Annotated in this window: 52 protein-coding genes; 13 read left to right on the top strand and 39 right to left on the bottom strand. The window is 33.3% G+C overall.

From position 1 onward, the window contains the following. Positions 1 to 154: 154 nt before the first annotated feature. Positions 155 to 1,756: an L-lactate permease gene (locus M4L39_RS11250; RefSeq protein ID WP_277582111.1), complete on the bottom strand. Its 1,602-nt coding sequence runs from the start codon at positions 1,754 to 1,756 to the stop codon at positions 155 to 157. 240 nt (positions 1,757 to 1,996) lie between these two features. On the opposite strand from M4L39_RS11250, the gene M4L39_RS11255 reads away from it, so the two are divergent. Next, positions 1,997 to 3,688: a CDP-glycerol glycerophosphotransferase family protein gene (locus tag M4L39_RS11255; RefSeq protein WP_277582112.1), complete on the top strand. Its 1,692-nt coding sequence runs from the start codon at positions 1,997 to 1,999 to the stop codon at positions 3,686 to 3,688. 105 nt (positions 3,689 to 3,793) lie between these two features. On the opposite strand, the gene M4L39_RS11260 is transcribed toward M4L39_RS11255, so the two are convergent. Then, positions 3,794 to 4,636: a hypothetical protein gene (locus M4L39_RS11260; protein WP_277582113.1), complete on the bottom strand. Its 843-nt coding sequence runs from the start codon at positions 4,634 to 4,636 to the stop codon at positions 3,794 to 3,796. 281 nt (positions 4,637 to 4,917) lie between these two features. Further along, a complete protein-coding gene (locus M4L39_RS11265; RefSeq protein WP_277582114.1) occupies positions 4,918 to 5,436 on the bottom strand; it encodes a GNAT family N-acetyltransferase in 519 nt (172 codons plus the stop codon). Positions 5,437 to 5,704: 268 nt separating this feature from the next. On the opposite strand from M4L39_RS11265, the gene M4L39_RS11270 reads away from it, so the two are divergent. Further along, the gene (locus M4L39_RS11270; RefSeq protein ID WP_277582115.1) at positions 5,705 to 6,694 is read left to right on the top strand and encodes an acryloyl-CoA reductase; all 990 of its coding nucleotides are present in this window, start codon (positions 5,705 to 5,707) and stop codon (positions 6,692 to 6,694) included. Between the two features lie 215 nt (positions 6,695 to 6,909). Continuing rightward, complete coding sequence (locus M4L39_RS11275; RefSeq protein ID WP_277582116.1) at positions 6,910 to 8,268, top strand: sugar porter family MFS transporter; 1,359 nt, start codon at positions 6,910 to 6,912, stop codon at positions 8,266 to 8,268. 347 nt (positions 8,269 to 8,615) lie between these two features. Here the strand turns inward: M4L39_RS11275 and M4L39_RS11280 are convergent, their stop codons facing one another. The 9 genes from M4L39_RS11280 to M4L39_RS11320 form a co-directional block, all read right to left on the bottom strand. Further along, a complete protein-coding gene (locus tag M4L39_RS11280) occupies positions 8,616 to 9,017 on the bottom strand; it encodes a GNAT family N-acetyltransferase (protein ID WP_277582117.1) in 402 nt (133 codons plus the stop codon). Between the two features lie 67 nt (positions 9,018 to 9,084). Then, positions 9,085 to 10,116 (bottom strand): NAD(P)/FAD-dependent oxidoreductase, encoded by a 1,032-nt coding sequence (locus M4L39_RS11285; RefSeq protein ID WP_277582118.1) that lies wholly within the window; start codon positions 10,114 to 10,116, stop codon positions 9,085 to 9,087. Between the two features lie 258 nt (positions 10,117 to 10,374). Further along, positions 10,375 to 10,794 (bottom strand): DUF2871 domain-containing protein, encoded by a 420-nt coding sequence (locus M4L39_RS11290; RefSeq protein ID WP_277582119.1) that lies wholly within the window; start codon positions 10,792 to 10,794, stop codon positions 10,375 to 10,377. 145 nt (positions 10,795 to 10,939) lie between these two features. Further along, positions 10,940 to 11,518, bottom strand: coding sequence for a YcnI family copper-binding membrane protein (locus M4L39_RS11295; protein ID WP_277582120.1), 579 nt, complete (start codon positions 11,516 to 11,518; stop codon positions 10,940 to 10,942). A 15-nt stretch (positions 11,519 to 11,533) separates the two neighbouring features. Further along, positions 11,534 to 12,784 (bottom strand): copper resistance CopC/CopD family protein, encoded by a 1,251-nt coding sequence (locus tag M4L39_RS11300; RefSeq protein ID WP_277582121.1) that lies wholly within the window; start codon positions 12,782 to 12,784, stop codon positions 11,534 to 11,536. A 309-nt stretch (positions 12,785 to 13,093) separates the two neighbouring features. Continuing rightward, the gene (rpiB, locus tag M4L39_RS11305; RefSeq protein ID WP_277582122.1) at positions 13,094 to 13,540 is read right to left on the bottom strand and encodes a ribose 5-phosphate isomerase B; all 447 of its coding nucleotides are present in this window, start codon (positions 13,538 to 13,540) and stop codon (positions 13,094 to 13,096) included. Between the two features lie 33 nt (positions 13,541 to 13,573). Next, the gene (gene dhaL, locus M4L39_RS11310) at positions 13,574 to 14,206 is read right to left on the bottom strand and encodes a dihydroxyacetone kinase subunit DhaL (RefSeq protein ID WP_277582123.1); all 633 of its coding nucleotides are present in this window, start codon (positions 14,204 to 14,206) and stop codon (positions 13,574 to 13,576) included. Positions 14,207 to 14,218: 12 nt separating this feature from the next. Then, complete coding sequence (locus M4L39_RS11315; RefSeq protein ID WP_277582124.1) at positions 14,219 to 15,217, bottom strand: dihydroxyacetone kinase subunit DhaK; 999 nt, start codon at positions 15,215 to 15,217, stop codon at positions 14,219 to 14,221. 46 nt (positions 15,218 to 15,263) lie between these two features. Next, positions 15,264 to 16,346 (bottom strand): MDR/zinc-dependent alcohol dehydrogenase-like family protein, encoded by a 1,083-nt coding sequence (locus M4L39_RS11320; protein ID WP_277582125.1) that lies wholly within the window; start codon positions 16,344 to 16,346, stop codon positions 15,264 to 15,266. 174 nt (positions 16,347 to 16,520) lie between these two features. Between M4L39_RS11320 and M4L39_RS11325 the strand changes: the two genes are divergently transcribed. After that, positions 16,521 to 17,285, top strand: coding sequence for a DeoR/GlpR family DNA-binding transcription regulator (locus tag M4L39_RS11325; protein ID WP_065338647.1), 765 nt, complete (start codon positions 16,521 to 16,523; stop codon positions 17,283 to 17,285). A gap of 98 nt (positions 17,286 to 17,383) precedes the next feature. Here the strand turns inward: M4L39_RS11325 and M4L39_RS11330 are convergent, their stop codons facing one another. The 5 genes from M4L39_RS11330 to M4L39_RS11350 form a co-directional block, all read right to left on the bottom strand. Next, a complete protein-coding gene (locus M4L39_RS11330; protein WP_277582126.1) occupies positions 17,384 to 18,868 on the bottom strand; it encodes a Na+/H+ antiporter NhaC family protein in 1,485 nt (494 codons plus the stop codon). 80 nt (positions 18,869 to 18,948) lie between these two features. Further along, positions 18,949 to 20,277: an LLM class flavin-dependent oxidoreductase gene (locus tag M4L39_RS11335; protein WP_277582127.1), complete on the bottom strand. Its 1,329-nt coding sequence runs from the start codon at positions 20,275 to 20,277 to the stop codon at positions 18,949 to 18,951. After that, the gene (locus tag M4L39_RS11340) at positions 20,274 to 21,290 is read right to left on the bottom strand and encodes an MsnO8 family LLM class oxidoreductase (protein WP_277582128.1); all 1,017 of its coding nucleotides are present in this window, start codon (positions 21,288 to 21,290) and stop codon (positions 20,274 to 20,276) included. The genes M4L39_RS11335 and M4L39_RS11340 overlap by 4 nt, the downstream gene beginning before the upstream one ends. Before the next feature lie 238 nt (positions 21,291 to 21,528). After that, positions 21,529 to 23,193 carry a Na/Pi cotransporter family protein gene (locus M4L39_RS11345; RefSeq protein WP_277582129.1) on the bottom strand — a complete coding sequence of 555 codons (1,665 nt, stop codon included), beginning with the start codon at positions 23,191 to 23,193 and terminating at the stop codon, positions 21,529 to 21,531. 389 nt (positions 23,194 to 23,582) lie between these two features. After that, complete coding sequence (locus M4L39_RS11350) at positions 23,583 to 24,872, bottom strand: ABC transporter permease (protein ID WP_277582130.1); 1,290 nt, start codon at positions 24,870 to 24,872, stop codon at positions 23,583 to 23,585. A gap of 155 nt (positions 24,873 to 25,027) precedes the next feature. Here M4L39_RS11350 and M4L39_RS11355 point away from each other — a divergent pair, with 155 nt between their 5' ends. Further along, entirely contained in the window at positions 25,028 to 25,648 is a 621-nt protein-coding gene (locus M4L39_RS11355) for a TetR/AcrR family transcriptional regulator (protein WP_277582131.1), read from the top strand. A gap of 66 nt (positions 25,649 to 25,714) precedes the next feature. Next, positions 25,715 to 26,653: a magnesium transporter CorA family protein gene (locus M4L39_RS11360; protein WP_277582132.1), complete on the top strand. Its 939-nt coding sequence runs from the start codon at positions 25,715 to 25,717 to the stop codon at positions 26,651 to 26,653. A 225-nt stretch (positions 26,654 to 26,878) separates the two neighbouring features. Here M4L39_RS11360 and M4L39_RS11365 read toward each other — a convergent pair whose 3' ends face one another. Together M4L39_RS11365 and M4L39_RS11370 are read right to left on the bottom strand one after the other, a co-directional pair. Continuing rightward, entirely contained in the window at positions 26,879 to 28,321 is a 1,443-nt protein-coding gene (locus tag M4L39_RS11365) for a sucrose-specific PTS transporter subunit IIBC (RefSeq protein ID WP_277582133.1), read from the bottom strand. 139 nt (positions 28,322 to 28,460) lie between these two features. Continuing rightward, positions 28,461 to 29,036 carry a peptidoglycan recognition protein family protein gene (locus tag M4L39_RS11370; RefSeq protein ID WP_277582134.1) on the bottom strand — a complete coding sequence of 192 codons (576 nt, stop codon included), beginning with the start codon at positions 29,034 to 29,036 and terminating at the stop codon, positions 28,461 to 28,463. A 228-nt stretch (positions 29,037 to 29,264) separates the two neighbouring features. Here M4L39_RS11370 and rsp point away from each other — a divergent pair, with 228 nt between their 5' ends. Then, on the top strand, positions 29,265 to 31,364 hold the full coding sequence (gene rsp, locus M4L39_RS11375; protein WP_277582135.1) for an AraC family transcriptional regulator Rsp: 2,100 nt from the start codon (positions 29,265 to 29,267) through the stop codon (positions 31,362 to 31,364). 156 nt (positions 31,365 to 31,520) lie between these two features. Next, positions 31,521 to 31,868, top strand: coding sequence for a DUF4889 domain-containing protein (locus tag M4L39_RS11380; protein WP_277582136.1), 348 nt, complete (start codon positions 31,521 to 31,523; stop codon positions 31,866 to 31,868). 127 nt (positions 31,869 to 31,995) lie between these two features. On the opposite strand, the gene M4L39_RS11385 is transcribed toward M4L39_RS11380, so the two are convergent. Next, a complete protein-coding gene (locus M4L39_RS11385; protein WP_277582137.1) occupies positions 31,996 to 32,352 on the bottom strand; it encodes a DUF3139 domain-containing protein in 357 nt (118 codons plus the stop codon). A 456-nt stretch (positions 32,353 to 32,808) separates the two neighbouring features. On the opposite strand from M4L39_RS11385, the gene M4L39_RS11390 reads away from it, so the two are divergent. Together M4L39_RS11390 and M4L39_RS11395 are read left to right on the top strand one after the other, a co-directional pair. Beyond that, a complete protein-coding gene (locus tag M4L39_RS11390; RefSeq protein WP_277582138.1) occupies positions 32,809 to 33,249 on the top strand; it encodes a MarR family winged helix-turn-helix transcriptional regulator in 441 nt (146 codons plus the stop codon). Between the two features lie 378 nt (positions 33,250 to 33,627). Further along, positions 33,628 to 34,062, top strand: coding sequence for an Hsp20/alpha crystallin family protein (locus M4L39_RS11395; protein ID WP_277582139.1), 435 nt, complete (start codon positions 33,628 to 33,630; stop codon positions 34,060 to 34,062). A gap of 78 nt (positions 34,063 to 34,140) precedes the next feature. Here M4L39_RS11395 and M4L39_RS11400 read toward each other — a convergent pair whose 3' ends face one another. The 15 genes from M4L39_RS11400 to M4L39_RS11470 all read right to left on the bottom strand — a co-directional run bounded on the left by M4L39_RS11400 (position 34,141) and on the right by M4L39_RS11470 (position 51,147). Beyond that, complete coding sequence (locus M4L39_RS11400) at positions 34,141 to 35,307, bottom strand: nitrate/nitrite transporter (protein WP_277582140.1); 1,167 nt, start codon at positions 35,305 to 35,307, stop codon at positions 34,141 to 34,143. 385 nt (positions 35,308 to 35,692) lie between these two features. Continuing rightward, positions 35,693 to 36,346: a nitrate respiration regulation response regulator NreC gene (gene nreC / locus M4L39_RS11405; protein WP_277582141.1), complete on the bottom strand. Its 654-nt coding sequence runs from the start codon at positions 36,344 to 36,346 to the stop codon at positions 35,693 to 35,695. 21 nt (positions 36,347 to 36,367) lie between these two features. After that, positions 36,368 to 37,402, bottom strand: a complete 1,035-nt coding sequence (locus tag M4L39_RS11410; protein WP_277582142.1) for a sensor histidine kinase — start codon at positions 37,400 to 37,402, stop codon at positions 36,368 to 36,370. A 9-nt stretch (positions 37,403 to 37,411) separates the two neighbouring features. Next, positions 37,412 to 37,864 carry a nitrate respiration regulation accessory nitrate sensor NreA gene (gene nreA, locus M4L39_RS11415; protein ID WP_277582143.1) on the bottom strand — a complete coding sequence of 151 codons (453 nt, stop codon included), beginning with the start codon at positions 37,862 to 37,864 and terminating at the stop codon, positions 37,412 to 37,414. Between the two features lie 14 nt (positions 37,865 to 37,878). Then, entirely contained in the window at positions 37,879 to 38,556 is a 678-nt protein-coding gene (gene narI, locus M4L39_RS11420) for a respiratory nitrate reductase subunit gamma (RefSeq protein ID WP_277582144.1), read from the bottom strand. Then, positions 38,549 to 39,124, bottom strand: coding sequence for a nitrate reductase molybdenum cofactor assembly chaperone (narJ, locus tag M4L39_RS11425; protein ID WP_277582145.1), 576 nt, complete (start codon positions 39,122 to 39,124; stop codon positions 38,549 to 38,551). The genes narI and narJ overlap by 8 nt, the downstream gene beginning before the upstream one ends. Next, a complete protein-coding gene (gene narH / locus M4L39_RS11430; RefSeq protein ID WP_277582146.1) occupies positions 39,117 to 40,685 on the bottom strand; it encodes a nitrate reductase subunit beta in 1,569 nt (522 codons plus the stop codon). The genes narJ and narH overlap by 8 nt, the downstream gene beginning before the upstream one ends. After that, on the bottom strand, positions 40,675 to 44,358 hold the full coding sequence (locus M4L39_RS11435) for a nitrate reductase subunit alpha (RefSeq protein ID WP_277582147.1): 3,684 nt from the start codon (positions 44,356 to 44,358) through the stop codon (positions 40,675 to 40,677). Before M4L39_RS11435 ends, narH begins: the two co-directional genes overlap by 11 nt. A gap of 266 nt (positions 44,359 to 44,624) precedes the next feature. Next, positions 44,625 to 45,572 carry a uroporphyrinogen-III C-methyltransferase gene (gene cobA, locus M4L39_RS11440; protein ID WP_277582148.1) on the bottom strand — a complete coding sequence of 316 codons (948 nt, stop codon included), beginning with the start codon at positions 45,570 to 45,572 and terminating at the stop codon, positions 44,625 to 44,627. Next, the gene (locus tag M4L39_RS11445; RefSeq protein ID WP_277582149.1) at positions 45,563 to 45,877 is read right to left on the bottom strand and encodes a nitrite reductase (NAD(P)H) small subunit; all 315 of its coding nucleotides are present in this window, start codon (positions 45,875 to 45,877) and stop codon (positions 45,563 to 45,565) included. Before M4L39_RS11445 ends, cobA begins: the two co-directional genes overlap by 10 nt. A gap of 2 nt (positions 45,878 to 45,879) precedes the next feature. Further along, a complete protein-coding gene (gene nirB / locus M4L39_RS11450; protein ID WP_277582150.1) occupies positions 45,880 to 48,285 on the bottom strand; it encodes a nitrite reductase large subunit NirB in 2,406 nt (801 codons plus the stop codon). Next, positions 48,278 to 48,742, bottom strand: a complete 465-nt coding sequence (locus M4L39_RS11455; protein ID WP_277582151.1) for a precorrin-2 dehydrogenase/sirohydrochlorin ferrochelatase family protein — start codon at positions 48,740 to 48,742, stop codon at positions 48,278 to 48,280. The genes nirB and M4L39_RS11455 overlap by 8 nt, the downstream gene beginning before the upstream one ends. Then, on the bottom strand, positions 48,711 to 49,463 hold the full coding sequence (locus M4L39_RS11460) for a sirohydrochlorin chelatase (protein WP_277582152.1): 753 nt from the start codon (positions 49,461 to 49,463) through the stop codon (positions 48,711 to 48,713). The genes M4L39_RS11455 and M4L39_RS11460 overlap by 32 nt, the downstream gene beginning before the upstream one ends. A gap of 137 nt (positions 49,464 to 49,600) precedes the next feature. Then, positions 49,601 to 50,137, bottom strand: a complete 537-nt coding sequence (locus M4L39_RS11465) for a GNAT family N-acetyltransferase (RefSeq protein WP_277582153.1) — start codon at positions 50,135 to 50,137, stop codon at positions 49,601 to 49,603. Positions 50,138 to 50,328: 191 nt separating this feature from the next. Beyond that, on the bottom strand, positions 50,329 to 51,147 hold the full coding sequence (locus tag M4L39_RS11470) for a formate/nitrite transporter family protein (protein ID WP_277582154.1): 819 nt from the start codon (positions 51,145 to 51,147) through the stop codon (positions 50,329 to 50,331). A gap of 202 nt (positions 51,148 to 51,349) precedes the next feature. On the opposite strand from M4L39_RS11470, the gene M4L39_RS11475 reads away from it, so the two are divergent. Continuing rightward, on the top strand, positions 51,350 to 51,751 hold the full coding sequence (locus M4L39_RS11475; RefSeq protein ID WP_277582155.1) for an Rrf2 family transcriptional regulator: 402 nt from the start codon (positions 51,350 to 51,352) through the stop codon (positions 51,749 to 51,751). A 69-nt stretch (positions 51,752 to 51,820) separates the two neighbouring features. On the opposite strand, the gene M4L39_RS11480 is transcribed toward M4L39_RS11475, so the two are convergent. Continuing rightward, a complete protein-coding gene (locus tag M4L39_RS11480; RefSeq protein WP_277582156.1) occupies positions 51,821 to 52,522 on the bottom strand; it encodes a GntR family transcriptional regulator in 702 nt (233 codons plus the stop codon). 168 nt (positions 52,523 to 52,690) lie between these two features. Here M4L39_RS11480 and M4L39_RS11485 point away from each other — a divergent pair, with 168 nt between their 5' ends. Beyond that, entirely contained in the window at positions 52,691 to 54,586 is a 1,896-nt protein-coding gene (locus M4L39_RS11485; protein WP_277582157.1) for a beta-glucoside-specific PTS transporter subunit IIABC, read from the top strand. A 23-nt stretch (positions 54,587 to 54,609) separates the two neighbouring features. Next, positions 54,610 to 56,052, top strand: coding sequence for a 6-phospho-beta-glucosidase (locus M4L39_RS11490; protein ID WP_277582158.1), 1,443 nt, complete (start codon positions 54,610 to 54,612; stop codon positions 56,050 to 56,052). Between the two features lie 227 nt (positions 56,053 to 56,279). Here M4L39_RS11490 and M4L39_RS11495 read toward each other — a convergent pair whose 3' ends face one another. The 3 genes from M4L39_RS11495 to M4L39_RS11505 form a co-directional block, all read right to left on the bottom strand. Continuing rightward, positions 56,280 to 56,456 (bottom strand): hypothetical protein, encoded by a 177-nt coding sequence (locus M4L39_RS11495; protein WP_277582159.1) that lies wholly within the window; start codon positions 56,454 to 56,456, stop codon positions 56,280 to 56,282. Positions 56,457 to 56,539: 83 nt separating this feature from the next. Then, the gene (locus M4L39_RS11500; RefSeq protein WP_277582160.1) at positions 56,540 to 57,013 is read right to left on the bottom strand and encodes an SRPBCC family protein; all 474 of its coding nucleotides are present in this window, start codon (positions 57,011 to 57,013) and stop codon (positions 56,540 to 56,542) included. Beyond that, positions 57,014 to 57,607, bottom strand: a complete 594-nt coding sequence (locus tag M4L39_RS11505; RefSeq protein WP_277582161.1) for a DNA-binding protein — start codon at positions 57,605 to 57,607, stop codon at positions 57,014 to 57,016. It lies immediately after the preceding gene. Positions 57,608 to 57,671 lie beyond the last annotated feature (64 nt).

Below are 57,671 nucleotides of genomic sequence, written 5' to 3' on the forward strand. Positions count from 1 at the left end.
ACATTTGGTTTATCTATATTTAAATAACGCCAGTGATTTGGGTCGATCCAGTACAAAATCATTAACCGAAAACATACACCAAAAAAGCTGTCAACAAAGTCATGAACTCTGCCGACAGCCAAATAATTTATAGTCGTTGTTTAATTATTTATTTCTAGATAAAGAAATTCAAGATAAATGTCCAAATACATATGAAGACGAGCATCGCAATACTATAGCGTAATGTCATTTTCAACAGTTCAGATTCTTTACCAACTTGTTGAACAGATGCAGTAGCAATTGCAATAGATTGTGGAGATATAAGTTTCGCTGCTACACCACCAACAGTATTGGCAGAAACGAGTAACGCACCACTTGCTCCTATATTATTTGCAACAGCTGCTTGAATCGGTGCAAATAACGTATTGTTATTTGTTACTGATCCAGTTAAGAAGACACCTATCCAACCTAATATTGGAGATAATAATGGGAATATAGCCCCTGTTTTTGCGATACCTTCACCAATCACATTACTTAATCCAGCATAAGTCATAAGTTTGGAAATCACTAAGATAAAGCAAATTGTGATAATTGGTAACCAAAGTTCTTTAAATGAATTTTTAAATAGTCGACCACCATCCGCAAAACCAACATGTTTAGACATTAGAATAGTAATAATTATTACTAAAAGAATGGCTGTGCCTGTTTGGCCAAAAATATTTAAAGGAAGACTAATTGCTTTATTTGCAATTTCGCTATAAGTGCCCGGCAATGTGATATTAAAGACAAACGCTTCTAATGCACCACCCGGCTCAAATAATGCTTTGAAATTCGGTGCACTCCATATCATTACAAATACCGTTAAAATAAAGAACGGGCTCCATGCATAAACAATTTCTTTTGCTTTATGTTGCTCAATTTCTTGTGGTTTTTCTTCTTTATTAATTCTAAAGATATGTTTTGGTTGGAATTTTTTAGAGAATAAAGCTAATGCTAACATTGCACCTAATGGTGGAATAATATCTGCTAATTCAGGCCCAATAAATAATGTGATTACAGCCTGTAATACTGTATAAGTAATACTCACAATTAAGATGGCTGGCAATGTTTCTTTAATGCCTTTGAAACCATCAACAATCCATATTAATAGGAACGGCACCGCCATATTCATAATGAATAAAGTTAGCGTAGACATTTGTGATACTGCCATACCTGTAATATCTTCTGGTAACCCTAAAGTATTAATTACAGTGATTGGTAAACCAATCGCACCAAACGCCCCTGCTGTAGCATTTGCGATTAAACATAACATCGCTGCTTGTAATGGAGCAAAACCAAGTTGTGTAAGTAAAAGTGCACATATTGCAATAGGCACGCCAAAACCTGCCGCACCTTCTAAGAATCCATTAAACGCAAACCCAATAAGTAACAATTGGATACGTTGATCTTGTGAGATACTAGAGATACTATCTTGGATAGTTTGGAACTGCCCTGTTGCAGTTGTGACTTTATATAATAATACTGCCATGATAACAATATAACCAATAGGTATGATACCTTGGAAAAATCCTTCGACAACTGCGCCAGAAGCAATACTTATTGGTAGCTTAAAACATAATATTACAATAATTAATGTAACGACTACAGTAGTAATTGCCGCATATATCCCTTTCATTCTGAATACAGTTAAGCATAACAAGAATAAAATAATAGGAATCGCTGCAATGATAGATGACACCAATACATTGTTAAAGGGGTTAAAAGTTTCTACAAACATTTGCTTCACTACTTCTTTCTATTTTAATTTAATTTGGGATAGATTATAATTGTGATTTTTTTCACAATGAAATTATAACATTTTCTGTATGAAATACAATATACTTTTTAAAACTTCTATTATTTTTTCTAGCTTAACACGAAGTTTTAAATTTTAAAACCTGCTCTACGAGGGATTCATTTATCTCAAGTGCACTCCGTGGTAAAATAGTAACAATAATGATTAAGTAGAGGGATATTAATGATAAAACAAATTGAATTAGATGAGTGGAAACATTTAGAAACTCAACTAAAAAAAGCAACACTAGAAGATTATACACATTTTGTTGTAATTAACAAGAGTATAAAAATACACAAAAATATGATTGGTGCAGTTGAATTAAAACCTTGTACGATCGTATCTGACTATACTGTTGACCAACAATATATAAATGATTGTCGCTATTTTGGTAAATTAGAGATTACATTTAATGACTGGATAGAAAACATTAATCACTATCCAAACATCATTTTCCATATAGAAACAACACAACGTATTATAGATGAATTTAATACACAAAATTTATTTGATTTAGCTTTAATATCACTATTGCAGGATGATGTTGCTACTGACAGCCATGTCACTTTTGATTTCAGTCAGTCATTCACTACAAGTAATAAGATATGGGAGGATATACACAAACTCACACCATTGAATACGACAAAGTTCAATTTAAATAAATTAGCATATGAACATAAACACGGACTCCCATTTAAGACGAATGAAACATTAGCACCTGAACAAATGCGATTTACTGATAAATGGTTAAATTCTACAGGTTTCAAAATGCCCCATTGGCTATTCAATATTGTACAACGTCAATCGGTTAAAAAGCATCGAGAGAAAAGCTACATATATGAAAAAGATTCGTCAAAAGTTAAAAATCATATTGTATTCTTAGGCTTTGATTATGGCTTTAGAGGTAATTCACGTTACTTGTTCAATCACTTTGCAAAACATTTTTCAAAATTACCAATATATTTTATAACCAATGATGTCAATGGGCCAAACTTCATCAAGCCAAATGATCCAAAAGCAAAAGAACTTATAGAAAGCGCATGTGTAGTAATATTAGAAAGTAGCATTCCAGACACTCTAAAACCCAATGGAACTATTATTCAACTTTGGCACGGTACACCTATAAAAAAACTGTTTTTAGATAGTAATGAACCGGCACAAAATCTAAATATTTACAATTACCGAGCACGTAAATATAACAAATGGTTGCAACAAGATTATTTTGTGTGTGATAGTGAATCCATTATTGAATATTTCAAATCTGCTTTCCCACAACAACAAACACATATTTTAAACTGTGGTTATCCTAGAATTAGATACTTATTAGATAAACAAACTGATCACCATTATATTTCTTTTATCAAACGAGAATTGAAGTTAGACCCTGAAAAAGAAACTTTACTCTATGCACCAACATGGAAATCTCAACAAGATGATTCAGATTTATTACCTATTAGTGATGGATTACTCAATAAATATAATGTTGTTTTCAAAGGACATATTGAAGATCAATCTTCTTATATTCCTGAAAATGCAATTCTTGCTCCGTCACATATTGAAGTTCAAGATTTATTATTAGTTTCAGACATTGTACTCACAGACTATTCTTCTATCATTTTTGATGCATTAACAATTAATAAAACTGTTTGTCAGTACACACCAAACCATGATAAATATATTGCTGAACGTGGTGTATACGATGAAGTTATGCATTCATTAGCTACTGTTAGGTATAGTGATGCTAAGGCATTGTTAAATGATTTAATTAGTCATCAAATGACAGAAATTCATTCCAACCCTTTTATCAATAAAGATAATCATGCTTTTGAAACCCTGTCTCATATTATTAAAAAATGTAATAAAACATATAATTAACTTAGAAATATCGTTAAACTTACACTAAAAAGGCTGGGAGATCTCATTACAGTAATGAGATCTCCCAGCCTTTTTTATTGTGTATATGATTACTACTGAAATTGATTATTGATAATAAGCTGGATCTACAACTCTTACAGTCCCTTGTTGATCTACTGTAGCAATTGAGTATGTTCCTGGTTCAGCTTGATTTTGGAAACTAAAGATATAACTATAATTACCTTCGCTACCTTCAATGGCAAAATCATTATAAGGGTTAGATTGACCATTGATTGAATTAACTTCTGCTGTTGCATTATCTAATGAGTTTTGGAAATTAGGTAAATTCTGTAATGCAGCCTGATTATCAACAGTTCCTGAAGAAATATTTTGAGAAACTGGAACTGCATTTTGTCCTTGATACGGCGGTACATATACTGATGTTCCTGAATTTGCTGTACCGTTATTTGTATTCGCATTATTTGATGCATTACTGTTAGAATTCGCATTACCATTTGCATTTGCGCTATCTGCAGAGCCATTAGCGTTGCTACCATTGTTAGCTGCATTGCTATTAGAATTTGCAGCACTAGAACTATTAGCACTATCGCCACTATTAGAACCGTTAGCACTATTACTATCACTTGAATTTGAACCATCGCTGTCTGAAGCATTTCCACTGTCACTTGATGAACTATTGCTATCTGAGTCGCTATTACTGTTGCTATCAGAACTATCATCATCGCTCGAATTACTGTCGTCAGATTTACTATCTGAATCTTTTTCTGAATCTTTGTCAGAGCTATCATTACTCTTCTTGTCATCATTCTTAGAATCTTTTGACTGATCTTCACTAGACTTTTTGTCGTCTGAACTATCGTCCTTTTTATTACTTTCATCATCGCCACCATTTGAACAAGCAGCTAAAGCTAAAGATAGTGTCAGAACTCCTGCTAATAATTTTTTCATATAGAAAAACCTCCTTATGTTTTAATGCTCATAACTTAATGGTTTAGCCATATGTATTAATTTGCCCAATAAGTTAGATGAGAATTAGTATGTTATTCACTATAAATTTAAAAATAAACATCTTTTGTCAAAATTCTTTCGAAAGAAAATATAAATGCAATGAAAACTAAACAATTTAAAAACTTTATTTCACATTATTATCAACTTAATAAGTTAACTTAATTTATGATATTTAAATTGCCACTTAATTATTAAGTTATTTTATTTAATGTTATTCATATCTATAAGTTTTTTTCCATAATTAAATCCGTATCTATAATCGAACCTGTATAAAATTGATGTTCTCCAGTCACTGTAAATCCGCGTTTTAGGTAAAATCGATAAGCTTGTGCATTATGCTCCCATACACCTAACCAAATCTTTGTTTTGTTGAGTTCTTTTGCTTTTGTTACTGCAAAATCAAAGACATCTTTACCTTTACCACTACCTTGCGCTTGAGGTAAAAAATAAATGCGTTGCAGTTCGAGATAATCATCACCCATAGCTTCTGTTTGAGCATCATGAACATTCAATTTAAAATAACCAATAATGTTATTATTTTCTTTATAAAAGTAAGTAAATGAATTTTTATTTAGTAACTCTTTTTCCAGTTGCGCCACAGCATATGCTTCATTAAAATAATGTTTAAAATCTTCATCAGAATATTCTCCTTCCTCAAACGTTGTTCTAAATGTTGTCATACACAAATCTCTCAACATATCCACTTCTGATTGTTTAACACGTTCAATACATTGGGTCATGATTCCACCTCTATTTCTATTAATATTTGTAATTTATTATACTAAAACGAGCATAATTTTACTATAAATTGATTAAAATCCCATCGCTTCCAAAGGGTATATTTACAACATTTCTATGCTTTCAACAAAAATAAAAGTTTTTAATTTAAAGCGCTTACTTTAAAAACCTTATGCCTAGGCTTATTGTGTAATTTGCAATTACGTGATAAAGTTGATTCTAGTTTTTTAATTGTGCATAAATATATACATAAGGGAGTGCCCTAAGGCAATGACTGAATCATTTAAAGCTTTTGTGGTCGATGAACAAGACGGCAAAGTAACAAATCAATTTAAAAATATAACTATAGATGACCTTCCAGCAGGTGAAGTGCTGATTAAGGTTAAGTACTCAGGTATCAATTATAAAGATGCATTAGCAACAGTTAAAAATTCAAAAGTTGTTAATTCTTATCCAATGGTTCCAGGCATTGATTTAGCTGGCGTAATAGAACATTCTGATACACATGCATTTGAACCTGGTGATGAAGTAATCGTTACTGGTTATGGTTTAGGCAGTGCTCATTTTGGTGGATTTAGTGAATATGCTCGTGTCAAAGAAGAATGGATCGTGCCATTACCTAAAGATTTAACACTTGAAGAAGCTATGATTTATGGAACAGCTGGTTATACAGCAGGATTAGCAATAGAGAAATTAGAGCGTAACGGCCTTTCAGTTGAAAAAGATGACGTACTTGTACGTGGTGCTACAGGTGGCGTTGGAACACTTGCTGTTATGATGTTAGATTCTATCGGCTTTGATGTTGTAGCGAGCACAGGTAAATCAGGTGTTGAGGAAAAGCTTAAATCACTCGGTGCAAAAGAAGTTATACCTCGTATTAACGAAACTGATAATAAACTCCTTGGCAAACGTACTTGGCAAGGAGCAATCGATCCTGTAGGTGGCGAAAGCTTATCTCAGATCATTAAACAAATAGATTACAATGGAAGTATCGCAGTAATCGGTATGACTGGTGGTCATACCTTTGACAGTTCAGTATTTCCTTTCATATTAAGAGGTACAAGTATTATAGGTATTGATTCAGTTTATACTGAAATGAGACAACGTAAACATATCTGGCGTCGATTAGCTAAAGACTTAAAACCAGATCAATTACACGAAATTAAACAAGTAATCAAGTTTAGTGATATAGAAGATAGTATTAAAAAAGTGCTTGACCATAACAATTCAGGCCGTATCGTAATCGATTTCGAAGCATAGTAAAATAATGATTTCTTATCCCCTACTTCAATTTATATTTTGAAGTAGGGTTTTTTTTACATTTTAAATATAAATCCATTTATATTTACATATAGAAAATGTTCCGTTTGATATAAACACATATGAATTAATAAAAATCTTATACTTTAATATTTACAACCAATATGTGAAAGCGTATACTTATATCTATCGAATTAAATCAGGAGGGTTTGGGAATGAAAATAAATAAGAAACTCATCTTTTTCCTTGGTGCCTTAGGTGGATTACTCTACGGTTATGACATGGGAGTCATTTCTGGTGCCTTATTATTCATAAAAGATGATATTCCTTTAAATAGTTTTACAGAAGGTTTAGTCGTTTCATCTATGCTCGTTGGGGCGATTGTTGGTTCGGGAGCAAGTGGCCCCATGTCCGACAGACTTGGACGTAGACGTGTTGTATTTATCATAGCAATCATTTATATTGTCGGAGCATTAATACTAGCATTAGCACCGTCAATGCAAATCTTAGTGCTCGGTCGTCTAGTTATTGGTTTAGCTGTTGGTGGTTCTACCGCAATTGTTCCAGTATACTTATCTGAAATGGCACCAACGGAACAACGTGGGTCATTAAGTTCATTAAACCAATTAATGATTACAATTGGTATCTTATCATCATATTTAATCAACTACGCTTTCACACCAATTGAAGGTTGGAGATGGATGTTAGGTCTTGCTATTGTACCTTCTATCATCTTGCTTATCGGTGTAGCATTTATGCCTGAAAGCCCAAGATGGCTACTTGAACATCGAAGCGAAAAAGCTGCTCGAGACGTTATGAAATTAACGTTTAAACATAGTGAAATAGATAAAGAAATTGCTGATATGAAAGAAATTAACAAGGTTTCTGACAGCACTTGGAATGTATTAAAATCAGCTTGGTTACGACCTACACTGTTAATCGGTTGTGTGTTTGCCTTGCTGCAGCAAATCATAGGTATTAACGCAATCATTTATTATGCACCTACTATTTTCAGTAAAGCTGGATTAGGAGATGCCACTTCTATTTTAGGTACAGTTGGTATCGGTGCAGTGAACGTGATAGTAACAATTGTTGCTATTAATATTATTGATAAAATTGACCGTAAACGCCTATTAATTATCGGTAATATCGGTATGGTTTCTTCATTATTAATTATGGCGATCTTAATATGGTCAATGGGAATTCAATCATCCGCTTGGATTATTGTTGCTTGTTTAACTCTATTCATTATATTCTTTGGTTTCACTTGGGGACCAGTGCTGTGGGTTATGTTACCAGAATTATTCCCAATGCGTGCACGTGGTGCAGCAACAGGTATGGCAGCATTAGTATTGTCAATTGGTAGTTTATTAGTTGCTCAATTCTTCCCACTCTTGACTGAGGTATTACCAGTGGAACAAGTGTTCTTAATATTCGCAGCTGTTGGTATTGTAGCTTTAATCTTTGTTATTAAATACTTACCAGAAACTCGTGGACGTAGCTTAGAAGAAATTGAAGCTGAATTACGTTCTAGAACCAATGCAGACGAAGCAAATATTAGTGAAACTAAATAATTTCATTATATAAAAATCAGTTTTACCTCAAAGAGGGTATGCAGTTATATGACTGCATACCCTCTTTTTTTGTGTACATTAAACATTTAGTTTGTCTTTTATAGGTATTTTACTTCAGGCAATTTTTGTTTATTAATTTAATCATCTGATTTTATTTGGAAATGAAAAATTTTTGTGTGCATTTGCCTCTATACAACTTCAAACAATGAATAATGATAAATCATTGATTATTTTAAAAATATCAGTGATTTGGGTCGCCTCCTGCGGGGGAAAGCACTAGCCGAAGATTACAGACTGATGCGTACCCGTGAAAAGCGTGCACAAAAAACTGCCAACTTTATTATATTTTAATATTTTCTATACATACCTGCCGAATGGGGTTCTGTCATTATAAAACCATATTGCGCGTATAACTTATCTGCTGGATAATCAGCAATTAAACTGACATAGGTACCTTGTTCAGCTTCAGCAGAAATGTACGCCATAATATTAGTCATAATCACCTTGCCATAACCTTGACCTTGATAATTTGGATCTACAGCTATATCAATAATTTGAAACGCTGTGCCACCATCACCAATCACTCTTCCCATACCAATAAGCAATTGGTTATCATAAATTGTTACATCAAAACAAGCATTAGCTAAACCTTTTTCTGCTGCTTTTTGAGACTTCTCACTCAACCCTGCTATTTTACGTAAATTTCGATACTCTGAAACTGCTGGTGCTTCATATTTTATTTCTATCATTTACGAACAACTCCTAAAAAAGACTATGCAACATTTATCATATCACACAGTCTCTTAGCTTACTTTTTTATAAATATTTTTTCATAACCACTTTATTGGACTCTTTAAATACATCATTATGACTAGACACATAACCTTCAGGCGTAGCCTTAGGTTCTACATATAATTTAGCTAAGTTTGCGGCATTAGCAGCATCACTAAATGCGCTTGCAATCAAATGTGCCTTTGCTTCATGATAAATAATATCACCACATGCGTATACCCCTTCAATACTTGTAGATGTATTGCCAAAACCTTTAATACTATATTCGTTAAACATATCCACTTGAGTTGAAGATTCTTCTAATAATGTGTTTTGGTGATCAAATCCATGACTTATAATGACTTCATCAAATGTTTTTGCGATTTGTTCTTTCGTTTCTATATTTTCTAAAATGACCTGCTCAATTTTAGTTTGCGTAGAATCACCAATAAGTTGATTTATATGTGTGTTAGGTAACTTTTCAACTTCTAATTTATCCAACATATCTTTCATTGCTTCATAGCCTTTAATATCTGCTTTACGATAAATAAGTGTGACACTTTTAGCATAACCACTTAAATCATTTGCCCAATCCAAAGCAGAATTCCCAGCGCCTGAAATCAACACATTTTTATTTTTAAATTTTTTCAATGATTGTACTACATAGTGCAAATTCGTTAGTTTATAGCGCTCTGCATCTTTGATATCTAATTGCTTAGGGTTAATAATACCACCACCGATTGCAATGATGACAGCTTTTGCTTCGTACACATTATGCTTATCCGTTTCAATTTCAAAATGCTGTTCCGCTATTTTTCTAATGTCTATGACACATTCTTCCAAATTCACTTCAGGATTAAAATGTAAACCTTGTTCAACAGTATCTTTAATCACTTCAGAACAAGGTTTAGGCGCTAAGCCGCCAATGTCCCATATAATTTTTTCAGGATAAATATGCATTTTCCCACCAAGTTTATCTTGTATATCAATAATTCTAACACTCATACCTCGTAAACCCGCATAGAAACTCGCATACAATCCTGCTGGTCCGCCACCAATAATTATAACGTCATTCATAATGAATCCTCCCAAAATCTATCTTTTCTCTTGATCCTATTATGCTTGAAATGATAACGATTATCAATGGAAACGCTGTTATTTTTAATCCATTTAACATTTATTTGGAAACTTAAAGTTGATATAACTATATGGTTTTTCGTCTTAACCAATATTTTATTAACAAGCATGTTATCAAGTAAATAAAAAACCTAACTATTCAACTGTTGATAGTTAGGTTTTTTAAACTTATGATTGTACTTAATGAAGCATTGAACTTTACATTTCATCTTTAGGATCTTTGATAATTGCATTTTTTAACAAGAAGAATAATAAAATAAACCCTGCTGTTAATATTGTATGTCCGATACCAGCAAATCCTGCAAATGATTCTGGTACTGTTTTACCTATGACTTGATATGTCCCTTTAGTAAACATCATCCCTATAGTTGTTAATACACCAAGGTTAAATATAATGTAGAACCAATTAAATAGATAATAACTACTTAAATTAAAGACTTTTGTTACAGGTAATAAAATAAGGTGCATAAACATACCTAATATCAGTGTATGTGTGTGTACAACTACAAGTTGTGTTTCACCGGTAAAATCATACGCTAATGTTAATTCACGATAATAAAACCCACTTAGTAAACCTAAGATTGTATAGACTAAAAAAGCATACAAAATTCTGCGCATCGAGACTCCTCCTTATAGCTATTATAGGATAATTTTTTGAAAATTACAGTGACAATTCTACAAACTTACTCATTAAAAAGACAAGTCAGTTTTTTAAGATGACTCGTCTTTTTACTTATTTTACTAATTAACTTTACACACCATTTTATTTAGCTGTCTTTTTAAAGATTGCTACTAACGATAAAATGATTGCGACAATAGATACAATCCATAATGCTATTGGTCCATTACTAGATTGACTACTTCCAGCAGTATCTGCGCTGCCTTTAGCTACTTTAGTAATAGGCGCAGGTTTTTCTGCATCTTTATCGCCTGTCCATCTAACAGTATCACCATCATCGTACGTTTGATAAGCATCCCATTTAAATTCTCCCTCTTTTTCAGGGTTAGCAACTTGGATTGCTAAATCGATGAATTCATTTGGACCAATCCCCTTATCTTTTGCTGTCCAAGTGATCTTAGTAATATTACCGTCATCATCTTTAGTTAATTTATGCTCAAATTGATCATTAGGCTCTACGCCAACTACAGTAAGCGCTTTGGGTACTTTTAATTCGATTTTAGTCGTATTTGCATCTTTTTCTACTGGGATTCTAACGTCATACTTTTCATAAGAGCCCGGTTCACTTGTATCTGGATTTAATGTCACGTGCGCCTCTGCACTTTTAGAAAAACTCACTGCAACGATACACACCACTATTGCTGTCAAAATTTGTTTTAACATATTTTTAATCTCCCTTTATCCTGGAATATTGATTTGACTCATAATGACACCAACTAATATCAATATAAGACCCACACTTAATTCACCATACAATGTTGCTTTATTTGCACGCTGTTGCTTTCCTAACGCACGAGTTGTTTGATAAAATCCTAACCCCATCATTATGAGTGTCAATAGCACTTTAACGATGAGTAATGCACTCCATGTTTGTATATTAGTCCAAATAGCTAATATATTTGTTTGGTCTATAGCCATCAATACACCAGAAATAATTATGAGCGTTACCGCTGTCGTATTTATTTTCAATAAAAAAGATCTGATGGGCTGACTATTTTGTCGTGTATTGGCATATACAACACATAGTAAATAAGCCAATGCCCCTAACCAAAGTGACATGCCGCCTATATGTACTGTTCTAATTAGAATCGACCAAATTTGCACGCTTTGAGACCATGCGTGTCCAGACATACTTAATGCAACCAACATTGCAATTGATATTAACACATACCAACTCTGTGCCATGTGCTTCAATGTAAATAGCCCTAATAATACTATAATTGCCACCATCGTTAAGACAAATGGCACTTGCGTTAGTGCTGCTGTTTGCAATGATAATACATCAGAAACGACATCTGAAGAAAGTGTCATCATATAAACTAAAGCAGTCATTACTGAAAGCATCACAAGTATCCATATGATGGGTTTAAAATATCGATCAGAATTAAACGTTAATAATCCTTTTCTACTTGCTAATTGATTTACTAGAAATAGGCCAGATAATATAATAATCAGCCCCTCAGTAATAAAGCGTAATGCACCAAACCAAAAATCTGCTTTTTCATAAAATGGTGGCGTGGTGTCAATTCCATTTGCAGTTTCTTTACCAATTGAAAATTCAAACGTGTCGCTTATCTCGTGTCCATCTGCCGACATTGTTTGCCATTTTATATTATGCGTCCCTTTTTCTAACTCATCCACAGGAAATGTTAATGTCTGAGAAGACCCCGTTGTACTCGGTTTCACTTCAGCAATTTCACTTCCAGTATCATCAAAAATTTGCACGCTCGAATATTGTGCGTGTACTGGTTCATTAAATTGTAATTCAATTTCACCTGGTTGTTCATCTACGACGCTATTTGCATTTGGCGTTGCTTTTTCAAGTGTGGCATGCGCTGACACTTGTTGTGTTAATGCCATAAACACTATAATTATAGTGATGAAAAATATAGACATCGCCGTTTTAGGAAATCTTATAGATAGTTGCACGGCAAATCCCCCTAATTAAGTCTTATACTTCTCATCATATTAAATTCAAAGTGTATTCACAATATTAATCATTAATTGTCATTTTTCAGACATATCATTTACAATAATTATTTTAATTCATGTTATATACTTGCAATCAATTTATTACATATTGTTTATTTGTACAATACTATATTTTAAAGTATAAGACTTTCATTTTCACAAAATAAATATCACTCATGTACTCTCTAAACAATAAAATACTCATCCCTAAATTTTTGTGATTAGGAATGAGCACTTTTAATATATGAATTGATTTTAAGTTATATTTTAGTTACTTTCATTATTCTCTACTTGGTCTATTTTATCCACTTTACGCTGTGAACCACCTTCCCATGCTACGTTGAGATAAGCTTCAACGTTCTTTTTAGCGACTTCTATGCCAATGATTTGTGCACCCATTGTTAAAATTTGTGCGTTATTACTTAATTGTGCACGCTCTGCAGAGTAATAATCATGTGCAACTGCTGCACGAATACCTTTGAGTTTATTAGCGGTGATTGCTACGCCAATACCTGTACCACAAATTAAGATGCCTCTTTCGTTTTGTCCTTGTTGAATGCTTTTACCTACTTCAGCAGCTACATCAGGGTAGTCAGTTTCTGCACATTGATGACAACCAAAATCCTCTACCTCATGACCTAATTGTTCAACGTGAGCTTTAACCGCTTCTTTTAATTCATAACCATTATGGTCTGCACCAATTGCTATTTTCATTCTAATTCCTCCTTATAGATTTAGCTACAGTAATTAAATAAATGATTTAAAAGTTTCTAACATGAGATATGAAGATGTCGCGCCTGGGTCAACATGTCCTTGAGCACGATAACCGAGTCTTTTAGAACGTCCTTTATTCGAAATAATATCTTTCGTACTATCCATTCCTGCCTTCGCTTTAACCAGCGCTTTATTAAAAGCATCACCAAAAGTTTCACCATTATTTAGTGAGATTTCTAAAGATTTGTAAAATGGCTCAAGCGTATCTATCATTGTCTTATCTCCTATTTCAGCTTTACCTCTATCTTTAATACCTTTGCTAAATGCAATCCAAAATTGATATAATGCTGCATCATCTAGTTCAGTTTTATTTTTTATCGCAACGGCCGATTTAAGGTAGCCAGAAGCATAAAGTGGACCGACTGAAGAACCAACTGCATCTAAAAAACTTTTACCTACTGCAACACTAATCTTTGCGATATCGTCTTGTGTTTGTAATTCATTATTTATCGTTTTTTGTACCGCTTGATAACCGATGTTCATCGTCACACCATGGTCACCGTCACCGATTTTTCTATCCAATTCACAGAGTATATCTTGTTGTTCTTCAAATAAGGTTGTTAATGCTAAGATATATGATTTAAATGATTGACTCGTCAACGCCATAACTACTTCCTCCTACACTTCTTTAAAGTTTGGGCAATCTACAGGATGATCTATACATGATTTCAAAGTGTCATCTAATTTCATTAAAGTCACCGAAAAGCCGCCCATTTCCATTGAAGTTATAAAATTACCTACATAAGATTTATATGTTATAATATTTTGTTCTTTTAAAATTTCATCTACTTCTTTATTTATGATGTACAGTTCCATCTGAGAGGTTGCACCCAAACCATTAACTAATACAACCACTTCATCGTCAGCGTTGTATAATCCTTCTTTTAAAATATTTTGCATAATCACATGGACTGTTTCTTTTGCTGTGCGGATTGTTGTTTTTTCAATACCAGGCTCACCATGATGGCCTAAACCAATTTCCATCTCATTCGCTTCTAAATCAAAACTTGGTTTTCCAGTTTGAGGTAAATAGCACGGACTTAAACCAATGCCCATTGAACGTGTATTATCATTAGCTAACTGGGCAATACGTCTTACCTCTTCTAAGTTATAACCAAAGTCAGCTACTGCGCCTGCTACCTTATACACTAGCAACTCTCCCGCTATCCCTCTACGATCATTAATGTCTTTTGAAGACGCAACATCATCAGTACCAATAACCACTGCTGTTTCAATGTCGTCTTCAATTTCAGTCATTTCACTAGCCATTTCAAAGTTCATCAAATCGCCCGCGTAATTACCATAGATGTATAGCACACCGTGGCCTTCACTGATTTCTTTAGTTACAGCTTGTATTGGAATAGGAGAAGGCGATGCAAATATATTACCGACAGCAACACCATCAGCCATACCTTTCCCTACATAACCCAGAAAAGCTGGTTCATGTCCTGAGCCACCACCTATTAATACGCTTACTTTTCGATTAGTATCACGTTTCTTTCCAATTAACGCCCTTTGATGAAGTTTTGAACGTCTAATATAGTCAGGATAGGCAATCACATAACCTGTCATTAACTCTTCAATGACATTATCGGGGTTATTAATCATCTTTTTCATTTCAATTCTCTCCTTTTACGATGTTCTGTATTTGATGCTTAGCTATTTAAGGTACCAGAACAATTTTTAATGATTGATCACCTTTTTTCATTAGTTCAAAACCTTCTTCAAAATCTTTAAGTGCTAATTGATGTGTCACAACACCATCTGTTGGGAAGTCTCCTTTTGCAATACCATCGATAACAAGTGGATAGCAATAAGGTCCTAAATGACTACCCATTAGGTCTAATTCTTTACGATCTGATATGATACTCCAATCCACTGTAACAGGATCAGCAAATACGGAGAATTCTACAAAACGACCTAATTTTCTAATGGCACTCAACCCTTGCTCTACGGATTTAGGATGACCTGTTGCTTCGATGTAAGTATCACAACCATACCCTTCAGTTAGCGCTTTTATTTCTTTGACGACATCTACTTTAGATGGATTCATAACAATATCAGCGCCGAATTTTTTAGCTAACTCTAATCGATCGTCTTTCATATCTAGCACTACTAACGTTTCAGCACCTGATTTTTTAGCAGCACCAACCATGCCTAAACCTAAAGTGCCTGCACCCGATAACACAACAAAATCGCCGAGTTTAACATTCGCACGTTGTACAGCGTGTAAGCTACATGCATAAGGTTCTATTAAAATCGCTTTTTCAATCGGCATATCTTCTGGTACTTTATAGTTAATCGCTTCTTTCGTAAATTTCATATATTCTGCCATACCACCGTTTACATTATTTTGGAAACCATATAAATCATGTTTTTCACACATCCAATACTGTCCGTGGTTACAGAATCTACAATCCCAACAAGGTACAATTTGTTCAGAAATTACACGATCACCAATTTCAAAATCTGTAACTTCATCACCTTTTTCTACAACGCGTGCAATAAATTCATGGCCAGGTATCATCGGTGCCTTAATATAAGATGGCTGTGTTTCATCACCCCAAAAACTAGGTGCCCCATCATATGCTTTGATATCGCCTGCGCAAATTCCACAAGCTTCTACTTTAACGACAATTTCCTTAGCATTATCAATTGTTGGTGTATCTACAGTTTCATATTTATATTCACCAGGTGCATAAGCTACAACAGCATTCATTTTTTCTGGATAATTTTTCTTTGTCATTATTAACAACTCCTCCACTTTTTAGAAAGCGTTTTCATTCACAACTACAATTCTAATATATATTTTCGTTTCTTTCAAATATTTTTTCATTTATTTTCGTTTTGACCTGTTTTTATTTGCTTGTGTACGATTTATGTTAAAATAGTTTATGATACGAAGGAGGATATGATTCATATGAAAATGTACGCGGATGAACGAAGAGAGCATATATATACTTATATAAAATCACATAAACGTGCGACTGTTAAACAGCTTTCAGATTATTTAAGTGTGACAGAAGCAACCGTTAGGAGTGATCTTAGACGTTTAGAAAGTGAAAACAAAGTAACTCGAACACATGGTGGTGCAAAAGTAACTGAAAATATGACGTCTAAATTAAACTTTTCTTATCGCCTGACACAAAAACATAGTGAAAAATATAAGATTAGTAAATATGCATTAAAAAAGATTGAACCTCAACAGTGCATTATGATTGATGCAAGCTCTACAACATATGAATTAGCAAAATTATTAGCAGAAACTACAATGGAACTTACAATTATTACCAATGGTTTAGAAAATGCGGTACTTTTAAAAGAGAACCCTCATTTAACTGTTCTAGTAGTTGGAGGATTTGTTTCGCAGGACTCAAATGCTATTACTGGTAATATAGATTCACAAATATTAGAAATGTATCATATTGATTATTTCTTTTTATCCGCAAATGGCTTTACACTTGATAATGGATTAACAGACTTCTCACTACCTGAAGTTCAATTAAAAAAACAAATGGTGCGAGAAAGTGAAAATGTAATTGCACTTATTGATAAAAGTAAATTCGATATTTCTTCTACACTTTCCTTTGCAAAAATCAGTGATATCACCGAAGTCATAACGGATGAACCACCAACTCAAAAATGGACACATGACGTCCCTTTCACGCTCACAATTGCACAATAAATAAAAAAAGGAACAATGATAAAAACTGTTATTTTAAAAGTTAAATATGACTTCTAAAATATTACATTACATCATTGTTCCTTATATTTTTGTTATTTTTAAACGCCGCCGCTCCAACCTACAGCAGTGAAAATGTAAAGTATAACCGAGCCAGCAACAATCCAAATTAGAAATAGTGGTGCCATAAATTTAAACCACGAACCAAAGTTTGCTTTGGCGATCGCGATAGCACCTACTGTTGCGCCTAAAGTTGGTGTAATTAAGTTACCTAACCCTCCACCAAACGATAAAGAGGTTAACAACATTTGATCATTAACGCCTAATGCATTAGTTACAGGTTGTAAAATAGGAATCATCACACTCATTAACCCTGAACCAGATGGTACGAGGAAATTAAATATACCTGCGACAATAAAGACAATAACAGCTACCATGCCAGACGATGACCCATCAAGTTGTGTAGTAAGACCGTTTACAATTGTGCTTAATATCTTACCTTTTTCTAAAATTACACTAATTGTATTTGCCATGATAATCGCAAATGCTACGACCAACATCGGTTTAGCACCTTCCAAAAATCCATCAACCATTGCAGTTGTCCCTTTTTGTTTTATGAAATAGGCTAAAACAAAACTAATGCCAAAAACTGTAATAAATACACCATTGCCGTATTTTTCTGTCCAGTTTAACATACCATTACCTAAGGCTAATATAATCGGCGTCACAATGACTAAAGCAGCTACGATGATATCTCTCCAATTTACTTGTCTATCTTCAATTGCCATATCATCATTACTTTTTTCCTTGTGATTAAATAGCCACGTTTGTGTCGGCATCATACTCTTATTTGGATCTTTAATCACTCTTCTCGCATACCAAATTACATATAACAGTGTGATAATCAAAAACACTGCATACATTATGGCTCTCCCGCCATATCCTGAATAAAGCGCTACTTCAGGATAAACAATTTGACCAATTTTAGCCATACCTGATGGAGAAATTGAAAAAGCCATATACAAAGGTAAAAATGTAATGGCTAGAGCCATAATAGGGTCTAATTTCAAACGGTTTACGAGTATGACACCAAGCGTTACGAACACGATCATTTGATCTCCACCAACGAAGAAGCCGATAAATGCCATTAAAGAAAATAAGCCGATAATTAATGGTAATGCACCTGCATGTTCGAAACGAAAAATCATATAATTCGTTAATTTTGTCACAGAGTCTAATTGTAATATACCGCCCATTGCGCCGCCTATAAATAATAATAAGGTAATCGTTTGGGCAGATTGTATTCCCCCATTAAGTATGAGTGTAATGGCATAAAATGGGTTCACTGGATTTTGTGAAATCGCATGATAAGTCCCCTGGATCATTGATCCGTCTTTACTCGTATCAAATTGCCCAGCAGGAATAACATACGTCAGTAAACAAGCAAACATCATCATAATGAGCATCATTAATAGCACATGAGGTAATTGGAATTTTCTTTTCACTTTTGTTTCAGTTTGCTCTTCGGCGGTGTTGACGTTACTATGATTTACATGTTGATATGATGTTGTACTTGATTCTGACATGAATTTCACTCCTTATATTTAAAAACAGACGCAACGTGTTTAAATCAGATGCGTCTATCAACTTTATAGTTTAATGAGTATTAATGTGTTACTTCTGATTTACTATATCTATTTTCTTTAAAAGGAATACCAAGGTGTTCTCGTAATGTATCACCCTGATATGCTCTATCGTAATAACCTTTTTCTTCTAAGATAGGTAATACATATTCTAAAAACTCTTCATATACAGGTCCATTAATATGAGGTCCAAAGATAAATCCATCTGCTGCGCCATGTTCAAACCATTCAATGATTAAGTTTGCTACCTCTTCATAAGTACCAGTAAAAGGAGAGCGACGTGCTGTTTCTTCTAAGGCAACATCTCTCAATGTTAAATTATTTTGTTTTGCACGTGCCGCAATAGAATCTGCAGTAGCACGGAAACTATTTTGTCCCACTTCACCTAAATCAGGGAACGGCGCGTCGAGATTATATTGACTGAAATCATGATGGTCATAATATCTTCCTAAGTAATCTAAAGCTTCGTCAATTGTAGCCAATGATTTTATTTCATCAAAGCGTTCTTCTACCTCAGCATCGGACTTACCAATAACTGGGGATAATATAGGATATACTTTAACGTTTTGTGGATTACGTCCAAGTGCCTTGGCTTGTGATTTAATACTGTCGTAGTTACTTTTAGCAATATCTAAAGATTCACCTAAAGTAAATACAGCATCTGCATATTGAGCTGCATATGCTTGTCCTTTAGGAGACGCACCTGCTTGAAATATCACAGGTTGCCCTTGCTCCGAACGACTCGCATTTAATGGGCCTTTAACTTGAAAATATTGCCCTTTATAATCTAGCGTGTGCATTTTTTCTTTATCTAGATATTCGCCTGTCTCAACATCGAATGTAAAGGCATCATCTTCATAAGAATCCCATAATCCTTGTACGACTTGAAGATGTTCCTCAGCAATGTCATATCTGACATCATGTTCAGGATGGTCTCCTTTACTATAATTATCAGCACTACCAGCAAGTGGCGAAGTTACTATATTCCAACCTGCGCGCCCATGGCTGATTTTGTCGATTGTTGCGAGTTGTCGCGCAACAGTAAAAGGTTCACTATATGATGTTGAAATGGTACCAACTAACCCAATACGTTGAGTAACCGGTGCAAGCGCAGCTAAAAATGTTAGCGGCTCATGTCTATCTAAAAAATGTGGAATAGATTTTTCATGAATAAATAATCCATCTGCCACAAATACAAAGCTGAAGCCTGCTTGTTCAGCTTTTTTAGCAACATCAAGCTGGAACTCAAAATTTGTACTGGCATCACTCGGTACATCTTTAGATTTCCAAGCATGCATATGACCACCAGGACCGTTTAACATGATTCCAAAATCGATTTTATTTTGACTCATAATACCCCTTCTTTCTGCTTTTCTTTGTTATTCGTTATAGCTAATTGTTCTACTGTTTTAATTCTTAATTTATGATTTTGAACAGGCATATGCAGCATAAATTCATCTATATTTCCGTCGTGATTTAATTGATTTAACTGTTGCTTAATTTCCTCTGCGGATCCACTAAAAACATCTATTTGTTTTTCTTCAACTTCAAAGTTTTCAGAACTTTGTTTTTTAAATGTTTCTACTTGTTCCTTTGTATTGACTGTGATTTTTTTACCACTCTTGAAATGTAATGCGTAATTTGTACTACCCTCTTTAACTAATGCCTGTTCTTCTTTATTCTCTGTTACTACGGCAGCTACTCCTACAATGACTCTTCCTTCTGGAAATTGTTGCTTATAATCTTTAAGTGCTTGTTGTAATGTTTTAAAATTTGAATTTATGAAAAATGCATATATAAACCCAACTTTTTCTGTAGCAGCAAAGTGTGCAGAACTTTCACTGCCACCTAGTAGATAAATGTGTGGTGTCGGGATTTCATTATTGCGAATTGTTGTTTTTAATTGTCCATAGTCTTCGTCTTTAGAAAAATCTCCATTATTAAATTGGTTTAATAAATGAAATTTATCATTAAAGGTTGTTTGTGGTGATTTAAATTCTGCTTGCAAAGCTTGGGTCGCTAAAGGGAAGCCGCCTGGGGCTTTACCTATACCTAAATCGACTCTTCCTGGTGCTAAATGACTAATGAGATGAAATTGTTCTATGACTTTGAATGGGCTATAATGTTGCAACATTACACCACCAGAGCCTACACGTATGTTTTTTGTGTGATTCAATATATGTGTTACAAGTATCTCCGGGCTCGTACCTGCTACTTCTTGTATATTGTGATGTTCAGCAACGAAGTATCTTGTATAGTTTAATTTATCTGCTAATTTTGCTAATTCAACGGTACGAGCTATACCGTCACTTACTGTTTCATTTTTATCTATCGGACTTTGGTCAAGTATGCTAATAGCTGTCACATGCTGTCCCCCCATATCAGTTTTCTGAAAAATTATATTATATGTAATATTATGCCTCTCACTACCTTTTGTCAAGTATCCCTATCTCTTTACTAAGGATTAAAAATAAAATAGGTTTATAAATGTAATTTAGTGTTTCAGCTATAGCGATATGCGTCCATTTTGGGCAACACAAAAAGGCTGAGAAGCTTGTTGTACAACAAACTTCTCAGCCTTAAATTTTACATTTAATTAAACTTTAGTAAGTCCAGCCCACTGAATGTTCTGTTTCTTCCTCACTTGAAAGTTCATCAATATCAATCATTGCTTCTGATACATTTCTTGAATGATAGCCAATACGTTCTAGTATAGCAATCATATCTAGATATAACAGGCCACCTTCTGGTGAACATTCACCTGAACTTAAACGCTTAATATGTTTTTTTCTTAAATCATGTTCAAGTGTATATGAATCATTACTTAAATTAACAATTTCATCTTTTTTAACTTTGTCATATACGCTAAACATTTCAACTGATTTCTCGAATGACGTATTCACGTGTGAATAGAGTTTATCGATACTTTGTGCAGCTTTATCAGAGATTTGTACTGGTTCATTATGCAATTGTTTCAAATCTAATATATACGCTTCAGATAATCCAGCTACTTTTAACATCGTACGATTTACGTCAAATAGCACAGTCATTCTTTCTGCATCTTTTTTAGATATTTTTTTCTCAGATATTTTCGTTAAATATTCTTTTACATTTTCATGCATATTATTAATAGCGGCATGCTTTTGAAGTACTTTTTTCTCATTTTTTTCATTATATTCACTAACATTCTCTAATAGCGAGAATGTCATGCGTCCAATGTTTTGGATTTCATCTTGTGCTTCTTGTAAAGCAATACTTGGAGCTCTATTAATTAAATTTTTATCTAAATGTCTAGGTTTGTATTTTTCATTGATATCTTCACCAGGAATAAGTTTTGTAACGATCCAAGCTAAGACAAATATAAATGGTAATTGAATCAATGTATTCGTAACATTAAATGTACCGTGTGCAAATGCAATCGTCATTTCTGGATTTAAGTTCATTACACCTTGCATCCATTCGATAACCCATTGATATATAGGTAAAATCGCTAAGAATATTGCCGCACCAATTACATTAAACATAACATGTACTGCTGCTACTCGTTTTGAAGCAAGTGAGCCAGCTAAACTTGCGAGTACCGCTGTAATTGTTGTACCAATGTTGTCACCTAATAATACTGGTAAGGCACCATTTAAACTAATTAAGTCGTTCGCAAAGAACCCTTGTAATATACCTATTGTGGCACTCGAACTTTGGATGACAACTGTTATAATCGTACCTGCTGCAACACCAAAAATTGGGTTGGTTGACATATCTAACATGAATTGATGGAAACCATCTAAATTAGCTAGTGGTTTTACGGCACCGCTCATTAATTCTAATCCGTAGAATAGCGAACCAAAACCAAATAAAATCATACCAATATTTTTAACTTTACGTTTTTGGACAAAGAATATTAAAAATGCACCAACAGCTAATATTGGTAACGAATATGCACCAAGATCAATACCTATAATAAATGCTGTAACCGTGGTACCTATATTCGCTCCCATTACAACACCAATGGCTTGACGCATTGTCATAAATCCTGCGCTTACAAGTCCAATCGTAATTACTGTTGTACCAGAACTACTTTGTATCAAAATCGTAACTATCATACCTGCAAGTACGCCCATAAGCGGGTTGCTCGTAAATTTATTTAATATACTTCTAAGACGGTCTCCTGCTGATGCTTGTAAGCCGTCGCCCATTTGCTTAATACCGTATAAAAATATACCTAATCCACCGATAAAAGTGAAAATTATCTCCATAACAGATGAATCCATTGTTACACCTCTTTAAATTATTTGTAAACTATGTGAATTATAACGCATATTTGTAAATTTAGTGTTAATTTTTTATTAAAATTATAGAGTGATTTCTAAATGTTTTTGCAATCATATTTCAATGACATATCACACCCTCTATCAAATACTTTAGTGGCAGTGTTTTTCTAGTTATTTTATCGGTTACACTTGTAAAATAATTATGTCTTTTTAATGAATTTAATCATATAAATATATTCAAAATAATTAATTCTCTTTATTATGTTTTTATTGAGGTGTATGTATTAAAAGCGTCTCCCTAAAATTTAGGGAGACGCTTTTAATTTGATCTTAATTCTTATCCAAACTTTTTCTCTAATTGATTGTTATATACCATTAATCAACTTAGTTTAAGATGGCAATTCTGAACGTTTTCCACTATGCTTTCTAATCATTGCTGCTAATACAGATGAAACTATACCGAAAATTATAAATCCTATAAACATCCACATTGTTGAATTCATTTCTAATGGCTGATGCATATAGAGTAATTCTCTTAAATATTCAGCATAGTGCGTAAATGGGTTCCAATTCACTATATAGTCTTGATAAAATTTCGGTAACATTTGTTTTGGCGATGTTACCAGTTGCATGCTAAAGAACATTGCTATAAAGAAAATAGGTATTGATTTCATACCTAACCACGTCATTACACCTAAGATTAAGCCCATAAATCCTAGAATAGAAATGGATATATAAATTGCTATTTTATTTATATCAGGGAAGTCAAAACCTAACACACCTGACATGAAATAAACATAACCGAATCCACCAACAAATGCTGTGATCACTCCTACAATCATTTGTCCCACTGAAGCAATGATACGTTGCGAAATTTTAACATTATTACTCGTTCTAAATGCAAAAAATAGTAATATTGAAGCTACAATTGAGCTTATCCAGACTGGCATAAACATTAAGAACGGCGCGTTACCGCTAGCTTGGTGGTCCTTCACTTTATTCACTTTTTTATCTACTACATTCACAGGTGTTGTAATATCTTTGATATTGCTCACATCTACTTGAACATTTTGTTGATCTAATGTATCTAAACTCTGTTGGGAAATTTGTTTATTCAGATTATCCCCGATACCTTTGAGTACATTAGATGACATTTGTGAAGCCTGCATATTCGCCCCACTATTCGTAAGTGTTTTGAATTTAGCTTGCTTAACTGTTATATCTTGGCTACTACTTGCTTGAGCCATTTTCTGCTGCATTTGTTTAACTTGAGCAGCAGATATTTCACCTGATTTCACTTTATCTTCCATTTCTTGTTGCTTACTATCCATTACTATCTTTTGAGTTTTACTCATCGCGTTTTTTGAAAAATCTTCTTCGAAAATTGCAGCACCAAAATATTTTTGTTCATCTAATCCTTTGCGCGCTTCTTTTTCACTATCTTCATTGATCCATTTTATTTCATCAGAGTTACTATCCTTTAATTTGTCTTCTAAATTTTTCCCTATGTTTATATCTTTATTTTGAATAGATGTCCCTTCATCGTGATTCACAATTGCGATTGGCATCTCTTTCGGTTGTGGATTATACGCTGGATAAAACCCAATTGAAAAAATTGCAAGTATGATTAATATTGCTATTGGCGCAACCCAAAGTAATTTACTTTTAAATATATTCATACGATTTACCTCCTTATTAAACATCGTGTTGATTATTGACTACTTTGTTTATTATAATGAGGTTAATTGAATATTCAATATGCAATAACAATCATATTGTCTGTTTATCAACATATAAATACATATTGTTAATTAACTATAATGAGGTGACTACTATGCCAGAAGATCGACGTGTACGTAAAACTAAATCGGCGATTAAAAATGCTTTTATACAATTACTTGATGAAAAAGATTTAGAAAAAATTACCATACAAAATATTACACAGTTAGCCGATGTGAACCGTGGCACTTTTTATTTACACTATGAAGACAAATACATTTTACTTTCTGATATGGAAGATGAATTTATATCAGGGTTAGCCGATAAAATCGTATTTGAAAAAGTCATTATGCATGATGTAAGTATTGAAGCATTTGCCAAGGCCTTTTCAGAGGAAGTTTTAAAGAATATCATTACTTATTTATACGACAATATTGAATTTTATAAAGTGATTTTTAAACTTGATAGAAAAAGTAAAATAGAAGAAAAAATTTCTGATTTAATGTTAAATAATATGAAAAAAAGCATACCTTCAACTAATACCGTATCTGATATTCCTATTGATTATTTTCATAGTTATGTAAAGGGGGCAACAGTTTCATTTATAAAACATTGGGTACAAGATGAAGATAGAATGGATCCTAATACAGTAGTTGATTATTTGTTTAAAATTATCTTTAATGGTCCTTTGCGACTTATGGCTAATGAACACCATAATACTGACCACACAAATTAAACTTGTCATCTTTGTATTTCTCCGCTAGTATTAAAAAGAATTTTAGAGGAAGGAACTATTTGTATTATGATTAGTGCATATAAACACACACAAACACACGATATTGTTGAATCTCCATTAGATCAAACCGCTTCTTGGATAAATGTAGTTGATCCAAATTGGGAAGAAATTGATTCTTTAATAAATTTATACGGTATTCCAGACGACTTTGTTCGAGACCCATTAGATACTGAAGAAAGTGCTCGTGTAGAATATGATGAAGACACACGTTATTCACTGATCATTCTTGATATACCAGTTGTTAATGATACAAATTTAAAAGTACTTTCTTTTATTACGATTCCTTTAGGTATCATCATTGGTAATAAAAAAATAATAACTGTTTGTAATACTGAAAATGAATTTCTCGAAAACTTTAGTCGTCAAAATATTAATTTACATTTTCATAGTCGCTTTGCGCTTAATATATTACTAACGATTTCTAACCACTATAATAGAGATCTTAGATTACTTAATAAAACAAGATTACGCATCGAACGTGATTTAAAAAATAATGTCACGAATAAACAACTTTATAATTTAATGGAAGTAGAAAAAAGCTTAGTATATTTTCTTGCTGCACTTAAAGGCAACGAAGCTATTATCAAAAAATTATTTCGACTACCTGCTATCAAGCGTTTTGATGAAGATGAAGATTTACTTGAGGATTTAGTTATCGAGAATAACCAGGCCTTAGAAACTACAAAATTGTATACGGATATTTTAGAGAGCATTACCTCTTCTTACGCTTCGTTACTGTCTAATGAAATGAATAATACGATGAAGACACTAACATTATTTACTGTATTCCTCACTTTACCTACATTGGTATTCAGCTTTTTTGGAATGAATGTGCCCTTACCTATAGATGATCACAGCTATGTATCATGGCTTATTGTCGTTGCTATTTCATTAGTCATCGTGACGATTGTTGGCGCATTTTTATGGCGTAAACAAAAGCTTTGAATTTAAATTCTGAATAGCTACTTATATATTCGTTCATTTTTTAAATCATACTAAAAATTGTTAAGTAAAAATATTTCAACATAACAATGCACCCTTAAAAGTTAGTTTTTAAGGGTGCATATCATTTAATATTGCTTACTTTTAAATTGTAAAAAATCTACATCTCGTAATATTTTGAAACAATAGTTCTAGTATGCATCATTAGAAAATTCGTTTTTTATTTAATTATCCTACTTCATTTTTATAGTTTTTTCTAAAAGATAGACCATACGTAAACGCAAAGGCTACGATAAAGGTAATGAGCATCGCAATTCCATAATGTAACCAACCATTGTTTTGACCACTGATAGATATAAATCCTGGAAGCCCTGCAGTACCTAAAGCAATTGCCTTAACTTTAAAAAATGAGATATAGGCTGAGCCAATACCTGAACCTATAATTGCTCCAATAAATGGATATCTCAATTTTAGATTCACCCCAAACATCGCAGGCTCCGTAACACCTAAAAGCGCTGAAATTCCTGCAGCAGATGCTACACCTTTTAATTTCTTGTTCTCTTTTATAATAAAGAACGCAGCTAAAGCTGCTGCACCTTGTGCTATGTTAGACATCGCTGCAATTGGGAAGATAAATGAACCATCTGTAGAAGCACTATCTGCAATTAATTGTGTTTCAATTGCAATAAAACTGTGATGCATACCTGTAATTACAATCGGCGCGTATAACAAGCCAAAAATAAGCCCTCCAATTGCACCACCAAATTCATATAACCATGTTAGTCCATCAGATAACCAATAACCTAATGTGCGTGTAATTGGTCCAACAAATAAAAACGTTATAAATGCTGGTATTAATATTGAAAATAACGGGGTTAATAAATTATCTAATACAGCTGGTACTACTTTACGTAAACCTTTTTCTAAATTAGCTAAAATATAAGCGGCTACCAACATTGGTAATACTTGGCCTTGATAACCTACTTGGTTTATTTCTAAACCAAGTACATTCCAAGAAGGTATTTTTTCCCCTTCTTCTAAAGCATTTGGAAAATCATAAGCGCTCATTAACTCTGGATGTACAAGAATCATCCCTAACGCTGCACCAAGAAAGGCGTTTCCTCCAAAGCGTTTGGCAGCGCTAAAACCAATTAGAATTGGCAGTAACGTAAAAGGTGCATTAGCAAAGATGTTAATCATTTCTGCCAGACCTTTAAATTGATTATGTACTTCTATTAAAGACTGTTTATCATAAAAAATACCTGGTGCTGTTAGAATATTATTTATCCCCATTAATAAACCACCAGCTACGATTGCTGGTATAATTGGTACAAATATATCAGATAACATTTTCACAAATCTCTGGAATGGATTCATGTTTTTATGACCTTCTGATTTTACTTCTGATGTTGTAGCAGCTTCTTTACCTGTTATGCTTTCTAACTCTGCAAATACCTTGTTTACAATACCAGCACCTATAATAATTTGATATTGCCCACCGGTAGAAAATGTCCCCTTTACAACATCCATTTCGGATAACTCTTTGTCATCTACTAAGCTTTCATCCTTAAGAACAAGACGTAATCGTGTAGCACAATGTGCCATCGCATCTATATTTTCTTCTCCGCCGATCGCCTGTAGTATTTCTGCAGCAGATTTTTTATAGTTCATCTATATACCTCCCATTAAAATAGAACCGGTTCCAAGTATGAATGTTTTAATTGTAACCGGTTCCAATGAATTACGCAATAGCTAAATGAACTTTTACATAACTCGTTCTATGCGGTATTTAACACTTACTAAATGATGATCACCCTATATTTTCAACTTCAGAATCAACAACTTTATTATAATATCCTTGAATTTTACTTATAAAATAATCTTTTAGTTTGAGTATAGACTCTGGATTCGTCTGTGCATCTTCGAGATGAATCTTCCATGCTCTGTCTGGACATTCAGTTTCAAAAAATTCTTTGTGTATTCTAACGGTATTTCTATTAACTGGTAAATTGTATTTTTTTAATAATAGCGCAGCAACTCTAAAACTAACTTCTTCATTTTCCATAAATTCTTGATCCGTAAGCACACCCCCTCTTTTAGATTGGCAACGTTCTATGCCTATAAAATGTGTATTGGCATAGTTATTACCACAATGCCATTCTATGTATTCTGTTGGGTGAAACCAAAAACAAGTATCCACATCTACATAAACACTTGCCCACCCTTTTTCAAGTTCATTTTTTGCAATCCTATTATTTAGCCATTCTATATATTCATGAGCAGCATAATTCTCCGCATCATCATGAAGTACAATGCCTAATATATCGGGTTTTAAATTAGTTATTTTGTTATATGTTGTATAAAAATTTGAATATATATGATTCATGAATGAATAACCTCCTCTAAATAATAGCTATCTTAATTAAAAATTAGTCATTCTACAGTTAAAATTTATACTAACTTCATTTTACATTGTTCTAAATTTAATTTTCATCTCTATATCACCGTATAAAATTCAAAAATATTTATATTTAAAGTATTACTGTTCACAACATTTTATTATATAATGTAATTTGTTCAACAAATCATTTTTCTATTAGGAGTTGCTTTTATTATGGAAAATACAACACTATGTATTCATGAATATTTAAGTACATACACACGACGTTGTATCGACCGAGTAATCTTGTTATTTTCTTTAAACAACCAACTTGACGTCGTAATCAATGGGAAACATGAATCTGTTGGCAGCAATCTAATCGTCATCAATCATAGCGATTTATATCAAATCACAAACGCTGAACGACTCGTTGAATTAACGATACCTGTACAACAATTTACGGAAGTAGATCAATCATTCTTTCATTGCTATTATAATTTCAAGTTAATAGATTCTAGTGCGTATATCAAGTATTTAATTTTAACTATGATTGAGCAACTCAGCCGCTTAGATGCTACGGAATCTTCAAATATCATTGAACTTATTACTATTTTAAATAAAGAAGCTAGAATTAAACAAGATTTTATTTATGTACCTTCCATTCAATCTGAAAGTAATTTATTAAATAAAATCACTATATTTATTAAAGCCCATATCACTCAACCTATTTTTTCAAAAGATATCTCTAATTCTTTTTATATATCAGCACCATATATCTCTATTTTGTTCAAAAAATATTTAGGGATAAGCTTTAAACATTATATTGCTAGCTTAAAGATAGCTACTTCCTTAGCAGAATTAGTACACAGTAAGGAGACAATCCATTCCATCTCAGAAAATATGGGGTTTAACCATTATTCAAATTATACGCATCAATTTAAAAACCACTTGAGTACGACACCTAATGAATACAGGAAAAAATTCATGGTATTACAACGGATTCCTGTTAAGCTAATTAACAATGATGTTAGTAATTATACCCCCTATTTCGAATCTATTTCAGTAGAAAAGCCTTTGCCATCTAATCAAGTCAATATCGAATTGGATCAATTATCCTACGAAGATACTGCAAAAACACCGACGCTTTTTATTCACATTGATGATTTAATGGATATCGTTCAATCAACTTTAAACACCAATATCAAATTCACTGATTTATCCGAATCCTATTTAATGATTAACAACATTAGTAAGCTTGCTTTAGAAAAGTTGAGTATCACTGGCATGATTGACTTCATTGATTCACTTTTTTCAAATAATGTAGGTATCGCAATTAAGATTAAATCTAACCATCAATTTAAATTTATTCAAGCTATCATCTTACAATTTTTAAAATACAAAAATGGGTATCATCAGCAACACTCTAATTATAATTTTATAATACTTTTTGACGCTGAACATTTGTCCTTAAAAGAGATCAACCGTTTAAATATTAAAGTGAAAGATTTAAATATAAGTATAAAAACAGCTACAACAGTAGAAGGTGTGATTAAACAAACGCATTCTTTAAAAAGTGCATTTGAAATGTTACACAGATTTAATTTTGATTTTTACTTTATTGATATTGAACAAAAGGATGTCCAATCATTGCTTACTAAGAAAAGTAATATGTTTAATAATTCAATGAGTTATTTTGACTACTATAATCAACTCATTGAAGCATCACAAATTCACACCTCAAAATTTGTCTATACCAAACTCACCAAAGAATGTTTTAAATTATACAAAGAAAATACACCCTTAGAAACTGCCGACTTAATGTGCCATATATTAATTATGCTCAATCGTGGAAGTGGTGTAGGTTACGAATTAACAACTAAAGACAGTATGGATATTGCATTAATGAATCGTCACGGAATATACGAGCCTTTAATGTATTTATATCAATTTGTGAAGCCTTTTATTGGTAAACCCTTATCAGTTCATGAAAATTATATCGTTTTTAAAGATTTTCAAAGTATTCACATATTATTATTTAATTCACTGAAACATCGCTTTTCACCACAAGAAGTACTTAAATTTGTTCTAAGATCTCATGTATTACCTACTAAGGCAATGCTATTTATACAAACGCTTAATAGAGAGCATGGTCTTATTGATTACGCCCTTCCACCTTTATTAAATGAAACGTATATCGAACGTACACTCTTACGTCATATAGAACAAGCAAACACGCCGAAAGCCGAGTTAAAACAATTTATACGCACAGCTAATCCGCTAGAGTTTGAGCTTCATTATGATGAGCTAAAGTATATACGTATCTCGCCATTCTAAATACCAATCAATGTTATACTTAAATCAGCTTATCTTATAAATAAGTCTAAAATAGTACTATTTATTATAAAACGAATACAATAACCCATTTTATAATTGCATTATTTTAGCATTTCAGATATAAAAGAAGAAACGGATATAAAGGAGATTTCAACTTTGAAAAACAAAAAAATGTTTGCAATTGTTATTAGTGCAGTGATGTTAATTGTTGCTATCGTTTTAGTCATTATGATGATGTCTAGCGGTCCAAAAGAGACTTATTATGGTTATATGGAGAACAGCACAACAGCTGAAAAAGTAATCAGTGAAAAAGATAAAAAAATAGAAAAAGATGTGAAACTACCTTCTGAATCTGGATTTTCACCTAAGAGTGGAGATTTTGTTAAATTAGTTAAAGCTGAAGGTGACGATACTTATAGTGAAATGGAAGTTATCGATCATGACGATATGCCACATGGCTTAATGATGAAAATTCATGACATGGGTGAAATGAAAGGCATGTAATCCATAAGATTATGCAACAATAGATTATAGATACTTAATTTTTACTTTGTTAATTCATACTAAAAAACGTAGCTACATTATTTGTAGCTACGTTTTTATTTAAAACTTATTATTATTATTTCTATAGTTAGTCTTTAATTTTATAATCTTTTTCAAATGCATTGTATTTGGCGCCTTTGATATCTTTATTTGTCTCAGGATCAAAACCTTGAACTACAATTCCTGTAGTCATGCTGATTGGCTGAACTACATAAGTATGTTTTGGATCATCTTTAAATTTAACTTCTTTATAAAACAAACCTTTTTTAGCACTGTATAGCGTTTCTTCAGATTTAATTTTCTCTGTTAAGTTTTGGTCTTTCATATAATGATCAACTAATTCTAAGTGTTTGTGCCCTTGGTATGCTCTCATACCAAAGAAAAATGCAATTGAAATTATAAACGCTAAAACTAATACACCCATAACTTTAAAAAATGTCTTCATTTATAGTCTCCTCTAGTTAACGCGATATCTTTCTATAGTAAAGCTAGTCATTAACCTTCTATGTATGTTGTATCTTGCTTAAATCATTTATACACGCTCATTAAAATCTATAACAATAATAGTATGACTGATTATAAAACAATTATAAAGAGTTATAACTGTTTTGTAACAAAATCTCCTTATATTTCAGACCCTTCCAAACATCGTCCTAATATTTTTATAACCATTTAATACAAAATCATAATTTCAAGTTTACTCGTATTGATTTAAACCCTATAAAATACATATGATTTCAATGTTATTAAGCGGTTTAGAATGTTATAGTATTAAATTTTTACTTATTTAATAAGATAATAGTTAAAAAATAGTATAAAAATCTATATCTAAAGGCGCGCAACCGTTCCTTGACAATGAATGGTGTTCATAATATGGTTAAATTTCAAAAGGGGTGATTAAATGGAGGAAAAGGACAGCTACCTAGAACAGCAACTATGCTTTCTATTTTATGTTTCTTCTAAAGAAATAATTAAGAAGTATACTTCTCATTTAAAAGAGTATGATTTAACATATACAGGTTATATCGTTTTACTCGCAATTAAGGTGGATGAAAAAATTAATATTAAGACGCTCGGTGAGCGTGTCTTTTTAGATTCTGGAACACTTACACCTTTGTTAAAAAAACTTGAGAAAAAAGGTTACGTAACAAGAACTCGTGAGATTGATGACGAACGCAACTTACAAATTGCACTTACTGATAAAGGGACGAACGTGCAAGAACCACTTTCAAAAGTTTCAAAAAAAGTTTTTAGTGAATTCGACATGGACATAGATGAAGCTATAGATTTAAAAGAGACATTGCAAAAATTTGTTAATAAACATTTTGCGAAAGATATTTAATTCATATGGGGTTTGTTGAGGATAAATGGGACAATGTAAAACATACATAACATTTTTATCTACGACTTACCTCTTTTTAATCCTACTTGCTACAAAACCCACTTATTTTACTTTACTCCTAAAACTAAACTATCAAAATAATTATGATAAAACAGACCACACTTACTATCGTTTCATTTTAAAATGTTTAAACTTTTATGCTAAAATAATTTGAATACAATTATCAATAGTTTGACTTTGATTTTCTTTGACTATTTTATTATAATGTATTTGTAAGGTAAATTAAACGTTCACCTTAATTTTATACTTTTTTTAACTCAAACTTCAATTCCATTCGATTAAATATAACAATTAAACTACGCTGAGGAGAGATATAGCATGAATTTTGAAAATAAAAATTTTAACAATCCGTTTATCGACGTAAATCCGGGTGATTTATTCAGAGATTTTGGAAAACAAATTTTCGAACAATTTCCTGGCAATGAGAGCATTAAATCAGATATTAAAGAATTAGACAACGCTTATATTGTGGAAGCTGAACTTCCAGGCATTAAAAAAGAAAGTATTAGTTTAGAATTTGAAAATAATTTGCTAACGATTGAAGGCAAACAAACTATCGAGGTTCAAGATGAAAACGACACTAAACGTACAATCCACCAAGAACGTAACCATAGTGATTTGAGCCGCCAATTCCCATTTAAAAATGTTGATGACAGTAGTATCAAAGCTTCTTATGAAAATGGTCTACTCACTGTAACTTTGCCTAAAAAAGAGCAAAAAGAACAACCAAAATCAAATATCGAAATAGACTAATTATTTATATATAACAAATAGCGCTACATTCCCTACTTATGGTAATGTAGCGCTATTTGTTTTCGCTTCCATTTATTTTTAAGAGATTAGTCTCAAATTTTCTTTTTTTACGATATGTAGCATTGTAATGAAACCAATAAAACCAAAGAATGCTAAAAATATAAATGCTAAGTGGCTTGTACCGGTCATCATAGTGACATAGGATATAACAATTGGAGGGAAGAAACCACCAAGCCCGCCCATCATTGAAACAATACCATTAGCCGCCCCTGACTCTTTTGCAAAATAGAATGGAACGAGTTTAAATACAAGTCCATTACCGGTACCTACGCAGATACTAATAAGCAAGCAGCCTACAGTAAACAATAATATGTGGCTTGAAAATCCTAAAATAATTGCGCCTATAACCATAAACACAAAATCTATCATTAATAAAATAACTGCATTAAATTTGTCCCCTAAAACGCCACCCAATGGTCTTAAAAAAGTGGCTAACGCAATAAAGATACCTGATCTAATACCGGCATCTACTTCACTAATGCCAAAGTTTTGAACTAAAAAGTTGGGTAAAAACAACCCAAATGCTACAAAAGCGCCAAATGTAATAAAATACCATAATGATAAATAATAAAGCTTAAGATCTTTCATTAATTTTTTAGACTGCTTAACTAATGGCACCTTTATTTTTTTCTCATTAGCGTCACCAAGAAGAAACATTAAAATTGCAAATAATGCAATAACAATCAAATACCCTCTAACTGTCGTTTGCCACCCAATGATACCTGCGATAGGGGGCGCTAAAAATGAAGAAATTGCAGTACCAATGTTCCCCATACCGTATATGCCGTTAGCTAGACCTACTCTTTCTTTAGGAAAATATTTAGGAACTGAAGTGACACCGACTGAAAAAATTGCGCCCCCAACACCTAAGAAGAAGCCAGATGCCATTAACATGCCTGGTGTTTGAGCTTGACTCAAAAAGTAAATAGGAAATAATAGAATAATAAAACTACAGAAAAACACCCATTTGGCACCAATAATATTAGTTAAATATCCAAATGGCACTCTTAAAATAGACCCCAATATAACAGGTATTGCTAAAATAATTGAAAGTTGATTTCCAGTGATATTAACATCTTGGGAGATAAAAGGCATTAGTGGAGAAATAATACTCCATGCCATAAATCCAACTACAAGACTTAGCGTTTGTAAGGTAAGTTGGAAACCACCACTTGCTCTGTTCATTCATTTCACCTTCATTTTCATCTGTTTATTTTTAATAATTAGAAAACCAGTATTCCGTAGCTACTCTTTAATTTTTAAAAAATTGGGCATTATTTAAATATTTATGAAAGTTTAACCTGCTGTAATTTAAGCGAGTTAATAAATGCTTTTTTACAAAATACTGGCTACAAGTTTATTTTATGATTATTGTGAAAAAATGAACATAAGGATTATCCCTTAAGTTAGTGAGTGGTTTCCCCTATATTCATTAACAGTTATTATTACGTTATATTTAACTTTTGTAGTATAGTAAATAAATATTTAATAAAAAAATTAGCGCGAAAAAACAACTGTCTGATACAGTCATTTTTTCGCGCTAACGTTTTGTTAATATATTTAATGTAATTTAAAAGTCGACTAGTTTTTTCTTCATTGCGTATTCAACTAATTCAGGTTTCGTTTTTAAGTCTAGTTTTTGCATGATATGCGTTTTATGTGCTTCCACTGTTTTCACAGATACAAATAACTTTTGAGCGATTTCTTTATTGCCGTAGCCTTTTGCAATTAAAGGCAAAATCTCAATTTCTCTTTTAGATAAAATTTTAAATGGATCATTACTCGCTTGAGTATCTTGAGATGAATTGTTAACGAATTCGTTTACTAACGATGTTGTTAATTTCATATCTACGTAAGTTTCACCTTGGTAAACCGTTCTTACAGCCAATAAAAACTGTTCATCTGGAGCATTTTTTAAAATGTAGCCTTTTGCGCCATTCCTTAATACATGGAATAAATACTCATCGTCGTCAAACATCGTTAATATCAATATTTTTGTTTCTGGAAAACTCTCAGAAATTTTACTTGTTGCGATAAGTCCTGATTCACCAGGAGGCATGCTTAAGTCCATAATTAAAACATCTGGCTTGTATTCCATCACTTTCTGGTACGCTTCTACACCATCAGCTGCCGTTCCCACGACTTCCATATCTTCTTGATAGTTTAAAATCATAGAAAATCCTGTGCGCACAACAGCATGATCATCTGCTATCACTATTCTCAAAATTAATTTCTCCTTATTCCCTTATATTGGAACTTCTAATGTAACGATAGTACCTCTATCAATCTGTGTATCAACATTTACTTCTGCATTGACAAGTTCTGCACGTTCATTCATACCATAAAGTCCTAACCCGGTACCTTGTGGTTGATCTGTTTTAATAAAGCCTTTACCTCTATCTATAATTTCTGCAATTAATTTATGGTCATTTACATATAAATCAATGTAAACAGTATCCACACCGGCATATTTTATCGCGTTAAATAATGCCTCTTGAACAACACGATATACGACCGTTTCAATCTCACTATCAAAACGATGTAAAGCTAGGTTAGAATGATATTCTATGCGTATGCCATAATTGGCTTCAACTTGTTTGAAATAGGTTTTAAATGCTGCATCCAACCCTAAATCATCCAAGGATGATGGTCTCAATTCAACAGATAAATTACGAATATCATCTATTAATTTGGACATTAAGCCTTCTATACGTTTAGAATTATCTACCAAAGTTTGCATTTCTCTATGATATTTTAACAACCTTAATTCCACATCGATGTTTAACATTTCTTGGACGAGACTGTCATGCAATTCACGTGAGATTCTTTTTCTTTCGTTTTCCTGCGCAGATATTGTTTTTTGCATCATTTTTCTCTGATACATTTTGTCATGACGCTCTATTTGAGGTGAAACATTTTGTAATGTGAATGCTTTAATGCCTTTTGTTTCGTCAATAGTTTGATATGTTGCTGTAAAAGGCTCAACTGTGCCGCGTGTCGTTTTCATAAATACTTGAAAACTCGTATCCCCTACTGACTCAGCTTCTAAAAAGCAATTTGTACACGATTGTAAATCATATTCATTTGTATAGCCATCACAGCGGTTGCATATTGCATTAGTCATTTCTTGGTAATCATTATCGGGTGAAATAATATCATGAGCTGCTTTGTTCATCGTTATGACTTGACCATGTTTGTCAACAAATACTATTTTTTCACTTGTATTATTAAAATAGTGAACTAACAATTGGTCTATATTTTCCATTTGATTTGTCTGCATTAAAATCACCTAGTCTTCTTCATTAAAAATTCCCAATTTGTTTGTGATTGAAATAGTGTGACATGTTTGAGGTAGCGGTCTCTTATTTCTTTGACCTAATAATAGCACACCATAAACGTGCTTTTCATACCATAATGGTATTGCTATCACTGCTGTTAGGCCTTCACATAATACGATTGGATATTTATGTTTTTCGCTATGTAAGAGAAATTGATCGATATCTTCTATCACCATTCGCTTACCTGTTTTCATCACATTTCCAGCAATGCCTTTACCTATTCTAAGCACAATGAGTTTATAGCGGGTATTGGTACTTCCAGATACATAATTCCATTTTATCGGAGAAACTTGGTTTTCATCTTTGTAAAATGCCAACCCTGCAAAATCAAAACCTTCTTCAATACGAAGGGTGTCTAAAACAGCTTGATAATTCACTTTTTCATTAAAAGATAATAGGCTCAATCTTTCGCCCCCATTCACACTTTATGCTTTCGATAAATAATATAACTACGGCTCGCATAAGTTAGTGGCACGCTCCACACATGTACTAACCTAGTAAATGGCCATAAAGTCATAATCACAAATCCTAAAAGTATATGCATTTTAAATGCAAGTGGCACATGTATCATTAAATTAGCATCAGGAGAAAACATAAATAGTTGTCTAAACCATATTGATATTGTCTCTCTATAATCAAATGTTGGTATCGTTGTGTTTGTTACTAAAGTAGCATAACAACCCATAAAAACAATGAGTAAAAGTAAAAAATTCACAATTATATCTGATGCAGAACTCAATTTTCTAATGTTCTTTTTAGTTACACGACGTGCCGTTAACAACAACATACCTATCATAGTTATTATACCAAATACACTACCAATATACACTGCTCCTATATGATATAAATGATCATTAACACCGACTGATGATAACCATGGTGCAGGTATAACTAAACCTACAAAATGTCCCATAGCTACAGGAATTATACCTAAATGGAACATGAGACTGCCCCATTTCAATTGTTTCTTTTCAATAAATTCACTAGATTTAGCAGTCCATGAAAATTTATCAAACTTAAAGCGTGCGATATGCCCAATTAAGAAAATAGCTATACAAAGATAAGGGACGATAACCCATAAAAATTGATTAAACATTTGTCTTCACCTCAGATACTGGTTCGATGCACGCTTTTAAAGTAGCCCTTAAAGCTTTTATTAAGTAATAGTATGGACTATCTTTTTCTTTTAATTGCTGCGCCATCGCATAGGTGCCATCTTCAATAATCATGATTGCAAATTCAATATTTCCTTGTGCACGTGAATCATTTTGCCATTGTGCAATATATAAAAATTCTAGCATTAAGGGTAAATAATCTGGTAATTCATTGGCTGCCATTTCCAAACCAAACATTTCGTATAGTACTTTTAATTTAGCGAGTAACTGGCCACGTTCTTTTTGTGTATCAAATTTATTGTAAGTCATATAAAGCGGCGCTTTTTTATTAAAATCAAATGTGTCTGAATACAATTGTTTAATCTCCAACAGGCTGAGTTCATGAATCTTTTCACGATAAATCAATAAATCATGATAGGCTGGATGACCCAAATCAATAACTTCTTCAAACGTTTTGGGATGAAATGTCAATTTTTTAGGAAATTCCAACTGTTGCGCTAAGTAGCCAAAAGTTTCTTGAAAATAATAATATTGTGTTAAATTAATCACGGAAAATCCCTCCATAGAAATTTTCATTGTAAATTTCTTGTCCTGATTTTTCAGATGCTGTACCCACAGGCACCCCACATCCTTCACAATTAGAACCGAAGTATTCTCCACCATAACCTTGGCTACCTTGAGCATGATACGTATCCATATATGCTTCTTTATGAGACGTTGGAATCACAAAACGGTCCTCATATTTGGCTATAGCTAATAAACGATACATGTCTTTTGTTTGTCGTTCAGTCAAACCAAGTCTTGATAGTTTATCTGTATTAAATGGTTTGTTTGTCACTTCTGCTCGCATATAACTTCTCATAATTGCCATACGTTGTAATGCTATTTTAATAGATTCTGTATCTCCAGCAGTAAATAAATTCGCTAAATATTGAATTGGTAACCTCATTTCTTCAATTGCTGGAAATATCATATCAGGATTTCTATTTGCATCTGTTGCAGTTTGCCCTTCAAAATAGCTCATGATTGGACTCAATGGCGGACAATACCAAACCATTGGCATAGTACGATATTCAGGATGTAATGGAAAAGCAAGTTTATATTCAATAGCGAGTTTATAAACAGGTGAATTTTGAGCTGCTTCAATCCATTCCATTGAAACGCCATCTTTTTGCGCCTGTTCAATCACTGCTTGATCATAAGGGTTTAAGAATAAATCGAGTTGTTTTTCATATAAATCTTGTTCATTTTCTGCACTTGCCGCTTCTTCAACTCTGTCTGCATCATATAATAAAACACCTAAATATCTCATACGACCTGTACAAGTTTCAGAACATACTGTAGGCATACCTGCTTCAATACGCGGAAAACAAAATGTACACTTCTCTGCTTTATTTGTTTTCCAATTAAAATAAACCTTTTTATATGGGCAACCTGTCATACAATATCTCCAACCGCGACAAGCTTCTTGATCAACCAGGACAATACCATCTTCATCTCGTTTATACATTGCACCAGAAGGACATGAAGCGACACAACTTGGATTTAAACAATGCTCGCATAACCTTGGTAGATACATCATAAAAGTTTCATCAAATTTAAATTTGATATCTTCTTCAATACGTTGAATATTAGGGTCTTCCGGTCCAGTCACATGTCCACCTGCTAAATCATCTTCCCAGTTAGGACCCCAATTCAAATCTAATTTCTCACCTGAGATTAAGGAATGTGCTTTTGCGACCGGTGAATGATTACCTGCTTTAGCTGCTGTAAGGTGTTCATAATTATATGTCCATGGCTCATAGTAATCTTTAATTACTGGCATATCTGGATTATAAAATATTTTACCTAATGCTATTTTTGACCACTTACTACCAGATTTAAGCTCTAGTTTTCCTTTTTTATTTAAGTACCATCCTCCTTTGTACTGTTCTTGGTCTTCCCATCGTTTTGGATAACCAATACCTGGCTTAGTTTCTACGTTGTTAAACCACATATATTCAGCTCCGGGACGGTTTGTCCATGTGCTCTTACAAGTTACACTACAAGTATGACAACCTATACATTTATCTAAGTTTAATACCATTGCAATCTGTGCTTTAATCTTCAAGCCAGTCAACCTCCTTCAGTTTTCTAACAGCTACATAAACATCTCTTTGGTTTCCAATAGGACCATAATAATTAAAGTGATAACTGATTTGAGCATAACCACCTACAAGTTGTGTTGGTTTTAGATGTATTCTTGTTGGTGCATTGTGAGAGCCACCTCTTGTTTCAGTAATTTCAGATCCTGGCGTTTCAATATGCTTATCTTGGGCATGATACATAAACATCGTACCTCTCGGCATACGGTGTGATACAACTGCTCTAGCCGTTACTACACCATTTCTGTTGTAGACTTCTAACCATTGATTGTCTGCAATATCATGCGTTTCAGCATCTTCTTTTGAAATCCACACTGTCGGACCACCTCTAAAGAGTGTCAACATATGTTGATTATCTTGGTACGTAGAATGAATATTCCATTTACCATGTGGTGTTAAATAGCGTAATACTAGTGTTTGATTATCCATCGTGACATTCTTATCCTTTGTTCCAAATACCATTGGTGGTAAAGTTGGTTTATAGACAGGTAAATTTTCTCCAAACTGTTGGAATATTTCATGATCAATATAATAACTTTGACGTCCTGTTAATGTTCTAAACGGCACTAAGCGTTCAATATTTGTTGTAAAAGGTGAATAACGCTGCCCGTTTTTATTTGAACCAGGGAACACTGCAGTTGGAATAACTTCTCTTGGTTGAGCAGTCATATTTAAAAACGTTATTTTTTCTGATGCACGTTCACTAGAAATGTCTTTTAATGGCATGCCTGTTTGTTGTTCTAAATCTTCATAAGATTTTTGTGATAATTTGCCATTTGTAGCTGAAGACAAATTCAATACGGCGTCTGCTGCACGTCGCGCAGTATCTATTCTAGGTCTACCATTTCTCACTGAACTTTCATTTTCATCATTCCAAGTGCCAACCATATGCTTCAACTCTTCATATTGTTCTGACACTGTGAAGCTCACGCCATGGGCACCCACTTTAGCTTGTTCTAATAAAGGGCCGAGTGTGACATATTTATCGAATATTTTTGTATAATCTCGATCAACAATTGCAAAGCTTGGCATTGTCTTACCAGGAATAGCTTCTACTTCACCTTTAGACCAGTCCTTTATAATGCCATTCACATTTGATATTTCTTGTTGCGAATCATGTGCTAAAGGTGTCGTTACGACATCTTTGTATACGCCTGTCAGATGTTTTTTCGCGGTTTCCGACACTTCTTTACTTAACGATTTGAAAATATCCCAATCTGAACGTGATTCCCATAAAGGATCTATTGCTGGATTAAATGGATGTACAAAAGGATGCATGTCCGTAGATGATAAGTCATGCTTTTCATACCATGTCGCAGCAGGCAATACAATGTCTGAATATAGTGGTGTCGAAGTCATTCTAAAGTCTAATGAAACAAGTAAATCTAGTTTACCCTCGGTATCATCTCTCCATTGAATCTCCTCCGGTTTCACTTCTTCGTTAGGCTCTGCCAATAGTCCAGACTTCGCACCAAGTAAATGTTTCATAAAATACTCTTGACCTTTTGCAGAACTAGATATTAAATTAGAACGCCAAAGGAATAATGTTTTCGGGTGATTCTTTTTCAAATCAGGGTCTTCAATTGCAAACTGTGTTTCTCTCGATTTCACAGAATCTACTGCATGTTTTAAAATTACTTCATCATTAAATTCATTCGCATCTTTTGCTTCTTCACCAAATGACAAACTATTTTTATTAAACTGTGGATACGAAGGCAACCAACCTAATCTAGCTGCTAATACATTATAATCTGCCGGATGTTGATGCTTAATATTTTCAGCTAACGGTGATTTAATACTATCCACATTAGATTCTTCATATTTCCACTGATCTGTCGCAAAGTAGAACCAACTTGTGCCATTTTGTAATCGCGGTGGACCTTGCCAATCTTTAGCGAATGCAAGTGTATTCCAACCTTCAATTGGTCTACATTTTTCTTGGCCAACATAATGCGCCCATCCGCCACCATTCACGCCTTGGCAACCACATAGTAATACTAAATTTAATATAGAACGATATATCGTATCTGAGTTAAACCAGTGGTTAATACCTGCACCCATAATAATCATCGATTTACCCTTTGTATCAATCGCATTTTGTGCAAATTCACGTGCAACTTGTGTAACTACATCTTGTTTCACACCAGTAACTGTTTCTTGCCATGCAGGTGTATAATATGAATTTACGTCTTTATAATCCTTGGCTTCTAATTCATGATTAAATCTTTTTATACCGTATTGACTCGTCATTAAATCATAAACCGTAGCTATATATCGCTCTTCTCCATTCGCTAGAGTTATTTTTTTAACAGCAATTGGTCGTTCAAAAATGCCATTACCCTCATTATTGAAATATGGAAATTGTATTTTTTCTAATTCAAAATCATCTTCTGCAAGACTTAGTGCTGGATCGATTTTACTACCGTCTTCATTTTCTAATTTTAAATTCCATTGTTTATCTTTTTCCCAACGTTGCCCCATCGTGCCATTCGGAACCATTAAGTCCTGAGTAATTTTATCAAAAATAACAGGCTTCCATTCACTATGCTCTGTCGTTTCACCTAAATCATTTGCTCTTAAGAAACGACCTGCTTTAAAACCATTTTCATCTTTATCTAGCATGATGATAAATGGCATATCCGTATATTGTTTTGAATAATTTATAAAATGTGCATTCGGTTGATTGACGTAATGTTCTTGAAGTATGACATGCGTCATCGCTTGCGCGAGTGCTGCGTCAGTGCCAGGATGTGGTGCTAACCAATTGTCTGCAAATTTCACATTCTCTGCATAGTCAGGCGCGATTGATACCACTTTTGTTCCTTTATATCGAACTTCAGTCATAAAGTGCGCGTCTGGGGTACGTGTCATTGGTACATTCGAACCCCACATCATAATATAAGAGGCATTGTACCAATCACTTGATTCAGGTACATCTGTTTGCTCGCCCCAAATTTGAGGTGAAGCAGGTGGTAAATCTGCATACCAATCATAAAAACTCAACATTTCTCCACCAAGTAAGCTCACAAATCGTGCACCAGAAGCATAACTCAACATAGACATTGCAGGTATCGGGGTAAAACCAGCTATTCTATCTGGACCAAATTTTTTGATGGTATAAATAATCTGAGCAGCTATGAGTTTACCTACGTCTTTCCAATTTGTTCTCACTAATCCGCCCTTGCCCCGTGCTTGTTTATATATTTTTGCTTTTTCTTCATCTTCTACGATAGATGCCCAAGCCTCTATCGTATTATTATCATGGATTTCTAATGCTTCTACCCATAGCTCCCATAACTTTTTACGAATATATGGATAACGAATTCTTAAAGGACTATATTCATACCAAGAAAATGAAGCACCACGTGGACAGCCTCTAGGTTCAAATTCAGGCATATCAGGCCCACAACTTGGATAGTCTGTTTGTTGATTTTCCCATGTGATCACACCATTTTTAACAAATACTTTCCACGAACAAGAACCTGTACAATTCACACCATGAGTTGTTCTAACTACTTTGTCGTGACTCCATCTTTCTCTATACATTCTTTCCCATTCCCGACTCTTATTTTCTAAGACCGACCAGTTACCATTAAATTTTTCAGTCGGCTTAAAAAAGTTTAATCCAAATTTTTTCATTGAAAACACCCTCTCAGATCATTGCCAGTAAAATTTATAAAGTAGGATTCTATGGTTCACTTCATTCACTGCTTAACTAAATTGTACATTTTTTCACAAATTTCAAATATTAGGGAATCACCTAATAAGAGAAAGAAATACCCTTAGTTTTAGATATATATTCATGTGCAATTATGCTTTATTAACCAAAAATGATGACTTCTATTTATTTCAATAGAAATCATCATTTTTATATTTTGTGTTATCTGTTTTCTTCTAAAATCCACTTATTTTATATACTTAGTGCTAATTTCCTCATCAAAATGCTGCATTAATTGTTGTTCTAAAAATAACTGTTGGCTGTGATGAAGTTCGTGCTTTTCATCAGGATTAATTATGCACCATCCGCCTTTTTCATAGATATCAAATGCTTGCTCAATTGCCTGTAAACGAGGTCCAGAAATCAAATATTTCTTAATAGCACATGGTTTTAAAGCACTTTTAATATTTTCATAAGCTGCTATATCTCCTACAATCACCATGCCAGGTGATATATACTCTAGCCCATCAGAAACCTGCTCCACAATTGTAGTTACAGTGCCTGTGATGTATTTTTCATTAAAGGTAGAAACATTAAATATGAGCAATACTGGATAATCTACACGTGTGGCCTGATATATATCGTTCATAATTTTAGCCAACCGCTTCACACCCATATAAATAGCTAATGTTCCTCCGTTCAAAAGTGTTGTAACATCAAACTGTTGTTGACTATTTTTATTCAGATGTCCCGTCGTAAAAGTGACACTATGCGCGATATTACGAATCGTTAATCCTAAGCCTACTGAGGCTACAGCAGCACTCGCTGTTGTAATACCTGGAATAACTTCAAAATCAATATTAGCCTGTGACAATGCGACAATCTCTTCATGTACCCTGCCAAAAATTGCCGGATCTCCACCCTTCAATCTAACGACACACCTATGTTGCTTTGCAGCTGAAATTAATTTTTCATTTATTTCTTGTTGTTGTATATGCTTACGGTATGCTTCTTTGCCAACATTTATAATTTCAATTTCTGGTCTTACTAATTGTAATATGAATGGATTGACTAATCTGTCATACAATATAATATCTGCATTTCGAAGGAGACGTTCGCCTTTTCTCGTTAATAATTCTGGATGACCAGGACCAGCACCAATGAGATATACCTTGCCATAAGGGATTATAGGCATATATATACATCTCCATTATGAATTTCTACAGGATAAACATCTACACATCCAGTATCCGGTGACTGTACTAGACCTTTTTTCAAATCTATTTTTTGATCATGTAACGGGCAATATACAAATTCACCGCTCACCGTACCTTCTGAAAGTGGTCCTCTTTTATGGGGGCATATATTATGAACTGCATGTATTTCACCTGATTCTGTTAGAAACAAGCCAATTTCAATATCATGTATGATTACTTTTTTCCCGATTAAAGGAACAAGTTCATCGACTGTTGCGACTTTTATTTTTTCTAATGCTTTCATAATTAAACTTTCTCCACTTCAAATATATTTTGTGATGCTTCATTATTTAAAATGTACGACCATGGTTCAGCATCTACAGCTTTTTTCGCTTCCATAATACGGCTGAACAAATCGTCTTGTCTTTCTTGATTTAATAAAACTGCTTGGACATTTTCAAAACCTAAACGTTTTATCCACGGTGCCGTACGTTCTGCATAAATACCAGTTTCTCTATAATATTGCATCATCGCGCCACATAATTTAATGACTTCATCTTCTGTTTCAACGGTAGTTAAATGTATACCCTCTGTCACATCCGTACCGCCATTTCCTCCAATATATATTTGGAATCCATTTTCAACGCTGATAATACCAAAGTCTTTAACCCCAGACTCCACACAGCTTCTTGGACAACCAGAGACTCCCATTTTAAATTTATGTGGTGTATCGATGTATTCGAAGGTTTTTTCTAAACGAATACCTAATTGCGTGGTATATTGCGTACCAAATCTGCAAAATTCCTTACCTACACAACTTTTAACTGAACGCGTCTTTTTCGCATAGGCTGAAGCTGAACGCATACCTAAATCAGCCCATATTTGAGGTAGCAATTCTTTCTTAATCCCATACAATCCTATACGTTGTGACCCTGTCACTTTCACTAATGGCACATCGTATTTCTTAGCGACTTCTCCTAATCGAATTAACTGATTTGCATTCGTAACACCACCGCGCATTTGAGGGATCACAGAAAATGTACCGTCATTTTGAATGTTGGCATGATAGCGTTCATTTGCAAAGCGTGATTCAATTTCGTCATTATGCTCAAATGGATAAACCATATTCAAATAATAATTAATAGCTGGTCTACACTTTGGACAACCCGACTTATCATTAAAATTGAGTGCATGGCGTACTTCCTTAGACGTTTTCAATCCTTTTGCTCTAATTTGTGTAACAATTTGATCGCGTGTGAGCTCAGTACAGGCACAAATGCCAGTTGGTTTAGATGCGACAAAATCATCACCTAATGTATACTCTAAAATTTGACCAATTTGTCCTTTACACTTACCACAAGAATTGCCAGCTTTCGTTTCTTTTGTGATTGCTTCTACACTTGTAAGACCTTGTGCTTTAATCGCACTCACAATCTTTCCTTTGCTGACACCATTACATCCACATACTGTTTCATCGTCTGGCATATCAGCAATGCTTATTTCACTTGTTTCTCCGCCTTTATGCATAAGCGAAACCATTGTGTAATCTTCTAATGGTTCTTGTTTTTTCATCATATTAAAAAATCTCGGACCATCATCAATATCTCCATATAAAACTGCTCCGACAATGCTGTTATCTTTCAAGAATACTTTTTTATAATGTTTATTAACACTATCAAAAATTTCTACACCTTTGACATCTATATCTTCTTTAATTTGACCAGCACTATATAAATCACAACCAGAAACTTTTAAAGATGTGAATGTTGTTGAACCTCGATAACTTTCCGTTTCTCGACCTGTTAAATGGTCTGCCAATACTTTACCTTGTTCATATAATGGGGCAACTAATCCATACACTTTACCATTGTGTTCTGCACATTCACCTACTGCATAAATGGCTTCGTCACTTGTTTGCATATAATCATTAACGACAATACCTCTATTCACTTTTAAACCACTTGCTTGTGCGACTTGTATATAGGGTCGAATACCAACTGCCATGACTACTAAATCTGCTTCTAAGGTTGTGCCATCTGCTAACAAGACACCGGTAACATCTTCTTGTCCAAGTATTTCCTGTGTACTTGCCTGTAATTTAAAGTTCATGCCTTGTGCCTCTAAGTCAGCTTTCAATAAATCTGCAGCCTTTTGATCTAATTGCATTTCCATAAGCCATTCAGCAAGATGAACTACAGTGACTTCCATACCTTGGTCCATTAATCCACGTGCACATTCTAATCCCAGCAAACCACCGCCAATTACGATAGCCTGATGTTTTGTTTTAGCAATTTCAATCATACGCTCAGTATCTTCAATTGTTCTCCAACCTATCACGCTCGGTAAAGCTGCCCCTGTTATAGGTAATACAAAGGCGCTCGAACCCGTAGCAAATATACAAATATCATAATGATATCTAAGGCCATCAGCTGTAATCACTTGTTTTAGTTCTCGATTAACCTCTACTACTGGATCATTTGTAATCAGCTGAATATCATTGTCCCTATACCATTCAAATGGGTTCATAATGGTCTCATCCACTGTCATCTTTTTCTGCAATATATTTGATAACATGATTCGATTATAATTTGGATAAGGTTCCTTACCGATAATAGTTATTTTATATTGCTGTGCATCGCGTTCTAATATTTCTTCAATCGTGCGTATGCCCGCCATGCCATTACCAATCATTACTAGCTGCTTTTTAGACATAGTCTTCCTCCTCATACACTTCATTTAAAAATGTTTGTACCGCTTTAGTTAGATGTTTCACTCCGCTACAATTTGCACCATTTGATCTAAAATGAATGCTTATGTCTTTGTGTTTTATTTCGCTCATGTTATAGAAATCAGATTGCGCTTTATCACCTACATGGTTAACAAGTTGATAACGCTTCGCGTCTTGATTAATTTGATGATTAACAGATTCATCATCTGTTGCAGCAAAAATAATATCCGCATGTCTAATATCTTCGCTGTCATAGCACTTTGTAAACAACTTCATTTTAGGATGTTCAATTTCGAAAAATTCCGGTAAAAATTTTTTACTTATAATAACTAGCGACTGTATGTCTTCTTTAATAAGCTGTTGTACTTTTCTGTACGCAACTTTACCTGCGCCAATCACTACAACACGTTTATCTGACAAGTTGAGTTGAATTGGATACACTTTCAAACACCTCTAATTGTTTAATTCTTTCTGTAATCATCGTTGAGAGCAAAGGGTCAAAATTAATAGCTGATGCATAATGTATATTACAATCATCATTCATTTGCGCTATATGATGTTTTGCTTTGTTTACCAAAAAGCCGTCATAGAAAAATATGGGTACAATCAATATATCTGTATTATTTTTTAAATAGTGCTGTAAGTTAAAGCGATAATTGTAGTAACCATATAATGTCATCATAGAAATAGGTATTTCAAACACGTCACAGTCTTGAGTTAACTGCCATAAAGCAATATCAGGATGACGATAACGTTCGCTGCCATGAGCCATTAAAATAATGTGCTGTATTTTAGGATGACTTTTAACTTTAAAGAAAATGTTCTGTTTAACTAGCTTTGTCATTAATTTATGTGTGCCAAGTGGCTCAGCAATTTTATATTTAATGTGTGGATATCTATACTCATAAACTTTTAAAATCATAGGAATATCTTCTATATAATGCTTTGCTGGGAAAAGTAAAAGTGGAATAATATTAAAACTTTCAGCACCTTGTTGAATACGTGTGTCTAGCACTTGCTCAAGACTTTGCTTTGTACTTTCTAAGAAAGCAATATGATAATCATGAATGTTACGACTTAGTATTTGCTCCAAAAAATGTTGAAGTGCTTCATTTTGTTTTCCTTTATTCATGCCATGAACAACCAGTATATGTTCAGTCATATGAGCCCCCCTTCTTTACACTTGCATTGTAATATAAATCAATACACTTTTGTGAATAAAATCACATAATAATTTAAAAATAGGGAATCCCCTTATCTAGTCACTAATGGGATTCCCTATACATTTTATTTAATTTATTAAAATGGTGGTGTACCTAATACTTCTTCGTCAAAACTTTCTGGAATAAGGACTTTTCTCATGATAACTCCTAAATCTCCATCGTTACTCTCATGCTCACCATATATTTCATAGCCACGCTTTTTATAAATATCTAGTAACCAAGGATGTAAACGTGCAGATGTACCAAGTGTTACTGCTGGTGCTTTAAGTGTGTCTCTTAAATAAGTCTCCTCAACATATTTTAACAACTGACTTCCAATACCTTTACCATCGTATGACGGTTTCGTAGCGAACCACCAAACAAATGGATATATTGATATACGTCGTTTTCCTTCCCAAGGATAACGCACTGTGAGCGTTGAAATTATTTCATGATCATCTTCTAATACGAACATCGTACTTGTTTTAATATTCTTTTTAACTAATTCAACATTCGCATTAACTGATGGCCAATCTATACCTAATTCTCTTAAAGGTGTAAAAGATTCGTACATCAATTTTTGTAATGCCTCAGCGTCAGATTCCACAGCAACTCTTATATTATATTCAGACATTTTGTCACTCCTTCTCATTTATAGCTTATTAATTCATGGATAACATCCCTAAAAAAATCATAAACCATTTACAATCATATCAATACAATATGGTTTCTTAATTATTGAGTCAATTATTATGTTTTAAAAAAGAAAAAAAGCACCCTCACAAATTAAATTATGATAGTGCTTGTTACTAATATGAATGACTATTAACTATGTAAGCTATCTCGTTTACCATTTAAATATGCATAAACCAGACCCACGAAAATACCACCACCGATATAGTTACCGATAAATGCAAACACAATATTTTTCAATACGTGTAACCATGCTACTACATCAAAATCATAAAACACCATACCTGCATATAATCCTGCATTAAATACAACGTGCTCATAACCCATAAATACAAAGACGATAACACCACTAGCAATGAAAAATGCTTTAGTTAAACCGTCTTTAAATTGAATTGATAAATAAATACCAATATTAATAAAGAAGTTACAAAAAATGGCTTTACCTAAAATTCCATACCATGTGGCATCTATCGTCTTACCATTAACAAGCTTCGTCAAGCTGGCAACCATGTCTGAAGTCATGATTGGGGTGAATTTCATTAAACCAAATAAGATAAACCCACCTATTATATTAAATAGAAAACACACCATCATAATACCAAGCGCTTTGTTCATGCCAATAACTTTATAATACCAACCTACTGTTAAAAACATAAAATTACTCGTTAATAATTCTGAATGTGAAAGTACAATTAATACTAAAGCTAAACTAAATGAAATAGCCCCTATTAAATTAATTAAACCTTCATTTGTACCCGCAAATTGTGTTTTTAAAGCTAGCATAAATACCGTTACAATTGCTAGTAAGAATCCTGACATGATTGACTTAAGCGCATAACGACCAGGTGTCTGATCAAATAAAACTTCTTTCATCTGCACTTGATTATTAATATTATCAATCGTTTCTCTCGACATGTAAGTGTCCTTAACGGATTTATTATTATCTACCAAAAATAGGCCCCCTTTTTCATTTAAAAAAATGATGATTTCTCTATACCAATAATGTTATTATATTAGTTTCATTTGATATTTAATAGTCAAAAAAATAAGTTTTTTAATTTTGAAATTTAATATATTGCGACTTAGCTTAAAATAACGTAAACTTTACTTGTACTAAATACACACACAAGTAAAACCTAAAGGAGGCATATACTTGAATACACAATTCTCTGTTTCAATCCATATTCTCTCCCTGTTAGCTATAAAAAATGAACCTGTTTCAAGTCAATATATCGCTGACAGTATAAATAGTAACGCTACTTTAGTGAGAAAATTATGTCGTTATTTAAGAGACGGTAATTTTATACAGAGTAGCCAAGGCGTCGCAGGTTACAGTTTATCTTGTTCATCCTATGATATTAAACTAGGTGCTTTATATAAGCTAATTTTTTCTGAAACTACCCATTTCGCAAAAATTCATGGTCATACGAACACAGACTGCCCTGTCGGGAAAAATATTACCCACGCACTTGATGAAATATATAGTGATGTAGACGAAACGATTATAAATAAACTTAATACCTATACAATTAAAAGCGTCGTTGATCGCTTTTAAATAAATAACGCTTGATTATCTTGCTATATGCTTAATTTTCATTAAGTAAAAACAAGATAACCAAGCGTATTATTTTTGTGAAGGAATATAAAAATGAGCGTTCTTATAATGGTATATCAGATGCGAACAATCAAATGGTATGCCAGTTGTTGTATAAAATACTTGTTCATAATTTAAGCAAGGATCGCCCTCATCCAATTCTAATAATTCAGCTTCTTCTTCTGCCAATTTATCTACATTAAAATAAATATCTGAAAACCCAATCTTCACTTTTAAGTTTTGTTCTAGATATTTAAAAATAGACTTTTCTGCTATAGATTCATTTAAAAATAGCACGATATCTTTATTAAAATACGACTGCTCGAAACAAAATATTTCGCCACCTACGTAAACAATACGCTCTAAAACATAGACTAATGTATCTTTGTCTAACTTTAATTTTTGTCGAACGCTTTCTGGTGAAATGACTTCCTCAACGCGCAATACCTTATTTGTTACATTTAGTCCTGTAAATTCATCACTAAAGCCGCCAGTTGAAAAGAGATTAAGATATCCATCTCTTTTTTTATTACGCACATAGATGCCACTACCGCGTGCTTGATAAATATTCCCTTGTTTTTCTAATATTTCCAAAGCTTTAATAATCGTGCTTTTACTCACATCATATTTTATTTTTAATGTCTCAACACTCGGCAATTTATCCCCTGCTTGAAATTGACCACTTTCTATATATTCATTCATTTGTTGAGCAATTTGTTCATACTTAAGCATACACTTACCCCTTTTATATTAAAATTCACCCAATTATAACATGAATGCCAATTTAAACTACTGAACTTTTTATTTGTCAGGGTCTTTACAAATTGTACCGGTACAATTAGAATGTAGGAAACGATTACACAAATTGTGTTGATTAACTTATTAAAGGAGTTGGGAAATGTGGCAGACAAAAATAAAATACTCGCACAAAGTTTATTAGAGGCAGTTGGAGGTGAAGAAAACCTTGTCAATAGCACGCACTGTGCAACCAGATTACGATTAGTATTAAAAAGATCTATTCCAAATGCTAAGAAAAAAGTATCGGAAATAGATGGCGTCGTGACTGTGGTGGAAAATAATGGTCAATTTCAAGTTGTCATAGGAAATAACGTCGGTGAAGTATTTAAGTTTTTTGAAGCTTTAACAAGTGAACATCAATCCGATGATAATGAGCAATCTGAAAATAAAGGGTCAATACTCAACCGTGTCATCGCGACGATGTCTGCAGTGTTCGCACCATTTATTTACATTCTGGCCGCTGCTGGTATATTACAAGGTTTCTTAATAATCATAAAACTGATTATTCCATCCTTTGAAAACACTGGCACTTATGAAGTTTTTAATTTCATGTCCTGGGCTCCTTTCACATTCTTACCAATATTCATCGCAATTACTGCTTCACGCCATTTTAATGTAAATACTTATATTGCAATTGCTTGTACTGCAGCATTGGTGAGTCCTGATTTAACAGGAATGGTAGAAAGAATACAAAGCGGAGAAACAATTAAATTATTTGGCATGCCTCTTACAGAGACAAGTTATACTTCATCTGTATTGCCACCCCTTTTCTTAGTTTGGATATTATCCTATGTTGAAAAATACTTAAACAAATGGATACACGATGTAGTAAAACCTTTATTCACACCATTTTTAAGTATCGTCATTATGGTTCCTGTTACATTACTCGTTATTGGACCAATCACTACACTTGGTGCACATGGTATTGCCGCTGGTTTCAACTTTCTCGTTGAAGTTGCGCCATGGTTAGCTGGCGCACTTATTGGCGGCTTGTGGCAAATCTTTGTAATATTCGGTGTGCATTGGGGCATCACGCCTATGGTTTTAGCAAACTTTGAGCAACATCAAAGTGATTCATTCCAAGCTTTCCAAACAATTGCCGTTATTTCACAAATCGGTGCTGTTATAGGTGTGCTAATTAAATCTAAGCGTACAGAAATTAAACGTGTCGCTTCTTCAGCAGGTGTTACAGGCATTTTTGGAATTACTGAACCTTCAATATATGGTATCAATTTACGCTTTAAAAAGCCCTTTATTATTGCATGTATCAGCGGTGCCTTAGGTGCATTTGTTGCAAGTTTCTTTAATCCTAAATATTATGCATATGCAGGGCTACCTGGCCCTATAACAATTATTAATGGATATAGTCCTGATAATCCTTCATCTATTTGGGGAATTTTATTAGGATCAGTAATTGCTATCGTTTTACCTATCATATTAATTCAATTCTTAGGTTATGGTCATGATACGACAGAGGAAGTAGAAGACGCAGAAGTTAACTCAAGTACTATTCCACAAGCAGTTCCAACTAATAGCAATCTTGAAACACTTATTCATAGTCCTTTAGATGGGCAAATCCTTCCTTTAACTGAAGTCGATGATCCCATTTTCTCAGAAGGTATGATGGGTCAAGGTATTGCTATAAAACCTAAGGATAGTACCGTTTATTCACCAATAGAAGGTGTGGTAAGTATGCTAACTGCCAGTAAACATGCAATCGGCATTACATCTCCTGACGGTGTAGAACTATTGATTCATGTTGGTTTAGAAACTGTGGAGTTAAAAGGAGAAGGTTTTGAATTACTAGTTAATGAAAATGATGAAGTCAAACTAGGACAACCTTTATTGTATTTCAATCAAAAGTGGCTTGAATCAAATGGCTACGATACTGTAATTCCAATCATTGTCACTAATTCAGCTGAATTTAGTGAAGTAATTACTACGGATGCAGTACAAGTTTCGCAAAATGATGCATTATTAACAATTATAAATAAATAATAAGAATAAAGGAGTATATAATAATGACTAAATTACCAAAAGATTTTTTATGGGGTGGCGCTCTTGCTGCCAATCAATTTGAAGGTGGCTACGATAAAGACGGAAAGGGATTAAGTGTTATTGATGTAATGACTAATGGAGAACATGGCAAGCCTCGTGAAATCACACAAGATGTAGACCCAAATAAATATTATCCAAATCATGTAGGTATAGATTTTTATAATCGTTATAAAGAAGACATCGCATTATTTAATGAAATGGGATTAAATTGTTTACGTACGTCAATCGCTTGGTCTCGTATCTTCCCTAATGGAGATGAAACAGAACCTAATGAAGCAGGACTACAATTTTACGATAATATTTTTGATGAATTGTTAAAATATGGTATTGAGCCAGTGATTACTTTGTCTCATTTTGAAATGCCTTTACATTTAGCACGTGAATATGGCGGTTTTAGAAATAGAAAAGTAGCAGATTTCTTTACTCATTTTGCAGAAACTGTATTCAAGCGTTATAAGGATAAAGTTAAATATTGGATGACTTTTAATGAAATTAATAACCAAATGGATATAGATAATCCGATTTTCTTATGGACAAACTCAGGCGTCCTTATCCAAGAAGATGAAAACCCAGAAGAAGTACTGTATCAAGTCGCTCATAACGAGTTAATCGCGAGTGCCAAAGCTGTAAAAATAGGTAGAGCAATTAACCCTGATTTTGAAATTGGATTAATGATTTCTCATGTAGCAATATATCCTTATTCTTGTAATCCAGAAGATATGATGGAATCCGTAAAAGCAAATCGTTTACGTTTCTTCTTCCCAGATGTCCAAGTTCGAGGCTACTATCCTAGCTATGCAATTAAAATGTTAGAACAAAATAATTATGATATTGGTTGGCAAGAAGGCGATGACAAAATTTTATCAGAAGGTAAAGTTGATTATATTGGTTTTAGCTACTATATGTCTACTGCTGTTAAACACGATGCAAAATCATATACTGGAGAAAATGTTACCAATGGTGGCTTAGCGAATTCTGTCGATAATCCTCACATTCAACAAAGTGATTGGGGTTGGGCCATCGATCCTACAGGACTACGCTATACTTTGAACATATTATATGACCGTTATCAAATACCACTTTTCATCGTTGAAAATGGCTTTGGTGCTGTAGATGAAATTGATGAAAACGGTAAAATTCATGATACGTATCGTATCGATTATTTAAAAGCACATATTAATGCAGCAATCACAGCTGTTGACGAAGATGGCGTTGATTTAATGGGATATACACCATGGGGTATTATAGATATTATTTCTTTCACTACAGGAGAGATGAAAAAACGTTATGGTTTAATTTATGTCGATAGAGATAACCAAGGCAATGGCACTTTAGAACGTAGAAAGAAAGATTCTTTTGATTGGTATCGCAATGTCATTGAAACAAATGGAGAATCATTAAATTAGTAATAACGACAGTTATTTTCACTGACTCATGTGGTAATAGGATTAGTCATCGACTAATGCTTTTGACTATGACCTAAGTTAACCATTATAAAAGGTATTGATTTACTTAAGTATGCTCAAATAGAACTGACGACAAAGCCAGAGACTTTGTCGTCAGTATGAAGAGTAGGACAGAACTCTAATTAGAACAATTAGAGTTCTGTCCTACTCTCTTTTTATATCAAATATTAGTTTTTATACCTACTTAACACATGTAAACCATAGGCAAAAATACCATATCCTGTTAATGTACGTATAAACCATTTAAACGTTGTATTACTCAAACTTTTTTCATTTAAAAACAACGCTGGTACTAACGTACTCAATGAATATAGTCCAAGCACTTTAACATAACGTTTATTCAATACACTCACCTCTTTTCATATACCATTATATCGAAACGAGGCTTGGAATAAACACGTAATTTTCAACATCTTTTTGACTATTCTTATAATTTTGTTAAAAGTGTATCTAAATTATCAAAAGTACTATTCATACCTTCTTCAACGCCCATATCCAATAATTGTTGAGCTGCTTTAGGGTCTGGCAATTCTGCTATAGATTTAACCGTGGTCAAACCTTTACTGTTTTCTTCTATATGAATGATGTTATGCATACCTGCCATTTTTTCATCAATGTTACCATCTTTGTCTGCAAAGTAATCATAATAATCAATAAGTGTTGGCTCTTTCACTTCATTATAATTAGTCACAGTATAGCTTGTGCCTTGAGGTGCTCGTATAGCAAAAAATGCATGTCCACCAGTCTGAACATTAAATTTAAATACTTCAGTCTTTGCACCTTGTGGATGAAACCATTGTTCAAATAAAGCACGGTCAGTATAAGCTTTAAATATATTTTGTGCAGTCGCATTAAAATCTCTTGTAAAAATTATTTTATTTTTTTCAACTTGAACAGTCATTTAAGATTCTCCTTCATTCATAATTACATATGATGTTATCTTTTTTACTTTAGCATTTTTGCTATGGCTTTCAAATTCAAAGAAGTCTGCAAAATAAACTAAATCTCCATTTTGAGCAATTTGAGTTCCATGAATCGCGCCTACTTTGCCATGAGTGATATTATGCGCCACTTCCAATGAAGCAATATCGAATTTATGTTCTTTTAATTCATTATAAAACGCTTCAAAACCATGTAATTCAAAAGCTCCTGGAACATCCCATATAAAATCTTCTGTGACAGCTTCAAATAATTGCGCTTTGTCTACTAATATTGAGTCTATTAAAAAATCTAACATAAGTCTTCGCTTAGGTGCATTATCACAATTTAAATCCCCAGTTAATTTAAATGGTAAATCTGACTCGATTTCATTTTTAAAATTCAAGTCAATATCCGTTAATGCTTCATGAAGTAGTTCAATCGCTTTAGGCCCAATACCATGAAGGCCTAATAGCGCTGTACGATCATACTGTGCTACTTCTTCCAAAGTTGTTACACCTATATCATTGAGTGCTTGTGTTGCAGGTTGTCCTATTTTTGGTAAATCTGTCGCCATGTTATCTCCCCCTATCATAGTATCACTATACCCATTTAACCGTTTAATTATTTATCACAACGTT

Origin of the sequence: Staphylococcus equorum, assembly GCF_029531845.1 — a bacterium.
Classification (GTDB): domain Bacteria; phylum Bacillota; class Bacilli; order Staphylococcales; family Staphylococcaceae; genus Staphylococcus; species Staphylococcus equorum_C.

What these genes read in the sequence shown, in the direction of transcription:
- M4L39_RS11315 (WP_277582124.1), bottom strand. Translation starts at nt 15,217, where the DNA reads ATGAAAAAGATGATTAATAACCCCGATAATGTCATTGAAGAGTTAATG.
- M4L39_RS11360 (WP_277582132.1), top strand. Translation starts at nt 25,715, where the DNA reads ATGATTAGTGCATATAAACACACACAAACACACGATATTGTTGAATCT.
- rpiB (WP_277582122.1), bottom strand. Translation starts at nt 13,540, where the DNA reads ATGAAAATAGCAATTGGTGCAGACCATAATGGTTATGAATTAAAAGAA.
- M4L39_RS11345 (WP_277582129.1), bottom strand. Translation starts at nt 23,193, where the DNA reads ATGGATTCATCTGTTATGGAGATAATTTTCACTTTTATCGGTGGATTA.
- narI (WP_277582144.1), bottom strand. Translation starts at nt 38,556, where the DNA reads ATGTTTAATCAATTTTTATGGGTTATCGTCCCTTATCTTTGTATAGCT.
- cobA (WP_277582148.1), bottom strand. Translation starts at nt 45,572, where the DNA reads ATGCCTATAATCCCTTATGGCAAGGTATATCTCATTGGTGCTGGTCCT.
- dhaL (WP_277582123.1), bottom strand. Translation starts at nt 14,206, where the DNA reads ATGGCGTTGACGAGTCAATCATTTAAATCATATATCTTAGCATTAACA.
- M4L39_RS11355 (WP_277582131.1), top strand. Translation starts at nt 25,028, where the DNA reads ATGCCAGAAGATCGACGTGTACGTAAAACTAAATCGGCGATTAAAAAT.
- M4L39_RS11265 (WP_277582114.1), bottom strand. Translation starts at nt 5,436, where the DNA reads ATGACCCAATGTATTGAACGTGTTAAACAATCAGAAGTGGATATGTTG.
- M4L39_RS11460 (WP_277582152.1), bottom strand. Translation starts at nt 49,463, where the DNA reads ATGACTGAACATATACTGGTTGTTCATGGCATGAATAAAGGAAAACAA.
- M4L39_RS11325 (WP_065338647.1), top strand. Translation starts at nt 16,521, where the DNA reads ATGAAAATGTACGCGGATGAACGAAGAGAGCATATATATACTTATATA.
- M4L39_RS11290 (WP_277582119.1), bottom strand. Translation starts at nt 10,794, where the DNA reads ATGCGCAGAATTTTGTATGCTTTTTTAGTCTATACAATCTTAGGTTTA.
- M4L39_RS11370 (WP_277582134.1), bottom strand. Translation starts at nt 29,036, where the DNA reads ATGAATCATATATATTCAAATTTTTATACAACATATAACAAAATAACT.
- M4L39_RS11285 (WP_277582118.1), bottom strand. Translation starts at nt 10,116, where the DNA reads ATGAATGACGTTATAATTATTGGTGGCGGACCAGCAGGATTGTATGCG.
- M4L39_RS11275 (WP_277582116.1), top strand. Translation starts at nt 6,910, where the DNA reads ATGAAAATAAATAAGAAACTCATCTTTTTCCTTGGTGCCTTAGGTGGA.
- M4L39_RS11400 (WP_277582140.1), bottom strand. Translation starts at nt 35,307, where the DNA reads ATGAACAGAGCAAGTGGTGGTTTCCAACTTACCTTACAAACGCTAAGT.
- M4L39_RS11390 (WP_277582138.1), top strand. Translation starts at nt 32,809, where the DNA reads ATGGAGGAAAAGGACAGCTACCTAGAACAGCAACTATGCTTTCTATTT.
- M4L39_RS11480 (WP_277582156.1), bottom strand. Translation starts at nt 52,522, where the DNA reads ATGCTTAAGTATGAACAAATTGCTCAACAAATGAATGAATATATAGAA.
- M4L39_RS11270 (WP_277582115.1), top strand. Translation starts at nt 5,705, where the DNA reads ATGACTGAATCATTTAAAGCTTTTGTGGTCGATGAACAAGACGGCAAA.
- M4L39_RS11410 (WP_277582142.1), bottom strand. Translation starts at nt 37,402, where the DNA reads ATGCAGACAAATCAAATGGAAAATATAGACCAATTGTTAGTTCACTAT.
- rsp (WP_277582135.1), top strand. Translation starts at nt 29,265, where the DNA reads ATGGAAAATACAACACTATGTATTCATGAATATTTAAGTACATACACA.
- M4L39_RS11330 (WP_277582126.1), bottom strand. Translation starts at nt 18,868, where the DNA reads ATGTCAGAATCAAGTACAACATCATATCAACATGTAAATCATAGTAAC.
- M4L39_RS11255 (WP_277582112.1), top strand. Translation starts at nt 1,997, where the DNA reads ATGATAAAACAAATTGAATTAGATGAGTGGAAACATTTAGAAACTCAA.
- M4L39_RS11350 (WP_277582130.1), bottom strand. Translation starts at nt 24,872, where the DNA reads ATGAATATATTTAAAAGTAAATTACTTTGGGTTGCGCCAATAGCAATA.
- M4L39_RS11465 (WP_277582153.1), bottom strand. Translation starts at nt 50,137, where the DNA reads ATGTCTGAATATAATATAAGAGTTGCTGTGGAATCTGACGCTGAGGCA.
- M4L39_RS11445 (WP_277582149.1), bottom strand. Translation starts at nt 45,877, where the DNA reads ATGAAAGCATTAGAAAAAATAAAAGTCGCAACAGTCGATGAACTTGTT.
- M4L39_RS11435 (WP_277582147.1), bottom strand. Translation starts at nt 44,358, where the DNA reads ATGAAAAAATTTGGATTAAACTTTTTTAAGCCGACTGAAAAATTTAAT.
- M4L39_RS11335 (WP_277582127.1), bottom strand. Translation starts at nt 20,277, where the DNA reads ATGAGTCAAAATAAAATCGATTTTGGAATCATGTTAAACGGTCCTGGT.
- M4L39_RS11385 (WP_277582137.1), bottom strand. Translation starts at nt 32,352, where the DNA reads ATGAAGACATTTTTTAAAGTTATGGGTGTATTAGTTTTAGCGTTTATA.
- M4L39_RS11395 (WP_277582139.1), top strand. Translation starts at nt 33,628, where the DNA reads ATGAATTTTGAAAATAAAAATTTTAACAATCCGTTTATCGACGTAAAT.
- M4L39_RS11250 (WP_277582111.1), bottom strand. Translation starts at nt 1,756, where the DNA reads ATGTTTGTAGAAACTTTTAACCCCTTTAACAATGTATTGGTGTCATCT.
- M4L39_RS11295 (WP_277582120.1), bottom strand. Translation starts at nt 11,518, where the DNA reads ATGTTAAAACAAATTTTGACAGCAATAGTGGTGTGTATCGTTGCAGTG.
- M4L39_RS11260 (WP_277582113.1), bottom strand. Translation starts at nt 4,636, where the DNA reads ATGAAAAAATTATTAGCAGGAGTTCTGACACTATCTTTAGCTTTAGCT.
- M4L39_RS11500 (WP_277582160.1), bottom strand. Translation starts at nt 57,013, where the DNA reads ATGACTGTTCAAGTTGAAAAAAATAAAATAATTTTTACAAGAGATTTT.
- M4L39_RS11280 (WP_277582117.1), bottom strand. Translation starts at nt 9,017, where the DNA reads ATGATAGAAATAAAATATGAAGCACCAGCAGTTTCAGAGTATCGAAAT.
- M4L39_RS11490 (WP_277582158.1), top strand. Translation starts at nt 54,610, where the DNA reads ATGACTAAATTACCAAAAGATTTTTTATGGGGTGGCGCTCTTGCTGCC.
- nirB (WP_277582150.1), bottom strand. Translation starts at nt 48,285, where the DNA reads ATGTCTAAAAAGCAGCTAGTAATGATTGGTAATGGCATGGCGGGCATA.
- M4L39_RS11320 (WP_277582125.1), bottom strand. Translation starts at nt 16,346, where the DNA reads ATGACAAAGAAAAATTATCCAGAAAAAATGAATGCTGTTGTAGCTTAT.
- M4L39_RS11365 (WP_277582133.1), bottom strand. Translation starts at nt 28,321, where the DNA reads ATGAACTATAAAAAATCTGCTGCAGAAATACTACAGGCGATCGGCGGA.
- M4L39_RS11505 (WP_277582161.1), bottom strand. Translation starts at nt 57,607, where the DNA reads ATGGCGACAGATTTACCAAAAATAGGACAACCTGCAACACAAGCACTC.